This window comes from Kaistia sp. MMO-174, assembly GCF_037147815.1.
In the GTDB taxonomy this organism is placed as follows: Bacteria; Pseudomonadota; Alphaproteobacteria; order Rhizobiales; family Kaistiaceae; genus Kaistia; species Kaistia nematophila.
On the sequence record NZ_JBBCUO010000003.1, the window covers coordinates 107,838 to 163,343 of the forward strand.

General features: G+C 66.7%; 56 protein-coding genes and 1 pseudogene (2 of these 57 running past the window's edge). 33 read left to right on the forward strand and 24 right to left on the reverse strand.

Features of this window, described 5'->3' with window-relative positions:
- The 5 genes and pseudogenes from WFK98_RS12395 to WFK98_RS12415 all read left to right on the forward strand — a co-directional run.
- Positions 1-743 (forward strand): annotated as a pseudogene (locus tag WFK98_RS12395) (ABC transporter ATP-binding protein) (its annotated part extends 148 nt beyond the left edge of the window); the annotation flags it as partial.
- Between the two features lie 5 nt (positions 744-748).
- Positions 749-1,486 (forward strand): ABC transporter ATP-binding protein, encoded by a 738-nt coding sequence (locus WFK98_RS12400; protein WP_266338297.1) that lies wholly within the window; start codon positions 749-751, stop codon positions 1,484-1,486.
- A gap of 40 nt (positions 1,487-1,526) precedes the next feature.
- A complete protein-coding gene (locus tag WFK98_RS12405; RefSeq protein ID WP_266338298.1) occupies positions 1,527-1,871 on the forward strand; it encodes a DUF6867 family protein in 345 nt (114 codons plus the stop codon).
- Between the two features lie 160 nt (positions 1,872-2,031).
- Entirely contained in the window at positions 2,032-3,150 is a 1,119-nt protein-coding gene (locus WFK98_RS12410) for a branched-chain amino acid ABC transporter substrate-binding protein (protein WP_266338299.1), read from the forward strand.
- Positions 3,151-3,251: 101 nt separating this feature from the next.
- Positions 3,252-4,388, forward strand: a complete 1,137-nt coding sequence (locus WFK98_RS12415; RefSeq protein WP_336800422.1) for a branched-chain amino acid ABC transporter substrate-binding protein — start codon at positions 3,252-3,254, stop codon at positions 4,386-4,388.
- On the opposite strand, the gene WFK98_RS12420 is transcribed toward WFK98_RS12415, so the two are convergent.
- Positions 4,385-5,632 carry an NAD(P)/FAD-dependent oxidoreductase gene (locus tag WFK98_RS12420; RefSeq protein WP_336800423.1) on the reverse strand — a complete coding sequence of 416 codons (1,248 nt, stop codon included), beginning with the start codon at positions 5,630-5,632 and terminating at the stop codon, positions 4,385-4,387. The genes WFK98_RS12415 and WFK98_RS12420 overlap by 4 nt on opposite strands.
- A gap of 161 nt (positions 5,633-5,793) precedes the next feature.
- Between WFK98_RS12420 and rpe the strand changes: the two genes are divergently transcribed.
- The 5 genes from rpe (at position 5,794) to WFK98_RS12445 (ending at position 9,575) form a co-directional block, all read left to right on the forward strand.
- Positions 5,794-6,462: a ribulose-phosphate 3-epimerase gene (gene rpe, locus WFK98_RS12425; protein WP_336800424.1), complete on the forward strand. Its 669-nt coding sequence runs from the start codon at positions 5,794-5,796 to the stop codon at positions 6,460-6,462.
- Between the two features lie 37 nt (positions 6,463-6,499).
- Positions 6,500-7,219, forward strand: a complete 720-nt coding sequence (locus tag WFK98_RS12430; RefSeq protein WP_336800425.1) for a DUF2259 domain-containing protein — start codon at positions 6,500-6,502, stop codon at positions 7,217-7,219.
- 69 nt (positions 7,220-7,288) lie between these two features.
- Positions 7,289-7,627, forward strand: coding sequence for a hypothetical protein (locus WFK98_RS12435; RefSeq protein WP_336800426.1), 339 nt, complete (start codon positions 7,289-7,291; stop codon positions 7,625-7,627).
- Between the two features lie 69 nt (positions 7,628-7,696).
- Entirely contained in the window at positions 7,697-9,004 is a 1,308-nt protein-coding gene (purB, locus tag WFK98_RS12440) for an adenylosuccinate lyase (protein WP_336800427.1), read from the forward strand.
- Between the two features lie 94 nt (positions 9,005-9,098).
- Positions 9,099-9,575: a glutathione peroxidase gene (locus WFK98_RS12445; RefSeq protein WP_336800428.1), complete on the forward strand. Its 477-nt coding sequence runs from the start codon at positions 9,099-9,101 to the stop codon at positions 9,573-9,575.
- Positions 9,576-9,671: 96 nt separating this feature from the next.
- Here the strand turns inward: WFK98_RS12445 and aqpZ are convergent, their stop codons facing one another.
- The 3 genes from aqpZ to WFK98_RS12460 all read right to left on the reverse strand — a co-directional run bounded on the left by aqpZ (position 9,672) and on the right by WFK98_RS12460 (position 11,576).
- Entirely contained in the window at positions 9,672-10,370 is a 699-nt protein-coding gene (gene aqpZ / locus WFK98_RS12450; RefSeq protein WP_266338307.1) for an aquaporin Z, read from the reverse strand.
- 76 nt (positions 10,371-10,446) lie between these two features.
- The gene (locus WFK98_RS12455) at positions 10,447-11,220 is read right to left on the reverse strand and encodes an HpcH/HpaI aldolase family protein (RefSeq protein ID WP_336800429.1); all 774 of its coding nucleotides are present in this window, start codon (positions 11,218-11,220) and stop codon (positions 10,447-10,449) included.
- 32 nt (positions 11,221-11,252) lie between these two features.
- Positions 11,253-11,576 carry a DUF1476 domain-containing protein gene (locus WFK98_RS12460; protein WP_266338309.1) on the reverse strand — a complete coding sequence of 108 codons (324 nt, stop codon included), beginning with the start codon at positions 11,574-11,576 and terminating at the stop codon, positions 11,253-11,255.
- 282 nt (positions 11,577-11,858) lie between these two features.
- On the opposite strand from WFK98_RS12460, the gene purC reads away from it, so the two are divergent.
- The 9 genes from purC to WFK98_RS12505 all read left to right on the forward strand — a co-directional run bounded on the left by purC (position 11,859) and on the right by WFK98_RS12505 (position 18,855).
- Complete coding sequence (gene purC / locus WFK98_RS12465) at positions 11,859-12,626, forward strand: phosphoribosylaminoimidazolesuccinocarboxamide synthase (RefSeq protein ID WP_266338310.1); 768 nt, start codon at positions 11,859-11,861, stop codon at positions 12,624-12,626.
- Positions 12,627-12,699: 73 nt separating this feature from the next.
- Positions 12,700-12,942 carry a phosphoribosylformylglycinamidine synthase subunit PurS gene (gene purS / locus WFK98_RS12470; protein ID WP_018185112.1) on the forward strand — a complete coding sequence of 81 codons (243 nt, stop codon included), beginning with the start codon at positions 12,700-12,702 and terminating at the stop codon, positions 12,940-12,942.
- Positions 12,943-12,961: 19 nt separating this feature from the next.
- Positions 12,962-13,624: a phosphoribosylformylglycinamidine synthase subunit PurQ gene (gene purQ, locus WFK98_RS12475; protein WP_336800430.1), complete on the forward strand. Its 663-nt coding sequence runs from the start codon at positions 12,962-12,964 to the stop codon at positions 13,622-13,624.
- A 74-nt stretch (positions 13,625-13,698) separates the two neighbouring features.
- Positions 13,699-15,912, forward strand: a complete 2,214-nt coding sequence (purL, locus tag WFK98_RS12480; protein ID WP_336800431.1) for a phosphoribosylformylglycinamidine synthase subunit PurL — start codon at positions 13,699-13,701, stop codon at positions 15,910-15,912.
- A gap of 140 nt (positions 15,913-16,052) precedes the next feature.
- Positions 16,053-16,286: a BolA family protein gene (locus tag WFK98_RS12485; protein WP_266338313.1), complete on the forward strand. Its 234-nt coding sequence runs from the start codon at positions 16,053-16,055 to the stop codon at positions 16,284-16,286.
- A 36-nt stretch (positions 16,287-16,322) separates the two neighbouring features.
- Complete coding sequence (grxD, locus tag WFK98_RS12490) at positions 16,323-16,658, forward strand: Grx4 family monothiol glutaredoxin (RefSeq protein ID WP_266338314.1); 336 nt, start codon at positions 16,323-16,325, stop codon at positions 16,656-16,658.
- Positions 16,659-17,078: 420 nt separating this feature from the next.
- Positions 17,079-17,525: a BA14K family protein gene (locus WFK98_RS12495; RefSeq protein WP_336800432.1), complete on the forward strand. Its 447-nt coding sequence runs from the start codon at positions 17,079-17,081 to the stop codon at positions 17,523-17,525.
- 197 nt (positions 17,526-17,722) lie between these two features.
- Entirely contained in the window at positions 17,723-18,217 is a 495-nt protein-coding gene (locus WFK98_RS12500; RefSeq protein WP_336800433.1) for a hypothetical protein, read from the forward strand.
- A 263-nt stretch (positions 18,218-18,480) separates the two neighbouring features.
- Positions 18,481-18,855: a hypothetical protein gene (locus WFK98_RS12505; protein ID WP_336800434.1), complete on the forward strand. Its 375-nt coding sequence runs from the start codon at positions 18,481-18,483 to the stop codon at positions 18,853-18,855.
- Positions 18,856-18,936: 81 nt separating this feature from the next.
- Here WFK98_RS12505 and ttcA read toward each other — a convergent pair whose 3' ends face one another.
- The 5 genes from ttcA to WFK98_RS12530 form a co-directional block, all read right to left on the reverse strand.
- Complete coding sequence (gene ttcA / locus WFK98_RS12510; RefSeq protein WP_336800785.1) at positions 18,937-19,734, reverse strand: tRNA 2-thiocytidine(32) synthetase TtcA; 798 nt, start codon at positions 19,732-19,734, stop codon at positions 18,937-18,939.
- Between the two features lie 152 nt (positions 19,735-19,886).
- Complete coding sequence (locus tag WFK98_RS12515; RefSeq protein ID WP_266338318.1) at positions 19,887-20,780, reverse strand: DMT family transporter; 894 nt, start codon at positions 20,778-20,780, stop codon at positions 19,887-19,889.
- 138 nt (positions 20,781-20,918) lie between these two features.
- Complete coding sequence (gene rpsD / locus WFK98_RS12520; protein ID WP_336800435.1) at positions 20,919-21,536, reverse strand: 30S ribosomal protein S4; 618 nt, start codon at positions 21,534-21,536, stop codon at positions 20,919-20,921.
- A 189-nt stretch (positions 21,537-21,725) separates the two neighbouring features.
- A complete protein-coding gene (locus tag WFK98_RS12525; protein ID WP_336800436.1) occupies positions 21,726-22,502 on the reverse strand; it encodes an SDR family NAD(P)-dependent oxidoreductase in 777 nt (258 codons plus the stop codon).
- Between the two features lie 50 nt (positions 22,503-22,552).
- On the reverse strand, positions 22,553-23,575 hold the full coding sequence (locus WFK98_RS12530) for a Gfo/Idh/MocA family protein (RefSeq protein ID WP_336800437.1): 1,023 nt from the start codon (positions 23,573-23,575) through the stop codon (positions 22,553-22,555).
- A 159-nt stretch (positions 23,576-23,734) separates the two neighbouring features.
- Here WFK98_RS12530 and WFK98_RS12535 point away from each other — a divergent pair, with 159 nt between their 5' ends.
- A complete protein-coding gene (locus WFK98_RS12535; protein ID WP_336800438.1) occupies positions 23,735-24,736 on the forward strand; it encodes an LLM class flavin-dependent oxidoreductase in 1,002 nt (333 codons plus the stop codon).
- A gap of 33 nt (positions 24,737-24,769) precedes the next feature.
- Here WFK98_RS12535 and murI read toward each other — a convergent pair whose 3' ends face one another.
- Complete coding sequence (murI, locus tag WFK98_RS12540; RefSeq protein ID WP_336800439.1) at positions 24,770-25,567, reverse strand: glutamate racemase; 798 nt, start codon at positions 25,565-25,567, stop codon at positions 24,770-24,772.
- Positions 25,564-26,373, reverse strand: a complete 810-nt coding sequence (locus tag WFK98_RS12545; protein ID WP_336800440.1) for an RNA methyltransferase — start codon at positions 26,371-26,373, stop codon at positions 25,564-25,566. Before WFK98_RS12545 ends, murI begins: the two co-directional genes overlap by 4 nt.
- A 130-nt stretch (positions 26,374-26,503) precedes the next feature.
- Here WFK98_RS12545 and WFK98_RS12550 point away from each other — a divergent pair, with 130 nt between their 5' ends.
- The 5 genes from WFK98_RS12550 to WFK98_RS12570 all read left to right on the forward strand — a co-directional run bounded on the left by WFK98_RS12550 (position 26,504) and on the right by WFK98_RS12570 (position 32,246).
- A complete protein-coding gene (locus WFK98_RS12550) occupies positions 26,504-27,067 on the forward strand; it encodes an HdeD family acid-resistance protein (RefSeq protein ID WP_266338325.1) in 564 nt (187 codons plus the stop codon).
- Positions 27,064-27,954, forward strand: coding sequence for a glycosyltransferase family 2 protein (locus WFK98_RS12555; protein WP_336800441.1), 891 nt, complete (start codon positions 27,064-27,066; stop codon positions 27,952-27,954). The genes WFK98_RS12550 and WFK98_RS12555 overlap by 4 nt, the downstream gene beginning before the upstream one ends.
- A gap of 57 nt (positions 27,955-28,011) precedes the next feature.
- On the forward strand, positions 28,012-29,229 hold the full coding sequence (locus WFK98_RS12560) for a glycosyltransferase family A protein (protein ID WP_336800442.1): 1,218 nt from the start codon (positions 28,012-28,014) through the stop codon (positions 29,227-29,229).
- Positions 29,230-29,523: 294 nt separating this feature from the next.
- Positions 29,524-30,864, forward strand: coding sequence for a glycosyltransferase family 2 protein (locus WFK98_RS12565; RefSeq protein ID WP_266338328.1), 1,341 nt, complete (start codon positions 29,524-29,526; stop codon positions 30,862-30,864).
- A gap of 170 nt (positions 30,865-31,034) precedes the next feature.
- Positions 31,035-32,246 carry an NADP-dependent isocitrate dehydrogenase gene (locus WFK98_RS12570; protein ID WP_266338329.1) on the forward strand — a complete coding sequence of 404 codons (1,212 nt, stop codon included), beginning with the start codon at positions 31,035-31,037 and terminating at the stop codon, positions 32,244-32,246.
- Positions 32,247-32,322: 76 nt separating this feature from the next.
- Here the strand turns inward: WFK98_RS12570 and WFK98_RS12575 are convergent, their stop codons facing one another.
- Complete coding sequence (locus tag WFK98_RS12575; RefSeq protein WP_266338330.1) at positions 32,323-33,084, reverse strand: YbaY family lipoprotein; 762 nt, start codon at positions 33,082-33,084, stop codon at positions 32,323-32,325.
- Between the two features lie 83 nt (positions 33,085-33,167).
- The gene (locus WFK98_RS12580) at positions 33,168-34,082 is read right to left on the reverse strand and encodes an AraC family transcriptional regulator (RefSeq protein ID WP_336800443.1); all 915 of its coding nucleotides are present in this window, start codon (positions 34,080-34,082) and stop codon (positions 33,168-33,170) included.
- A gap of 155 nt (positions 34,083-34,237) precedes the next feature.
- Between WFK98_RS12580 and WFK98_RS12585 the strand changes: the two genes are divergently transcribed.
- The 4 genes from WFK98_RS12585 to WFK98_RS12600 all read left to right on the forward strand — a co-directional run bounded on the left by WFK98_RS12585 (position 34,238) and on the right by WFK98_RS12600 (position 37,763).
- Positions 34,238-35,074 (forward strand): oxidoreductase, encoded by an 837-nt coding sequence (locus WFK98_RS12585; protein WP_336800444.1) that lies wholly within the window; start codon positions 34,238-34,240, stop codon positions 35,072-35,074.
- Positions 35,075-35,189: 115 nt separating this feature from the next.
- Positions 35,190-36,212 (forward strand): aldo/keto reductase, encoded by a 1,023-nt coding sequence (locus WFK98_RS12590; RefSeq protein WP_266338333.1) that lies wholly within the window; start codon positions 35,190-35,192, stop codon positions 36,210-36,212.
- Positions 36,213-36,250: 38 nt separating this feature from the next.
- Positions 36,251-36,958 carry a hypothetical protein gene (locus WFK98_RS12595; RefSeq protein WP_336800445.1) on the forward strand — a complete coding sequence of 236 codons (708 nt, stop codon included), beginning with the start codon at positions 36,251-36,253 and terminating at the stop codon, positions 36,956-36,958.
- Positions 36,959-37,034: 76 nt separating this feature from the next.
- Positions 37,035-37,763, forward strand: a complete 729-nt coding sequence (locus WFK98_RS12600; protein ID WP_266338335.1) for an SDR family oxidoreductase — start codon at positions 37,035-37,037, stop codon at positions 37,761-37,763.
- Positions 37,764-37,955: 192 nt separating this feature from the next.
- On the opposite strand, the gene WFK98_RS12605 is transcribed toward WFK98_RS12600, so the two are convergent.
- The 4 genes from WFK98_RS12605 to recA all read right to left on the reverse strand — a co-directional run bounded on the left by WFK98_RS12605 (position 37,956) and on the right by recA (position 44,206).
- Positions 37,956-39,752, reverse strand: a complete 1,797-nt coding sequence (locus tag WFK98_RS12605; protein ID WP_336800446.1) for a cation:proton antiporter domain-containing protein — start codon at positions 39,750-39,752, stop codon at positions 37,956-37,958.
- 89 nt (positions 39,753-39,841) lie between these two features.
- Positions 39,842-42,493: an alanine--tRNA ligase gene (gene alaS / locus WFK98_RS12610; protein WP_336800447.1), complete on the reverse strand. Its 2,652-nt coding sequence runs from the start codon at positions 42,491-42,493 to the stop codon at positions 39,842-39,844.
- Positions 42,494-42,633: 140 nt separating this feature from the next.
- Positions 42,634-43,005, reverse strand: coding sequence for a GFA family protein (locus WFK98_RS12615; RefSeq protein ID WP_266338338.1), 372 nt, complete (start codon positions 43,003-43,005; stop codon positions 42,634-42,636).
- A gap of 112 nt (positions 43,006-43,117) precedes the next feature.
- Positions 43,118-44,206 carry a recombinase RecA gene (gene recA / locus WFK98_RS12620; RefSeq protein ID WP_336800448.1) on the reverse strand — a complete coding sequence of 363 codons (1,089 nt, stop codon included), beginning with the start codon at positions 44,204-44,206 and terminating at the stop codon, positions 43,118-43,120.
- Positions 44,207-44,502: 296 nt separating this feature from the next.
- Between recA and WFK98_RS12625 the strand changes: the two genes are divergently transcribed.
- Positions 44,503-45,777 (forward strand): serine hydrolase domain-containing protein, encoded by a 1,275-nt coding sequence (locus tag WFK98_RS12625; RefSeq protein ID WP_336800786.1) that lies wholly within the window; start codon positions 44,503-44,505, stop codon positions 45,775-45,777.
- Positions 45,778-45,796: 19 nt separating this feature from the next.
- Here WFK98_RS12625 and WFK98_RS12630 read toward each other — a convergent pair whose 3' ends face one another.
- Positions 45,797-46,486: an SDR family NAD(P)-dependent oxidoreductase gene (locus tag WFK98_RS12630; RefSeq protein WP_336800449.1), complete on the reverse strand. Its 690-nt coding sequence runs from the start codon at positions 46,484-46,486 to the stop codon at positions 45,797-45,799.
- 238 nt (positions 46,487-46,724) lie between these two features.
- Here WFK98_RS12630 and WFK98_RS12635 point away from each other — a divergent pair, with 238 nt between their 5' ends.
- Positions 46,725-47,636, forward strand: coding sequence for a pseudouridine-5'-phosphate glycosidase (locus WFK98_RS12635; RefSeq protein ID WP_336800450.1), 912 nt, complete (start codon positions 46,725-46,727; stop codon positions 47,634-47,636).
- Positions 47,637-47,671: 35 nt separating this feature from the next.
- Here the strand turns inward: WFK98_RS12635 and WFK98_RS12640 are convergent, their stop codons facing one another.
- Positions 47,672-48,040 (reverse strand): DUF6572 domain-containing protein, encoded by a 369-nt coding sequence (locus tag WFK98_RS12640; RefSeq protein ID WP_336800451.1) that lies wholly within the window; start codon positions 48,038-48,040, stop codon positions 47,672-47,674.
- Positions 48,041-48,213: 173 nt separating this feature from the next.
- Positions 48,214-48,621 (reverse strand): winged helix-turn-helix domain-containing protein, encoded by a 408-nt coding sequence (locus WFK98_RS12645; RefSeq protein ID WP_336800452.1) that lies wholly within the window; start codon positions 48,619-48,621, stop codon positions 48,214-48,216.
- A gap of 210 nt (positions 48,622-48,831) precedes the next feature.
- Between WFK98_RS12645 and WFK98_RS12650 the strand changes: the two genes are divergently transcribed.
- Complete coding sequence (locus tag WFK98_RS12650; RefSeq protein WP_336800453.1) at positions 48,832-49,569, forward strand: DUF1194 domain-containing protein; 738 nt, start codon at positions 48,832-48,834, stop codon at positions 49,567-49,569.
- A gap of 15 nt (positions 49,570-49,584) precedes the next feature.
- Here the strand turns inward: WFK98_RS12650 and WFK98_RS12655 are convergent, their stop codons facing one another.
- The 4 genes from WFK98_RS12655 to cckA form a co-directional block, all read right to left on the reverse strand.
- Positions 49,585-50,451, reverse strand: a complete 867-nt coding sequence (locus WFK98_RS12655; RefSeq protein WP_336800454.1) for a class I SAM-dependent methyltransferase — start codon at positions 50,449-50,451, stop codon at positions 49,585-49,587.
- Positions 50,452-50,460: 9 nt separating this feature from the next.
- A complete protein-coding gene (locus WFK98_RS12660; protein WP_336800455.1) occupies positions 50,461-50,844 on the reverse strand; it encodes a hypothetical protein in 384 nt (127 codons plus the stop codon).
- A complete protein-coding gene (locus tag WFK98_RS12665; protein ID WP_336800456.1) occupies positions 50,844-52,127 on the reverse strand; it encodes a cytochrome P450 in 1,284 nt (427 codons plus the stop codon). Before WFK98_RS12665 ends, WFK98_RS12660 begins: the two co-directional genes overlap by 1 nt.
- A 173-nt stretch (positions 52,128-52,300) precedes the next feature.
- On the reverse strand, positions 52,301-54,844 hold the full coding sequence (gene cckA / locus WFK98_RS12670) for a cell cycle histidine kinase CckA (RefSeq protein WP_336800457.1): 2,544 nt from the start codon (positions 54,842-54,844) through the stop codon (positions 52,301-52,303).
- 546 nt (positions 54,845-55,390) lie between these two features.
- On the opposite strand from cckA, the gene WFK98_RS12675 reads away from it, so the two are divergent.
- Positions 55,391-55,506, forward strand: partial view of a flagellar biosynthetic protein FliO gene (locus WFK98_RS12675; RefSeq protein WP_336800458.1) — the 5' portion only. It continues 1,183 nt past the right edge of the window; the window shows 116 of its 1,299 coding nt (coding positions 1-116); its start codon is at positions 55,391-55,393; its stop codon lies off the right edge, out of view.

Below are 55,506 nucleotides of genomic sequence, written 5' to 3' on the forward strand. Positions count from 1 at the left end.
CGCTGATCGGCCCGAACGGCGCCGGCAAGACCACGGTGTTCAACTGCATCACCGGCTTCTACAAGCCGACGCAGGGAATGCTGCGGCTCGAGCACGCCGCCGGCACGACCTTCCTGCTGGAGCGGATGCCCGACTTCAAGATCTCGGCCAAGGCCAGGGTCGCGCGCACGTTCCAGAACATCCGCCTGTTCTCCGGCATGACCGTTTTGGAGAACCTGCTGGTGGCGCAGCACAACACGCTGATGACCGCTTCCGGCATGACCATTCTCGGCGTGCTCGGCCTGCCGGGCTACCGCAATGCCGAGAAAAAGGCGGTCGAGAAAGCCAAGTACTGGCTGGAAAAGACCGGCCTGACGCTCCGCGCCGATGACCCGGCCGGCGACCTCCCCTATGGCGCCCAGCGCCGGCTCGAGATCGCCCGCGCCATGTGCACCGAGCCGGAACTGCTCTGCCTCGACGAACCCGCCGCCGGCCTCAACCCTCGTGAATCGGCCGAACTGAACGCCCTGCTGCTCGGCATCCGCGAGACCGAGAAAACCTCGATCCTGCTGATCGAGCACGACATGTCCGTGGTCATGGAAATCTCCGACCACGTCATCGTGCTCGAATACGGCACCAAGATCGCCGACGGCACGCCCACCGAGGTGCGCAACGATCCGCGCGTCATCGCCGCCTATCTCGGCGTGGACGACGAGGAGATCGAGGTAGTCGAGGAGAAGCTGGACGAAATCATCGAAGGGGCGGCGACATGACCGGTCAGAACGGGGCGCCGCTGCTGTCCGTGCAGGGCGCCAAGACCTATTACGGCAAGATCATCGCGCTGAAGGGCGTCGACGTCGACGTCCACCAGGGCGAGATCGTCACGCTGATCGGCGCCAATGGCGCCGGCAAGTCGACGCTGATGATGACGATCTGCGGCAACCCGCGCGCCCGGGAAGGCAGGATCTTCTTCGAGGGCCGCGACATCACCGAACTGCCGACGCACGAGATCGCGCGGCTCCGGATCGCCCAGTCGCCGGAAGGACGCCGCATCTTCCCGCGCATGACCGTGCTCGAAAACCTGCAGATGGGCGCAGCCCTCGACAAGCTCGCCCATTTCGACGAGGACGTGGAGCGGATGTTCACGCTGTTCCCGCGCCTGAAGGAGCGCATCGGCCAGCGCGGCGGTACGCTTTCGGGCGGCGAGCAGCAGATGCTGGCGATCGCCCGCGCGCTGATGGCGCGGCCGAAGCTCCTGATGCTCGACGAGCCGTCGCTCGGCCTCGCGCCGCTGATCGTCAAGCAGATCTTCGACGTCATCGGCGAACTGAACCGGACGGAGGGCCTCACCGTCTTCCTGGTCGAACAGAACGCCTATCACGCGCTGAAACTCGCCCATCGCGGCTATGTGCTCGTGAACGGCGTCGTCACCATGTCGGGAACCGGCAAGGAGCTGTTGCAGAAGCCGGAGATCCGCGCCGCCTATCTGGAAGGCGGTGCGCATTGACCCGCTTCCAGTCCCGTTCCGCTGAGAGTGAGCATTCCTGATGTCGGGCATCCTCTATGAAGAAGCCTCGATGGTGACCTTCATCTTCGTCACCATCATCCTCGGCGGCGCCGGCGCCTGGATGACGGGGCGCGCCTGCGCCCTGACCTGGCGGCCCTATCCGATGCTGCTGTTCTACCTGCTGGTGCTGTCGTTCGGCGTCCGCTTCATCCATTTCTCGCTGTTCCAGGCGACGCTGCTGTCACTGCATTACTGGATCGTCGACGCCATCTTCGTGCTGGCCGTCGGCTCGATCGCCTATCGCTATACCCGCACCAATCAGATGGTGTCGCAATACTACTGGCTTTACGCAAAGTCCGGCCCGCTTTCGTGGCGGAGTTTGTGAGCCTGTTCCCAAGGTCCAACAACGTCGAAAGGTTGATGCAAGACTGAATCCAGAATCCGGATGACAGCCTCAATGAAATCGGCAAGATAACCGATCAAGGCGACCCGTCATCCGCCGAAAGGGCGAAAGCCCACCTTCCAGATCCAACGGGAGACTTTGAATGAAGAAGAGCATCCTCTCGAGCCTGGCGTTCGCCGCGGGCTTGACGCTGGCCGGACTGGCCCATGCCGACGACATCAAGATTGCCGCCGCAGGCCCGCTGACCGGTCCGAACGCCGCCTTCGGCGCCCAGATCCAGAAGGGTACCGAGCAGGCCGTCGCCGACATCAACGCCGCCGGCGGCATCAACGGCAACAAGCTGGTCCTGTCGCTCGGCGACGACGTGTCCGATCCGAAGCAGGGCGTCTCCGTCGCCAACAAGTTCGTCGGCGACGGCGTGACCTACGTCGTCGGCCACTTCAACTCCGGCGTCTCGATCCCGGCCTCGGAAGTCTATGCCGAAAACGGCGTCTTCCAGATCTCGCCGGCCTCGACCAACCCGAAATTCACCGAGCGCGATCTCTGGAACACCTTCCGCACCTGCGGTCGTGACGACCAGCAGGGCGCAGTGGCCGGCAAGTACATCGTCGACCACCTGAAGGACAAGAAGATCGCCATCATCCACGACAAGACCCCGTATGGTCAGGGCCTTGCCGACGAGACCAAGAAGGCCGCCAATGCCGGCGGTGTCACCGAGGTCCTGTATGAAGGCATCAATGTCGGCGACAAGGACTTCTCGGCCCTCATCTCCAAGATGAAGTCGGCCGGCGTCGAGGTCATCTATTACGGCGGCCTGCACCAGGAAGCCGGCCTCATCGTGCGCCAGGCTGCCGAGCAGGGCCTGAAGGCCGTGCTCTTCTCCGGCGACGGCATCACCGACCGCGAATTCGCTGCGATCGCCGGCCCGGCCGCCGACGGCACGCTGATGACCTTCGGTCCCGATCCGCGCCTGAACCCCGACGCCAAGGAAGTAGTCGACCGCTTCCGCGCTTCGGGCTTCGAGCCGGAAGCCTACACGCTCTACTCCTACGCAGCCGTCCAGATCATCGCCCAGGCGATCGAGAAGGCCGGCACGACCGACCCGCAGAAGGTCGCGGAAGTGGTGAAGACGGGCGGCCCGTGGAAGACGGTTCTCGGCCCGCTCTCCTTCGACAAGAAGGGCGACCGCACCACCGCCGACTACGTCGTCTACTCCTGGGTCAAGGATGCCGACGGCAAGCTGGACTACAAGCAGCTCTGATCGCGCCGCCTGAATGCGAAGCGCCCGCGTCTCCCGACGCGGGCGTTTTCTTTTGGTCCGCCGCCGGGCATGATCGCCCCATGCCCCGAAAAGGACGACCGATGTTCCGCGCCAACTGCCTGTCCGACCGCCTGCCCGCCCGTCTTGCCTGCTCTCTCGTCCTTTTCGCCGTCGTGGCGGCCGGCCCGGCCATCGCCGACATCCGCATCCTGGCGGTCGGGCCGATGACCGGCCCCTACCAGGCGCTCGGCAAGCAGATCCGATCCGGCGTCGAGACGGCGGTCGACGCGCTCAATGCGCGCGGCGGCATCCATGGTGAACGGATCAGCGTCGACATCGAGGATGACGCCTGCAAGGCCGACGCCGCCGTCGCCGCCGCCAACCGCGCCGTCGGCCGTGGCGATGCGCTGGTGGTCGGCCATGTCTGCGCCGAGACGGCAATCGCCGCCGGCGCCGTCTATGCCGCCAACAAGCTCCTCGCGATCACGCCGGCGGTCACCGCCAACCGCTATACCGACGAGCGCGGCGGGCCGACGCTCTTCCGCCTCGCCGCCCGCGACGACGCGCAGGCGCCAGCCGCCGGAACCTTCCTGGCCGAGCGCTTTGGCGGCAAGCGCATCGCCGTGCTCAACGACGGCTCGCCCTATGGCAAGCCGCTGGCCGAGGCGACGCGGCTCGCCATGAACGCTGCCGGCAAGCGCGAAGCCCGCCTCGACACGTTCGACCCCGGCGCCAAGGAATACAACGCTCTCGCCGACCGCCTTGTCGCCGACGCGATCGACGTGGTCTTCATCGGCGGCGATCCCGGCGACATCGCGCTGATCCTGAAGGCGCTGCGCGCCAGAGGCTCGCAGGCGGCCGTCATGGGCGGCGACTCGCTCGCCACCAGCGAATTCACCGGCGCGGCCGGCGACGCCGCCAACGGCACGCTCCTGACCTTCTTCACCGACTGGCGTCAGGCGCCCTCCGCGCAGGACGTCAGCGCCGCGCTTCGCACCGCAGGCGTCGAACCGCAGGGCTACGTCCTGCCCGCCTATGCCGCCGTGCAGCTCTGGGCCGAGGCGAGGCGGACGGGCGGATCGGCCGATGGCGAGGGTCTCGCCGCGACGATCGCCGGCGCCACCACGCCGACGGTGCTCGGCGCGATCGCCTTCGACGGCAAGGGCGACGCCCAGATCCCCGGCTTCGCCGTCTATCGCTGGCAGGACGGTCTGCTCGTCTCCGAGACGACGCCCTAGCGGAAACGCGTCGGGCTGAACGGGGCCGGGTCGACGAAGGGCATCTCGCGGGTGATCAGTTCGGCGAGCAGCCGGCCGGTGGCCGGGCCGAGCGTGAAGCCGAGATGACCATGGCCGAAATCGAGCCAGAGGCCGGGATGGCGCGGCGCCGGGCCGACGATCGGCATCGAATCCGGCAGGCAGGGCCGCGCCCCCATCCACGGCTCCGCCTCGATCGGTTCGCCGAGCGGGAACAGCGCCCGGACCTGCGGCAGGATCTTCTCGATCTGCACCGGCGTCGGCGGCGCGTCGCGGTCGTCGAACTCGATGCCCGAGGTGATCCGGTAGCCCTGCCGCATCGGCGTCAGCGCGTAGCCATGCGCGACATCGACGACCGGGCGCTCCAGCACGGCGTCGCCGCGCGGCTTGAAATGCAGGTGATAGCCGCGCTTGACGGCAAGCGGATAGCGGTAGCCGAGCGGCTTCAGCACATCCATCGCCCACGGGCCGAGCGCGACGACGACATCCGGCGCCGCCGCCTTGCGCTCGCCCATGTCGACGACCCAGAGATCGTTCTCGCGCCGCAGCGACAGCGCGTCGCCATGCGCGAAGGTGCCGCCCATCGCCTCGAACAGCCGCGCATAGGCCTTGGTAACGCCGCCGGGGCTCGCCACCGAGACCGTATCCGGCCAGAACACGGCGCGGGCGAACACCGGCGCGAGGTCAGGCTCGAGATCGGTAATCTCGTGATTGTCCAGGATCTCGTAACGCACGCCGAAGCGCTTCGCGAGGGCGAGATGCGCCTTGGTGTCGGCCTCGAAGCCGGCGATGCTGCGATAGCCCTTGATCCAGCCGGTGCCGCGGAAGAACTCGACCGCCCTGCCCTTGCCGGCCAGAACGCCATGCTCGCTCGCGGCATGGGCGAGGATCGGGTTCATCGCCTCGGCATAGGCATCGATGGCGCGCGGCGCCGATTCGGCGCGAAGCTTCAGCAGCCAGGGCGCAATCTTCGGCAGGAAGCGCTTGTTGTAGTGGAGCGCGGTTTCCTCGTTGCGGCCATACTTCCACAGCGCGCCGAACTGGCGCGGAAAGACGATCGGATAGAAGCCCTCGCGCTCGATGACGCCGGCATTGCCATAGGAGGTCGCCTCGCCAGGATCGCGCCGGTCGATCAGCGCGACGGTGCGGTTGCGCTTCTGCAGGTTGAGCGCGGCCGAGACGCCGACAATGCCTGCGCCGAGCACGATCGCATCGAACCGTTCCATCGCCTTGTCGCCGGGAATCGCTTTCGTCCTTTCCTTCGCTGGCGTGAGTTTGCCTGTCCGGAGCCGGGCGGGCAATTGCCGGGGCGCGATTGCCGTGTTACGGCCGAAACGGACCGTCCGGACCCGCCCTCAACGCCCCTCGAAGCTGAAAGCTTGCTATCATGGCCTCGCCTCTGCTGATCTCGCCGTCCATCCTCGCTTCGGACTTTTCCCGTCTCGGAGAGGAAGTACGCGCCATCGAGACGGGCGGCGCGGACTGGGTCCATCTCGACATCATGGATGGCCACTTCGTCCCCAACATCACCTTCGGCCCGCCGGTCGTGCGGGCGCTTCGGCCGCTGACCAAGGCCGTGTTCGACGTCCACCTGATGATCACGCCGGCCGACCCGTTCCTCGCGGAATTCGCGGAAGCGGGCGCCGATCTCATCACCGTGCATGCCGAAGCCGGCCCGCACCTGCACCGGTCGCTGCAGACCATCCGCCATCTTGGCAAGAAGGCCGGAGTCGCGCTCAATCCCTCGACGCCCGAGAGCGCCATCGCCTATGTGCTCGACATGATCGACCTCGTGCTGGTGATGAGCGTCAATCCGGGCTTCGGTGGCCAGACCTTCATCCCGGAGTCGATCGACAAGGTCGCCCGCGTCAAGGCGATGATCGGCGACCGCCCCATCCATATCGAGGTCGATGGCGGCGTCGCGCCGGATACCGCTCCGGCCCTGGTCAAGGCGGGCGCCGACGTGCTCGTCGCGGGCTCCTCCGTCTTCAAGGGCGGCAGCGCCGCTGTCGCCGGCAACATCCAGGCAATCCGCGACGCCGTCGCGCGCGGCTGATCGCGCGCCTCCGAGCCTCCAGCAGAAAGACCGGACCATGCGCAACCTCGCCCTCGCCGCCTGCCTGATCTCCGGAGCCCTCGCCGCCGCCGCGCCGACCGCGGCGATGGCGGGCGATTTCGCCGAGCGCTCGATCCTCGGCTTCTCGCCGGATGGCGGCCGATTCGCCTTCGAGGAATTCGGCATCCAGGACGGCTCCGGCTTCCCCTATTCCAACATCTTCGTGCTCGACACGGCTCGGGACAGCTGGGTCGCCGGCACGCCGGTCCGCGTCCGCCTGGACGATGAGACGGCCGGCATCGCCGCAGCGCGCGCCGACGCGCGCAAGAGGGCCGGCGACCATCTCGCGGGCCTCGATCAGCCGGGCACGCTGCTCGCCTCCAATCCGATCACCGAGAGTGGCCGCGATCCCTATTCGATCGCGTTTCGCCGCCACCCGAAGCAGCAGCTCGACGGACCGGAGCTCAAACTGAAGCTCGAGACGATCCCGCTCGACGCGCCGAACAATGACGACCCGGACTACAAGACCCAGGGCTTCCGCCTGATCCTGCAGGACGAGCGCGGCGACACCGTGCTGCATGAGGACAAGTCGCTGCCGGCCAGCCGCGGCACGGCGCTCGACTATCGCATCAACGACGTCGTCATCTACCAGCGCTTCGGCCAGCCGGCGACACTGGTCGCGCTGGTCATGGTGCTGACGCGCGGCTTCGAGGGCCCGGATGGCCGCTACATGGCGGTGACGGCGCAGCTTCCCTGATACGCCTTTCGTCGGAACGCCTCCTCTACCCGACCGTTGAACCCGCGGGGCCGGTAAGGAGTATCTTCCATGACGACAAGACCGACAAAGCCGACGGGTGCGCGAAGTCAGCCGTTTCGGCTGGCGATGTTCGGCCTCGCGGCCTGCGCCTTCGGCATTCTGGCCGTTCCTTCGGCGACATTGGCGGGCAACATCGTCGTCGCCGAGGATATCGAGGTTCCACCGCCGCCTGGCGCCGTGGATGAGCCACCACCCCCGCCGCCTCCCGGCTGCACCGAGACGACAATCCAGACGCAGGACGAAACCGGCACGACCACGGAACGACGCACGGACTGCGCGCCACCGCCGCCGCCGGACGGCTATGCCGACCCGGACGAGCCGCCGCCGCCTCCCCCACCGCTCGATTAGGCAGGCAATCGGGTTGTTCGGGCCCTCGTGCTCTGTTAGACCCCCGGTCGAAACCATGAGGGCCCGCCTATGATCCCGCGCTACTCGCGCCCCGAAATGACGGCGATCTGGTCGCCGGAGACCAAGTTCCGCATCTGGTTCGAGATCGAGGCGCACGCGCTCGACGCGCTGGCCGAGATCGGCACCATCCCGAAATCGGCGGCCAAGACCGTCTGGGAAAAGGGCGGCGCGGCGACGTTCGACATCGACCGGATCGACGAGATCGAGCGCGTCACCAAGCATGACGTCATCGCCTTCCTGACGCATCTGGCCGAGATCGTCGGCGAGGACGCCCGCTTCGTGCACCAGGGCATGACATCGTCCGACGTGCTCGACACCTGCTTCAACATCCAGCTGGTGCGCGCCGCCGACCTCTTGATCGCCGATGTCGACAAGCTGCTCGCCGCCCTGAAGCGTCGTGCCTTCGAGCACAAGAACACGGTCACCATCGGCCGCAGCCATGGCATCCATGCCGAGCCGATCACCTTCGGCATGAAGCTCGCCCAGGCCTATGCCGAGTTCGATCGCTGCCGCGCCCGCCTGGTCGCCGCCCGCGCCGAGGTCGCCACCTGCGCCATTTCCGGCGCCGTCGGCTCCTTCGCCAACATCGATCCGCGCGTCGAGGAGCATGTCGCCGAGAAGCTCGGCCTCGTGCCGGAGCCGGTCTCGACCCAGGTCATCCCGCGCGACCGTCACGCGATGTATTTCGCGACGCTCGGCGTCGTCGCCTCGTCTATCGAGCGCCTCGCCACCGAGATCCGCCATCTGCAGCGCACCGAAGTGCTCGAGGCCGAGGAGTATTTCTCCCCCGGCCAGAAGGGCTCGTCGGCGATGCCGCACAAGCGCAACCCGGTCCTGACCGAGAACCTGACCGGCCTCGCCCGGCTGGTGCGCGGCATGGCGGTGCCGGCGATGGAGAACGTCGCCCTCTGGCACGAACGCGACATCTCGCACTCCTCGGTCGAGCGCATGATCGGCCCGGACGCGACGGTGACGCTCGACTTCGCGCTCAACCGCCTCACCGGCGTGATCGACAAGCTGCTCGTCTATCCCGAGAACATGCAGAAGAACCTCGACCGCCTCGGCGGCCTGGTCCATTCGCAGCGCGTTCTCCTCGCGCTGACCCAGAAGGGCGCCTCGCGCGAGGATGCCTACAGCCTCGTCCAGCGCAACGCGATGAAGGTCTGGGAACAGGGCGCGGACTTCCTGACCGAGCTCAAGGCCGACCCGGACGTGACGGCGCTGCTGTCGGATGCGGAAATCGAGGAGAAGTTCGACCTCGGCTACCACACCAAGCACATCGACACGATCTTCCGCCGCGTCTTCGGCGAGGCGTAAGGATCGGCAAGACGAAGCTTTGAGCTTTTGACAGGCGCCCTTATCTCTAGGGCGCCTGTTTTCGTTTCACCGCCATGAAGCTTGAGGTTCCAGCATGCCCTCCCCGCTCTACGACATTCCCGTCAACCGCATCGATGGCAGCCAGGCGTCGCTCGGCGACTATGCCGGCCGCGTGCTGCTCGTCGTCAACGTCGCATCGAAATGCGGGCTGACGCCGCAATATGACGGGCTGGAGGCCCTCTACCGGACCTACAAGGACAAGGGTCTGACGGTCGTCGGCTTCCCCGCCAACAACTTCATGGGCCAGGAGCCGGGCAGCAACGAGGAGATCCAGGAATTCTGCCGCCTGACCTATGGCGTCGATTTCCCGATGTTCGCCAAGATCTCGGTCAAGGGCGAGGATCGCCACCCGCTCTATGACGCGCTGGCCGGCGACGAGGATGTCAGCTGGAACATCGAGAAGTTCCTGATCGGCCGCGACGGACATGTCGCCGCGCGCTTCGCGCCTAAGACCGAACCGACCGATCCGGCGGTCGTCTCCGCCATCGAGACGGAGCTCTCGAAGGCCTGACGCAGAGAAACCGAAGCAAAAAGCCGCCCCGGGGGGCGGCTTTCTTGGGCGTCATGAAGGGGACAGGCCCGACGAGCGCGCTGCGCCGTGCAAGGATCAGTGCTCGCCGTTGTAGAGGATGCCGGCGCGATAGACGAAGCCGGCAATGGCAGCGCCGATGAACGGCGCCACGATGAACAGCCAGAGCTGCGACAGTGCCGCGCCGCCGACGAACAACGCCGGGCCGAGGCTGCGCGCCGGATTGACCGAAGTACCGGTGATGTTGATGCCGACGATATGGATCATCGTCAGCGTCAGGCCAATCGCGAGGCCGGCAAAGGCGTGCGTGACCAGCTTGTGCGTGACGCCGAGGATGACGACCAGGAAGATGAAGGTCGCGACCACTTCGAAGAGGAAGGCCGAGGTGACGTTGTAGCCGCCGCCATATCCGGGCCCCCAGCCATTGGTGCCCATGCCGCCATCCCAGCCTTCCGCCTTGCCCTTCATGATCAGGTAGAGCACCAGCGCGCCGACGATGGCGCCGAGCACCTGGGCAATCACATAGGTGATGAAGTCGCCGACGGACATGCGGCCGGCGACAAGAGCGCCGAGACTGACGGCGGGATTGACGTGGCAACCGGAAATCGGGCCGATCGCATAGGCCATGGCGACGATGGCGAGGCCGAAGGAAAAGGCGATGCCGAGCACACCGACCGTATTGGCGGCGGCAATGGCAGGCCCTGCGACAACGGCGGCGCCGCAGCCGAACAGGACGAGCGTAAAGGTTCCGATGAACTCCGCGATGGCTTTTTGCATGAGAAATTTCCCCGAAACAGTCGAATCACTGCCGGGAAAAGGTACGCCCGATCTTCAACTTAAAATAGTGCCGGCTTTACTCGGCTTTCGCTTCGGCAAGCATCGTCGTCGCGCCGAGGCGGAAATACATGCCATCGGTGCCGAGCGCGATCAGGTCGTAGCCGAGGTTGCGGTAGTGCCGCGCCTGCTCGCCGGTGATGGCGAAGATGCCGGCGAGCTTGCCGGCCGCATGGGCGCGGGCGAGGATGTCGGCCGCCGCGGCCTGGTTGTCGGCGCGCATCGGATCGACGCTGGCGCCATCCGATAGCGCGATCGAAAGATCCGACGGGCCGATGAACACGGCATCGATGCCTGGAACGGCGAGGATCTCGTCCAGCGCCTGCAGCGCGGCCCGCGTCTCGATCATCGCGAAGGTGAGCGTGGCGGCGTTGGTATCGCGCAGAAAGGCGGCGCCGTCGGAAACGCCGGAAAGCTGCATCGCCCGTACGGGCCCCCAGCTGCGCTCGCCGAGCGGCGGATACTTGGCGGCGGTGGCGAAGGCGCGGGCATCCTCGGCCGAATTGATCATCGGCGCGATGATGGCGCTGGCGCCCATGTCGAGCGCGCGGCTCGCCATGGCGAAGTCGCCGACGGGAATGCGGACGATGGCGGGAACGCCGGCCAGCGCGACGGCGCCAATGCCGCGCATCACGCTGACGGGATCATGCAGGCCGTGCTGCATGTCGAGCGTCGCGCAGTCGAACCCGGCGCGCGCCGCGCTTTCGGCGATCAGCGGCTCGGGTGTCGCGATCCAGGCGGTCAGGCAGGCGCCGCGCGACCGGAGCACCGAAACGAGGGAAGGCATCGCCATGTTCAGGTGCTCCGGAGGCTTTGGAAAAAGGCTCAGCCTTCGGTCTTCAGCTGCTCGACCGCCTGGGCCAGCAGTTCGTTCATGGTGCGGCGGATCTGGTGGTCCGACTCGGCGACGCCGGCGGCGTCGAAATCGGCGCGCAGCTTGCGGAAGACGTCTTCATCGCCGGCTTCCTCGAAATCCGCCGCGACCACGTCGGAGGCATAGGCCTCCGCCTCGACGCCCGACTTGCCCAGGAGGGCAGCCGCCCAGATGCCGAGCTGGCGGTTGCGCCGCGCCACGGCCTTGAACCGAGTCGCCTCGTCCAGGGCGAACTGGCTCTCGAAAGCGTTCTTGCGCTGGTCAAACGTCGTCATAGGCGGTCTCTCCACTTGGTCAACTTGTTGGCCAGGGCCATGATATGGGCCTTGCATATCGCCGTCGCCACCCCAAATCAATGACAGCACCGAATGGGAAGAGGCGGCTGAAAGCGCTCAAAGCGCCGCATCTATCCGTCATTGTGAAATGACGAGTGATCGAGTAGGTTCACGCCGCGCAAGCGACCTCCTCGAGAGTCGGTTGGCTGAGCTTCGCCGCGGCGAATCCCTGTACATTGGAACCCCGGCTATATGGATTTCCTCAAACCACGGTATGTGCCCATGAACCGTCGTCGGCGCATCTATGAAGGCAAGGGCAAGATCCTTTTCGAAGGACCGGAGCCCGGGACTCTGATCCAGTTCTTCAAGGACGATGCGACTGCCTTCAATAACAAGAAGCATGAGGTCGTTGACGGAAAAGGCGTGTTGAACAACCGCATTTCCGAGCACATCTTCACGCATCTGAACCGGATGGGCATCCCGACGCATTTCATCCGTCGGTTGAACATGCGCGAACAGCTGATCCGCGAAGTCGAGATCATCCCGCTCGAGGTCGTCGTCCGCAACGTCGCGGCCGGCTCGCTGGCCAAGCGCCTCGGCCTCGAGGAAGGCACGGTCCTGCCGCGCTCGATCATCGAGTTCTACTACAAGGCCGACGCGCTCGACGACCCAATGGTGTCGGAAGAGCACATCACCGCCTTCGGCTGGGCGACCCCGCAGGAAATCGATGACATCATGGCGCTCGCCATCCGCGTCAACGACTTCCTCTCCGGCCTGTTCCTGGGCGCCGGCATCCAGCTCGTCGATTTCAAGATCGAGTGCGGACGCCTCTGGGAAGCCGACATGATGCGGATCGTCGTCGCCGACGAGATCTCGCCCGATTCGTGCCGGCTCTGGGACGTTGCGACCCAGAACAAGCTCGACAAGGACCGCTTCCGCCGCGACATGGGCGGCCTCGTCGAGGCCTACCAGGAAGTGGCGCGCCGTCTCGGCATCCTGACAGAAGAGCAGGAGCGGCCGCAGGGCGGCGGGCCTGTGCTCGTTCAGTAAGTACCCGTTCATGGCAACGGCCGCCGCGAGGCGGCCGTTTGCATTTCTGGATCCATCCCCACTGGAGTAACCGATGAAGGCCCGCGTCACCGTCACCTTGAAGAACGGCGTTCTGGATCCCCAGGGCAAGGCCATCGAAGGCGCGCTCGGCGCGCTGGGCTTTGCCGGCATCGGCAGCGTCCGCCAGGGCAAGGTGTTCGACATCGAGGTCGAATCGACCGACGCCGCCAAGGCGAAGACCGAGCTCGAGGCCATGGCCGCCAAGCTTCTGGCCAACACCGTCATCGAGAATTACCGGGTCGAGATCGTCGACTGAGCCGCGAGGGACACCACCGATGAAATCCGCCGTCGTCGTATTCCCAGGCTCCAATCGCGAACGCGACATGGTCGCCGCCATCGACAAGATCACCGGCCACCGCCCCGTCACCGTCTGGCACGGCGATCATGACCTGCCTAAGGTCGACCTGATCGTCATTCCCGGCGGCTTCTCCTATGGCGACTACCTGCGCTCCGGCGCCATCGCCGCGCGCGAGCCGATCATGGCCGCCATCGCCCGCGAGGCCGCACGCGGCGTCGCCGTGCTCGGCGTCTGCAACGGCTTCCAGATCCTGTGCGAGGCCGGCCTGCTGCCGGGCGTGCTGATGCGCAATGCCGGGCTCAAGTTCATCTGCAAGGAAGTCGAGCTCCGCGTCGAGACCACGGCGAGCCAGTTCACCCGCGGCTACGCCAAGGGCCAGATCATCCGGTCGCCGGTCGCCCATGGCGACGGTAACTACCGCACCGACGACGAAACGCTGGCCCGCCTCAAGGGCGAAGACCGCGTCGCCTTCCGCTATGTCGACAATCCGAACGGCTCGGTCGACGACATCGCCGGCATCCTGTCGGAGAAGCGCAACATCCTCGGCATGATGCCGCATCCCGAGAACCTGATCGAACCGCTGAACGGCGGCACCGACGGACGGCCGCTGTTCGAAGCGGCGCTCGCCGCCGTCGCCTGACCTTCGCCAGACTGATCCCGACAGCCACGTCCAGACCGTTTCCCGGTCCGCGCCCTGATTGACCTGAGGTTTCCGTGCTCCAGAACGACACGCCGATCACGCCCGAGCTCATCGCCAGCCATGGCCTCAAGCCCGACGAATATCAGCGCATCCTTGATCTGATCGGCCGGGAGCCCACCCTGACGGAGCTGGGCATCTTCTCGGCGATGTGGAACGAACACTGTTCCTACAAGTCGTCGAAGAAGTGGCTGCGCACCCTGCCGACGACCGGCCCGCGCGTCATCTGCGGCCCCGGCGAGAACGCCGGCGTCGTCGACATCGACGACGGCCAGGCGATCATCTTCAAGATGGAAAGCCACAACCACCCGTCCTTCATCGAGCCCTACCAGGGCGCGGCGACGGGCGTCGGCGGCATTCTGCGCGACGTCTTCACCATGGGCGCCCGCCCGGTCGCGGCCATGAACGCGCTGCGCTTCGGCTCGCCGGACCATCCGAAGACCCGCCATCTCGTCTCCGGCGTCGTCTCCGGTGTCGGCGGCTATGGCAATTCCTTCGGCGTGCCGACGGTCGGCGGCGAGGTGAACTTCCATTCCCGCTACAACGGCAACATCCTCGTCAACGCCTTTGCCGCCGGCCTCGCCGACGCCGACAAGATCTTCTATTCGAAGGCGGAAGGCGTCGGCCTGCCCGTCGTTTATCTCGGCTCCAAGACCGGCCGCGACGGCGTCGGCGGCGCCACCATGGCCTCTGCCGAATTTGACGAATCGATCGAGGAGAAGCGCCCGACCGTGCAGGTCGGCGACCCCTTCGGCGAGAAGCTGCTGCTGGAAGCCTGCCTGGAACTGATGAAGACCGGCGCCGTCATCGCCATCCAGGACATGGGCGCCGCCGGCCTCACCTGCTCGGCCGTCGAGATGGGCGCCAAGGGCGACCTCGGCATCGAGCTGGACCTCGACAAGGTGCCCTGCCGCGAAGCCAACATGACGGCCTACGAGATGATGCTCTCGGAAAGCCAGGAGCGCATGCTGATGGTGCTGCGCCCCGAGCAGGAGAAGGAAGCCGAGGCGATCTTCCACAAATGGGGCCTCGACTTCGCCATCGTCGGCTGGACCACGGACGACCTGCGCTTCCGCATCCTGCACAAGGGCGCCGTCGTCGCCGACCTGCCGATCAAAGAACTGGGCGACCAGGCGCCGGAATATGATCGTCCCTTCGTGCGCCGTCCGGTTCCGGCCGCGATCGAGGCCGCCGACGTCGCCGCGCCGAATGACTATGCCGAGGCGCTGCTGAAGCTCGTCTCCTCGCCCGACATGGCCTCGCGCCGCTGGGTCTGGGAGCAATACGACCACCTGATTCAGGGCAACACCGCGCAGAAGCCGGGCGGCGACGCCGCCGTCATCCGCGTCTTGGGCCATGACAGCAAGGGCCTCGCCTTCTCGCTCGACGTTTCCCCGCGTTATTGCGAGGCCGATCCGTTCGAGGGCGGCAAGCAGGCGATCGCCGAATGCTGGCGCAACCTCACCGCCGTCGGCGCCGAGCCGCTGGCCGCCACCGACAACCTGAACTTCGGCAATCCGGAAAAGCCGGAGATCATGGGCCAGTTCGTCGGCGCCATCGAGGGCATCGGCGCCGCCTGCCGCGCGCTCGACTTCCCGATCGTCTCCGGCAACGTCTCGCTCTACAACGAAACCAACGGCGTCGGCATCCTGCCGACCCCCGCCATCGGCGGCGTCGGCCTGCTGCCGGACATCGACGTCATGGCGACCGTCGCCTTCAAGTCGGCCGGCGACGTCATCGTCCAGATCGGTCGCGACGGCGGCCATCTCGGCCAGTCGATCTATCTGCGCGAGATCCTCGGCCGCGAGGAAGGCGCTCCCCCGCCGGTCGACCTCGCCGAGGAACGCCGCGTCGGCGACTTTGTTCGCGGCGTCATCCGCAATCGACTCGTCACCGCCTGCCACGACATTTCCGATGGCGGCCTGCTCGCCGCCCTCGCCGAGATGGCGATGGCGCGCGGCATCGGCGCTTCGGTCACGCTTCCCGAAAGCGCGGCGACGCCGCACGGCTTCCTGTTCGGCGAGGACCAGGCCCGCTACGTCTTGACCGTGGCGCCTTCGGTGCTCGATGCCGTCACGGCGGCGGCGGCGGAGGCCGGCGTCGAGGCCCGCGTGCTCGGCACGGTCGGCGGCGAGGTGTTGGATGTCGAGGGCCTCGCCACCATATCTGTTGCAAAGCTGAAGCAGGGCCACGAGAATTGGTTCCCTGAGTTCATGGCCGTCGCCGACTGACCGGCGGCGGACCCGGCCCATCTTCGCGCATGACAGCATCGTTTTGCGCGAAGCAGGCGCTGCGGAGCAAATCGAAGGAGCCTTTCGCCGTTTCGAGGAACGTGACAGGCTCCAAGGAAGACGGCTGAGGGGATAGACTGATGGCAATGGACGCGCGCGACATTGAGGCTCTGATCAAGGAGGCTCTTCCGGACGCGACGGTCACGATCCGCGATCTCGCGGGCGACGGTGACCATTATGCTGCCGAAGTTGTGTCCGAGGCTTTTCGCGGAAAGAACCGCGTGCAGCAGCACCAGATGATTTATGCTGCGCTCAAGGGAAACATGGGCGGCGTCCTGCATGCGCTGGCCCTGCAGACCAGCGCACCGGAATAGGATCGGCCGGCGGCCGGCAAAAAGGAAATAGTTGAGATGAGCGATATCCACGCCCTTATCCAGAACGAAGTCAGCTCCAACGACGTCGTGCTCTTCATGAAGGGCACCCCCGCCTTTCCGCAGTGCGGCTTCTCCGGCCAGGTCGTTCAGATCCTCGATTTCCTCGGCGTCGACTACAAGGGCATCAACGTGCTCGCCGACGCGGAAATCCGCCAGGGCATCAAGGACTTCTCCAACTGGCCGACAATCCCGCAGCTCTACGTGAAGGGCGAATTCGTCGGCGGCTGCGACATCGTCCGCGAGATGTTCCAGGCCGGCGAACTGCAGACCTTCCTGACCGAGAAGGGCATCACGGTCGCCAAGTCGGCCTGATTTGGGCTTCTGCTTTCCTGTCGAAGGCGAGCGCGCTCCGCGCTCGCCTTTTTTCATGTCCGAAGGCCGCCCGAAAGCACGGGCCCTCCGCGCGATACCAAGCTTGCTCTTGCTTCACCTCCCCTCAAGCCGGCACGAACGGCACGCCGCCGCCCAAAAGCGGGCAAAGGCGCGCGCCGGTCCGCAAATGCTTCCTGCTCCGAAGTCGAACGCAGAAGACCACTTCGATATTTTGAATTCATCGCGGCGCGGTGACGGCGCTCGAAGCGAACGCCGATAGGCCCGATCAGGTCTCCTCTCCCTGGGGAACCTAATCCTCGCGACATCGTTGGTATCCATCAGAGCAAATCGTCGATTGACCTCTCCCCCGGCGCGTCCAGGGGAACCGATCGACTCGCTCTTGGCAGAAGGATTGGAACGATGTTGAAGCGTACGAAAGCTATGCTGAGATCCGGCCTCGCCATTGCTGTCTTCGCGGCCTCGATCGTCGCGCTCGGAACGCCCGCCCAGGCCGCGGGCGCCGCCGGCGACGGTTCTTTTCAGGTCGCCGACAACTGGAACGGCAATCGCTGGCACGGCGGCGGCAATGACTGGCGCTGGCGCCACGGCAACCGCTGGCACGGCGGCGGCTGGAACGGCGGTTACTACTATGGCGACAACTGGGGCGGCGCTGCCGCCGCAGCCGGCATCATGGGCCTCGCCACCGGCGCCATCATCGCCAACTCCGCGAACCAGCCGCGCTACTACGAAGGCGACTACGGCGGCGACTACGTTGCCTACTGCGCCAGCCGATATCGTACCTTCGATCCCCGGACCGGCACCTATGTCGGCTTCGACGGCTATCGACACCGCTGCATGATGCCGTAGCCACGACGTCTTCAGAAAGGGCGGCGCGCAGGCGCCGCCTTTTCTGTCGCGCGCTGGCTGGCGCTTGGGGCCAGCGGATGGTTAACGGAAATTAACCAATTGGAAAGTTGGTTTCGGCCCGGAAGTGATTAGGTCATCCCCGACGGAGGGCGGCGCGTGCGACCGAAGGATCGCCTCGCCAATCCAGGAGTTCCGTCATGATCACCGAGATGAAGTCCATCCTGCATATCGGCGCAATCGCTGCCATCCTGGGCATCGGCACGATCGGCGTCTCGGCGCCCGCGCTCGCGCGCGGCCATCACAACATCGAAGACAGCGGCAGCCACGGTGGCGGCGGCTGGTCCAGCGGCTGGTCCGGGGGCCACGGTGGCAGCACAGGTCCGACCATGGCCAGCGCCTGGTCGACGGGCGGCATGTCGGGCGGCTGGTCCGGCGGCGGCCATCCCGGCAACGGCTGGTGGGGCGGCGGCTCCGGCGGCAGCTGGTCCGACGGTCACGACCACGACCATAACCACCACCATCATCACCCCGGCAATCCCGGCGTGCCTATCCTGCCGCTCGGCCTGCTCGCCGGCTACAACCAGCAGGGCTCCAGCTATTCCAATGAGGAGTACAGCTACGACTACGCGCCCTGCGCCTATCCGCATCACTACAGCTATCTCGGCTATCGGAACGTCTGCGCCATCCCGTAGACATCCGCTGTCCGAACCGTCGCAAGCAGCGCGCTCCGGCGCGCTGCTTTTTCGCACCCGGAGATGCGGCATCGCCTGCAACGTATACTAACAGATATATTGATGGCGGATGACAAATGGTCGTTCATGAACCAGTTTTAACCGAGACGTCATGACCTCTTTTTCAGGTATTGGAAATCCGTTTTTCAGGGTCGCAACCTAGATTCATCGGTGGCGGAGGGCGATGATCTGGAACAGATCCAGATCGTCAACCGAGGAGAACCATGATGATCAGGACCATGAAGACCATGCTGCATGTCGGCGCCATCGGAATCATGCTGAGCGTCGGCGCCATGGGCGGCGCAAACCTCGCCTTCGCGAACAATGATCACGGCAGCCATGGCGGCGGCTCGAGCCTTTCAGGCGGCAGCGGCTGGCATGGCGGCAGCGGCGGCATGAGTGGCGGTTTGCACAGCGGCGGTAGCGGCGATCACCACCATCCGATCGGCGTGGTCCGGGGCGGACTGCTCTTCGGTCCGGCCGTCTCCGGATCGGGCGGCACGGAGTTCGATGATTCCGGCCTGCCGGTGACATGCGGCCACACCTATACAGCCCACGGCGCCATCGGCCCGCGCACCTGCGTGGCGACCGGCTACTGATGGCGAACAAAACCTCTCAGGGCGCGGCTCCGGCCGCGCCCTGCGCATGAGCGGCCATCGGCGCGCGGATCGCCCGTTGGCCTAGCGCTGCCCCGCGAGGCTCCCAAAATCGAATAGGTTCCGGTCCAGGAGATGCGAGGGATTGGCCTTGCCGAGCGCCCGCAGCATGATCTCCTTGCGGCCGGGCGCCTGCTTCTCCCAATCGGCCAGCATCTGCTTGACGACATTGCGCTGCAGGCCTTCCTGCGAGCCGCAGAGGTCGCAGGGGATAATCGGGAACTGCATCGCCGTCGCGAAGCGGGCGATGTCGTCCTCCGCCGCATAGGCGAGCGGCCGCAGCACCAGCCGGTCGCCCTCCTCGTTCAGCAGCTTCGGCGGCATCGAGGCGAGCTTGCCGCCATGGAACAGGTTCAGGAAGAACGTCTCGAGAATGTCCTCGCGGTGATGGCCGAGCACCACGGCCTGGCATCCCTCCTCCCGCGCGATCCGGTAGAGATGGCCGCGCCGCAGCCGCGAGCACAGCGCGCAATAGGTCTTGCCGGGTTCGATCTTCGAGGTGACGATCGAATAGGTGTCCTGGCGCTCGATCCGGTGCGGCACGCCGAGTTCGGTCAGGTAGTTGGGCAGGATCTCGGCCGGGAAGCCCGGCTGCGCCTGGTCGAGATTGCAGGCGAGCAGGTCGACCGGCAGCATGCCGCGCCATTTCAGGTCGAGCAGCAGCGCCAGCAGCGTGTAGCTGTCCTTGCCGCCCGACAGGCAGACCAGCCAGCGGTCACCGGGCCGCACCATGGCGAAATCGTCGAGCGCCTGCCGCACCTGCCGGATCAGCCGCTTGCGCAGCTTGCCGAACTCGACCGTGTCCGGTCCCTTGCGGAACATCGGATGGCAGGCGTCGCCGCCCTCCGCCTCCAGCGGGTCCGAGGCCGCGATGCGGCGGGCGATGTCGAGCAGTTCGGTCATGGTCTTGGTTCCGGCGTTCGCGCCTTGATGCCGCGTCCCGCGCCGCCCGGCAAGCCCAAACGCCCGCGACCCTATCGCCGGCGGGTCAGATTGACGATCAGCACGCCGCCGATCGCCATGGCTCCGCCGAGCAGGCCGAGCGGCGACGGCACCTCGCCGAGCCAGAGATAGCCGATCAGCGTCGCCGTCGGCGCGATGCAATAGAGGAAGTTGGAGGCCCGCGACGCCGGGAAGCGCTTCAGCGCGATCGCCCAGGTCAGGTAGCCGATCACCGTCGGCAGCACGACGAGATAGGCGATGGACCAGATGACGGCGGGCGGCGACTGTTTCAGCGCGGCGAGCGTATCGGGGATCGCCAGGGTTAACGGAAGGCTACCAAGAAGCAGCACCCAGGCGGTGACGGCGAGCGCCGGCATGCGCCCGAGCAGCGGCTTCTGCAGGATGGTAGAGATCGAGGTGCAGAACGCGGCGCCGAGGATCAGCAGCGCGCCGATATTGAGCCCGAAGCCGTCGCCGCTGCCATAGGCGATCAGCCCGACGCCGAGAAACGACACCAGCGTGCCGAGCCAGCCGCCGAGCCCGAACCGCTCGCCGAGCAGCGGCACCGCAATCAGCGCGACGATGATCGGGTTGATCTGGATGATGAACGAAGCGGGGCCCGCGGGAATCGTCTGCTCGCCGGTGTTGAGCAGCACGGCATAGGCAGAGATGAAGAGCACACCGATCACCAGCAGCCGCACGAAGTCCTTGCGCGAGGGCAGCGGCGGCCGGGCGACCAGCAGATAGAGGCCGGCAGGGACGGCGGCGGAAAGATAGCGGGCAGCGGCGAGTTCGACCGGCGTCAGCGCCGTCAGGCCAACCCGGATGGCAGCGAAGGCCGAGGCCCAGCCGATGATCGTCGTGGCGATGGCGGCGAGGCCGACGAGATCGGTGGTGCGCCGCTTGTCGATGGCGATTTCGGTCATGCCGCCTCCCCTTCGCCGGAAACGTCCTTGATACGCCGCCGCATCGGCAATCCGAAGCTCCGAAATGCCCGCAAGCGAAGCAAAAAAGAAAAGGCCGCCCGGAGGCGGCCTTTTCCAGAACTCGATCGTGCCGACGGATCAGCGCGAGTAGAATTCGACGACGAGGTTCGGTTCCATCTGGACCGGGTACGGCACGTCGGCGAGAGCCGGAACGCGCGCGAACTTGGCGGTCATCTTGTGATGGTCGACTTCGATGTAGTCGGGAACGTCACGCTCGGCGAGCTGGGTCGCCTCGAGGACGATCGTCAGCTGACGCGAAGCTTCCTTGACCTCAATCACATCGCCAACCTTCGCCTGGTAGGACGGAATGTTGACGCGGCGGCCGTTGACCTTGATGTGGCCGTGCGAGATGAACTGGCGCGCGGCGAACACGGTCGGGACGAACTTGGCGCGATAGACGATCGCGTCCAGACGGGTCTCGAGGAGACCGATCAGGTTCTCCGACGAATCGCCCTTGCGGCGGGTCGCATCGGCGTAGATCTTCCGGAACTGCTTCTCGGAGATGTTGCCGTAGTAGCCCTTGAGCTTCTGCTTGGCGCGGAGCTGGGTACCGTAGTCGGAAACCTTGCCCTTGCGGCGCTGGCCATGCTGGCCGGGGCCGTATTCGCGCTTGTTGACCGGAGACTTGGGGCGACCCCAGAGGTTTTCGCCAAGACGGCGGTCAATCTTGTGTTTGGACGAAGCACGCTTCGACATCGCATATCCCTTGGATACGAGTTACAGGGACACGTGCCCTCCTCTGCCGGTTCTAAGGCCGGCCGACAGGAAACCCAGAGGCTTCCGCGGGTGCGTGAAATACCGCGCCGGCCCGGAAGGACCAGCACGATGCGCAGGGTGTAGAGGAGAAGCCGGGGCGAGTCAAATGCCGTAGCCCCGTTAGCCGCCTCAGGTGGCCGACATCAGCAGCCCGCCCTCGACCCTGAGCGCCGCACCATTGGTGGCGGCGCCGAGCGGGCTCGCGACATAGGCGACCAGCGCCGCGATCTCCTTCGGATCGATCATTCGCTGCAACAGCGACGACGAGCGATAGAGCCGGAAGAATTCCTTCTCCAGATCCGCCTCGCTGCCCGGATTGCCGGGGAACACCGAGCGCAGGAAATCGCCGATGCCGGCCGACCGCGTCGGTCCCGGCAGGACCGAGTTGACGGTCACGGCGGTTCCCTTGGTCAGTTCGGCCAGCCCGCGCGCGACCGACAGTTGCGCCGTCTTGGTCATGCCGTAGTGGATCATGTCCGAGGGAATCTGCAGCGCCGACTCGCTGGAGACAAAGATGATCCGCCCCCAGTTGCGCTCCAGCATGGCCGGGAAATAGTGCCGCGCGAGGCGAATGCCGCTCACCACGTTGACATCGAAGAAGTGCAGCCAGTCCGCATCCGTGATCTCGGCGAAGGGCTTCACTTCATAGATGCCGAGATTGTTGACCAGAATATCGACCGAGGGCACGGCGCTGGTCAGCGCAGCCGCGCCTTCGGCGGTCGCCACATCCGCGACGATACCGCGCGCGGCGCCGATCTCCTGCACGGTCTTCTCGACCGTCTCGGCCGAACGCCCCGTGACGATGACGGCAGCGCCCTCCTCGGCGAGCGTCCGGGCGATCGCCAGGCCGATGCCGCCGGTCGATCCCGTCACCAGCGCCGTCTTGTTCGACAGTTTGAGGTCCATTCCGATCTCCTGATCCTGCGGCCATGCCGCGCCAAACCGTTGAGGAATATCTATGGATTCTCGACGGAACGGGCAGGCGCCGCCGGGGCGCGGCGGATATCCGCCTCCCAGTCCGTCAGCATTTCCATGATCTCGATGGAATCGTCAGGCCTCGGCGAAGGTCGCTCGGCCGCCTTCAGGCCGGCGGCGAGGCTGCGCTCGACCATGCGAACCTGATGCAGGAAGGCATCCGCGTCGCTTTCGACGACGATCTCCTCGATCGCCCCATCGAAGCCGGTGACGAGCAAACGGCTGGCGCCGGCCTGCGGCAGCCAGGGATTGTCGAGGAAACGAAGGCTGCCCCTGTCGCCGACGACGGTGAACTCCGGATGCATGCCGTATGTCTCGGCCGTCTGGACGGTGGCGAGGATACCGTTGTCGAAGCGAACCGCCAGCGCCGCCTCGCTGACATTGCCGTCATGCGCCGAGATCGTGCCGGTGCCCGTCTGGCGACGGGCGCGGAACACGCCTTCGCCTGCCACGGTCTGCACCACGAGTTGCAGCAGAGACACCGGATAGCAGCCGAGATTGTAGAGCGTGCCGCGACCCTGCGGATTGACGACCTGCCAGATATCGGCGGCATAGCTCGCATGGATCGATCGGATTGCGCCAAGCCGCCCGTCGTGCAGGATCTCGACGAAACGGGCGATCAGCGGATGGGCGAGATACATCAGCCCTTCGACGAAGAAGACGTCGTTCGCTGCCACCGCATCGACCAGCGCCCGGCTCCTCGCCATGTCGACGGAAAGCGACTTCTCGCTGAGGATGGCCTTGCCGGCCGCGGCTGCCCTGGCCACGAAGCTGTGGTGCAGGTGGTTGGGCAGCCCGACATAAACGACATCGACGGCGGGATCGGCGAACAGTTCGGCAGGATCGGCATAGGCGCGCTCCCCGTCGAAGCGGGCGCGGAAGGCTTCCGTGCGCTCGATATCCCGGCCGGCGACGGCGGCGAGACGCGAACCGGGGCTGCTTGCGATCGCCGCCGCGACGGTATCGCAGATGAACCCCGTTCCGAGAATGCCCCACCCGATCATCGCCTGCTCCCTGCCATGCCTCGCCACCAACCTCGCACAGCGGCCGCGAACTGGGGAGCGAAATAATGTATCAATCCATACAAAAAAGAAGGAGGATGGTCTTCCCCTCCAGACCTGGCTTCCCACATAGCCGATATCCTTGCCCTACCGGACCTCTTCATGCCCCAGCCATCCGCCATTCCGCTTTCCGTCCTCGACCTCGCCCCGGTGCGTCAGGACGGAAATGTCGCCGCCGCGCTCCACAATTCGCTGGACCTCGCCCGTCATGTCGAGGGGCTGGGCTACAATCGCTTCTGGGTCGCCGAGCATCACAACATGCCCGGCATCGCCAGTTCGGCCACGTCCGTCCTGATCGGCTATCTTGCGGGCGGCACGTCGACGATCCGCGTCGGCTCCGGCGGCGTGATGCTGCCCAACCATGCGCCGCTCGTCATCGCCGAGCAGTTCGGCACGCTGGAAGCGCTCTATCCGGGCCGGATCGACCTTGGTCTCGGCCGTGCTCCGGGCAGCGATCCGATGACCATGCGCGCGCTCCGCCGCGACATGACCGACGACGACAACGCCTTCCCGCAGAACGTGCAGGAACTGCTCGCCCTGCTTGCGCCGGCGGCCGAGGGACAGAAGCTGCGCGCCGTTCCCGGCGCCGGCTCCAACGTGCCCGTGTGGCTGCTCGGTTCATCCACCTTCAGCGCCCAGTTGGCCGGCCTGCTCGGCCTGCCCTTCTCCTTCGCCAGCCATTTCGCGCCGCAGCGCCTGATGGACGCGCTGGAGACCTACCGGCACTTCTTCCGGCCGTCCGAATATCTGGAGAAGCCCTATGTGATGGTCGGACTGCCGGTGATCGCCGCCGACACCGACGAGACGGCGCATTATCAGGCGACGACGCAGTACCAGCGCCTGGTCAATCTGGTACGCGGCCAGCCGACCGTGCTGATGCCGCCGGTCGACAGCATGGATGGCCTCTGGGAGCCGCGCGAGGAAGCCTATGTGCGTTCGCATCTCGGCGTCGCCATCATCGGCGGGCCGAAGACGGTGAAGGAAAAGCTCGCCATGTTCATCGAGCAGACCGGTGCCGACGAACTGATCGTCACGACCGATTTCTACGACCCGGCCGACCGCAAGCGTTCGTTCGAGATCCTGATGGACGCGCATCGCGGCTGAAATGCCGGAGCGGGGCGCGGCCGCGCCCCGCCATCAGGCCAGGACGGAGCCGGAAAGTCCGAACTGCGCCAGCAGGCGCAGCTGCGCCGGCGCCCACGGCTTGCCGGAAGTCAGGAAGGCCTGCCCCTCGACCATCGGACTGCCGGCCGGCTCTGCCGTCAGCGACAACACCGACAGCACCCGCCGGGCGATCGCTTCGGCAGGATCGATCCAGCCGACCGGCCAGGGCGCGACGGCCTCGAGGCGGTCGATCAGGAAGGGATAATGCGTGCAGGCGAGCACGATCGTGTCGGTTCGCCGCCCCTCGACCTCGATGAAAGCCGGTTCGATCTCGGCGCGGATGGCGCCGTCATCGACGGCATCGCCACGCATAACCGCCTCGGCGAGCGGAGCCAGTTCGGACGATCCGACGAGCCGGACGTGGCAATCCGTGGCGAAGCTGCGGATCAATTCGCGGGTATAATCGCGCTTCATCGTGCCCGGCGTCGCCAGCACGCCGACGACATGGCTTTTCGAGCGCTCGGCCGCCGGCTTGATCGCCGGCACGGTGCCGATGAACGGGATCGGATGCAGAGCGCGCAGCGGCGACAGCACCAGCGTCGACGCCGTGTTGCAGGCGATCACAACCGCATCCGGCCTGAAGCGCTCGATCAGCCGCCCCATCAGGGCGACGATGTGCTCCGAAAGTGGCGCGGCATCCCAGTCGCCATAGGGAAAGGCGGCATCGTCAGCGACATAGGCGATCTCCGCCGAAGGCAGTTTTCGCCGGATCTCGCGCAGAACGGAGAGGCCGCCGATACCCGAATCGAAGACCAGCAGCCTGGCGGTCAATCCTCGGCCTCGCGGCTGGTGGTTTCTGTGCCGTCGGCGCGCTTGCGCGGCCGGGTCGGCCGGTTTTCCAGCGCCGCGACGACGCCGCGCAGCGTGCGGATATCGGCCTCGGTGAACTGCGCCTTCTGCAGCATGGCGCGCAGCGTCTGCACCACGACCGGACGCTTCTCGGCCGGCCGGAAGAAGGTGACCGCGTCGAGCGCGCCTTCGAGATGCTCGAACAGTCCGATCAGCTCCTGCTTGGTCGCCGGCCGGCTGTCGTTCGGCGTCGTGAAGCGAAGCCCGGATTCCTCCGACTCCAGACCGCTACGCCGCCATTCATAGGCGAGGATCAGCACCGCCTGGGCGATGTTGAGCGAAGCGAACTGCGGATCGATCGGCAGCGTCACGATCTCGTCGGCAAGCGATATCTCCTCGTTGGTCAGGCCGATACGCTCGCGCCCGAACAGGATGCCGGCGCGGACGCCGCCCTCCATCTGGCCGCGCATGATGCCGGCCGCCGAGGCGGGGCCGCGCACGGTCTTGGCGAGCTCGCGCGAACGGGCCGTGGTCGCGACCAGGTAGCCGAGATCGGCGACCGCTTCCTCGACCGTCTGGAACAGGCGGATGCGATCGAAAACATGGTCGGCGCGGCTGGCGGCGCGGCGCGCGTGCTCGTTCGGCCAGCCATCGCGCGGATTGACGATGCGGAGATCGCGCAGGCCGAAATTCGCCATGGCGCGGGCAGCCGTGCCGATGTTCTCGCCAAGCTGGGGTTCGACGAGAATGACGGCGGGCCCGTCGACTAGAAGTTCAGAATCGACCATTTCGTCCGTGCATAATGTTGGTTTCGCCATCTCCTAGCCCATAGAAAGCGGTCACGCTATATTTGCGCGGCGCGAAGCAGGTTGTACGACTCGGGTGAGTCGCAACCTTGCTCCTAGGGGAGAACCTGAGATGCCCGCAGATCTGGCAGCCAATAGAAGCTTTTCTTCGACCGTGCGAGAGAAATGGGGCTGGTTCCTGTTTCTCGGTATCGTGTTCGCGATCGGCGGCATCTTCGCCATCGCCATGCCGCTGATCTCCAGCGTAACCGTGACCATCTTCCTCGCCATTGTCCTGGTCATCGCCGGCCTAGTCCAGATCTTCCAGGCCTTCAGCGTCCAGGGCTGGGGCGGCTTCCTCTGGCAGCTCGTGGTCGGCCTCGTCGTCCTGATCGGCGGCGTTGCGATCTACATGTCGCCGGTCGTCGGCAGCGTCGCGCTCACCCTGATCATCGCCTCGATCTTCATGGCCAAGGGCATCTTCCAGATCGCCCTCTCCATGCGCGTCCGTCCGATGGATGGCTGGGGCTGGATCCTGGCGGCCGGCATCATTGCCTTCCTCGCCGGCCTGTTCATCCTGCTGCAATATCCATTCTCCGGCCTCTGGGTGCCCGGCACGCTGGCCGGCATCTCGCTGATCTTCACGGGCTGGAGCTACATCGCCCTGGCGCTGGCGGCGCGCCGCATCACTGCATGAAGGATGCCGAATGGCGCCATGCCTATGGCGTGAGCGGCAGCGCGAAGCTGCCGCTCGTCACGATCATCGCGATCAACTGGAACTATGGCGCCTACCTCTCCGTCGCGCTGCAATCAGCCGTGGCGCAGGACTATCCATCGCTGGAGATCATCGTCCTCGACAATGGTTCGGAGGATGACAGCGCGGCGCGGATCCGCGGCTTCGCCGAGCAGAACCCGCAGGTCCGCGTCATTCAGCTCGACCGGAACATCGGCCAGCTCGGCGCCGCGCACCACATCGTCACGCAGCATCGCATTTCCGGCGATTTCGTCGCCTTTCTCGATACCGACGATTTCCTGTTTCCGCATTTCGTCAGCCACCATGTCCGCGCCCATCTGCTGGTGGACAATGGCGCAGGACTGTCGAGCGGCGACACGCTGCAGGTCGACAAGCATGGCACCGTCATCGCCGGCAACATGCCGCAATGGTGGAAGATGGACGCAGCGGAGCGGCCGGGCTGGGTGGATATCGAGGTTCCGACCCAGCACGAGACGCCCCTGCCGCTTGCGATGACGCTGGTGCCGGCGGGTCCGTCGCGCTGGTTCTGGCATCCGGGCACATCGATCGTCTATCGAAGAAGGGGCATCGAGCGGCTGATGTCGGCGATCCGGGTTCCGATCGAGGTAAAGTTCGCGCTCGACGCCTCGGCCGCCCCGTTCTGCCACGCCGAAGCCGGCACGATCCTGCTCAGCGAACCTCTGTCCGGCTATCGCGTGCATGGCCGGAATTCGAGCGTGACGGCGCCGCAACTGCAGCATTTCGATTCTGGAAGGGCGTCGTTCGGAAAGGACAACAAGAAGCAGGAACGCTGGTTCCGCAAGAACATCCGAAGGAAGCAGATCGCCTGATCGGCAGCGACTACGTGGAACGGACCGTACGGACGGGATCGTTCCAGACGAGGACCCATGGATAAATCTGACTTCTCGATCCAGAACGTCGGGGCCGGCCAACTGGCCATGCCCGGCGCCATCCGCCTGCCCTTGCTGTCCTTCGTCATCACAGGCCGCCCAGGCTCGGATTTTGGCCCGGCCATCGAAGCCTTGCGGATCCAGGATTATCCCCGCTTCGAGGTCATCGTGGTGGAGGCGGGTCCTGCGGGCGATGGCCCCGCGGCGCTTGCCCCGCAGGTCGCCGCCGATCCTCGCTTCAAGCGGGTCGGCGCTTCTTCCGATCTCGGCTCCTTTCGGCTGGCGACGATCGGCCTTGCGGCCGCGGAGGGCGAGTTCGTCGTCTTTCTCGACGCGAGCGAACTTCCCTCGCCGGGCTTCGCCTCCGCGCATATCCAGACGCACCTGGCGAGCCGCCACAACGTGGCCCTGACAGCCTCCCCCCGGCACGACGACGAGGCGATCCAGGCCGGCGGACGCATGCCGGCGGAGATGCCTGCGCCCCGGCCCTGGCTGCAACCGGCGGTGCCCGTCCTCCGCCTCGCATCCCTCGACGACGACGCCTTCGCCCGTCTGGCGTCCAGCACGGCCTTGGTCGAACCCGCGATACGGGACTGGACGGCTTCGCCCGCGACCATCCAGGTATACCGGCGCTTCGTCATCGACATGCTGCTCCCGCCGGACGGGGCGGACGCTTCCCCGTCGTCGGCGGACGCGCATTTCGCGCCGCTCTGCCAATGGCTCGGCGGCTCGGCGGCGATCCGTCTGCCCCTGCTAGCGTCCCGGCACGCTCATGCCGGCCCTGGCGCCAGCGCCGGCGGCCTCGACTGGCCGGTCGCGGGGGACCGCGGCAAGCTCGGCGTCTGGGCGGCGAACGGGGCGGAGTTTGCCCGCCGCATCGGGGCGAAGCGCTACTGGGACGCGTTTGCCGCCATGCTGGGCCTCGAGCCCGGCGCCGCGATGCCCGATCCTGCCGAGATCGCCAGCCTGATGGACGGGCCGTTCGCGCAGCTCGCGGGCGCGCTGGGTGAGCGGGAGGCCATCCATCAGTTGCAGGCGCTGTTGTCGCGATCCGCCGTATTGGCCATCCTGCATCGGCGCTACGGCCAACGCCTGCCGCTACGCATACACTGGGCCATCCGATCGAGGGCCCTGCGCCAGATGCATGGGAATCTCCGTCTTTATCTCCGCTCCCGCCGCGGCCGACGCCGGCAGGGCCAGCCCGGACGCGCCTGAAGAACCCGGGCGGCACTCGACGCGGCCTCCCCGGCAACTCACGCGGCGGGAGCGCCGTCAGGCAGCGCTCCGGTAGCCAAACACCCTGTGGCCGCGACCTACCCGCCGTTGCAGCGGTTTTCCACCCACTATTCTGGATAAATTCCAACCAAGTCATTGCGTGCCCAAACAGGCGCGCATACCAATGAAAGTCGGTCGGAAAGCCGGCTACGGGACAACCGCTCAGCATATCCACCCAGCAGCTTGTCGAGACGCCGACGGCGATCGACAGCTTCAAGGCGCCTGACTCGATCGATGCTCACCCGTTTGGAGACCTCAAGATCCGGCATCCTCGCCTCGCCTGGCATCGCCCGGCGGGAAACGGCCCTCACGATCGGCGGCCTAGCGACCTCGAGGCTGGCGACGGCGGGCGAGGTAAAGCTGCCGAAGGTCTCCTTCATCGTTCGCAACTGGAACTATGGCCGCTATGTCGGCCGCACGATCGACTCGATCCAGGCCCAGGACTATCCGAACTTCGAGGTCGTGATCGTCGACAACGCCTCGACGGATGACAGCCGCGAGGTGATCGAACGGCATGTTGGCGACGACCCGCGCTTTCGGGTCATCCATTCCGACATCAATCTCGGGCCGCTCGGCGGCGCGCTTCTCGGGCTGGAACACGCAACGGGCGATTTCGTCGCCTTCGTCGATTCCGACGACACGCTGCTGTCGAATTTCGCCTCGACACATATCCAGGTTCACCTCGCAAGCCGTCTCAATGTGGCGTTCACCTCCAGCACGGCGATCGAGACTGGGCCGGATGGCGCCATGCTCAACGGCCACCGGGCGCGGACCCAAATGCGGCGCGAGGAAATCGCGACGGGTCTGCGGGCCGCAGAGATCGTGCCGCGCCTGCCATCCATCGATGACAACGCCTTTGCGGTGCTCTCGCGCCACACCCGCCTGATCCAGCCTCTCTCGGCCGAATGGCCCTGGTCGCCCGGCACAGCGAACATGTATCGGCGGTTCATCCTCGACATGCTCGCCCCCGCGTGCCGCGCGGCCGACCTTCCCAAGCTTTCCGCCGATGGACACTACAACCGGCTCGGCCATCTCCTCGGCGGATCGGCCGTGATCGACCTGCCGCTTTCGACCTATCGCATCCACGGCAGCAACTTCGCCGCTTCGGTGCCGAGCCTCGCCTTTCTCGGCAGCGACGCCGGGCCGGCGACCAGGTTTCGCGTCCTGCGCATGCGCGAAATCATGCGGGTCTTTGTCGCCAACGCCGCCGATTTCTCGGCTCGCATCGGCGAGAAGCGCTATTGGGCCGCGTTGGGCGTCCTGTTCGAACAGGGCGGGCTCAGGTCGGGGCAGGATCTGGCGGAGTGGAAGCGCGACCAGTTCCTCGACGAACAGGTCCGCCATCTCGCCGCGACCTTCGGTGCGAGCAGGACCGCCCGCAAGCTGGCCGAGTTCCTGCCGAAGCCGCTGCTGCGTTCGAGCCTCGACGCGCTTCATGGCTCCAACTGGCCGGCTCACGCCCGGCTGGAACTGCATATCGGCGCAGCGCGCCAGTGGCACGCCCAGCTCAAGCGCTTCGTGCGCAAGCGGCGCGCGAGGCTTTCCGCCCTGCTGTCTCCGACCGGCCAGCCCTGACGCGTCCGCAACCGGGCGGCGATGTCGCACCCCCTTCTCGCCGCCGCCCGCCTTTGCGCGTTTTGAGCACGATGCTATAGGGGAGCCCGCACCATCCTCGGCGCCGCTCCGCCCGCGACCTCCTTCCGCCGGCAGGCTTCGCCGTCAACCCAGAAGCGAGGTTCCCCTCCATGGCGAAGATCAAGGTAGCCAATCCCGTCGTTGAGCTCGACGGCGACGAGATGACCCGGATCATCTGGCAGAACATCAAGGACAAGCTGATCCACCCCTACCTCGATCTCGACCTCCAGTATTACGACCTGGGCATCGAGCATCGCGACGCCACCAACGACCAGGTGACGATCGAAGCGGCCGAGGCGATCAAGAAGGTCGGCGTCGGCGTCAAGTGCGCCACCATCACGCCGGACGAAGCCCGCGTGAAGGAATTCAACCTCAAGGAAATGTGGAAGTCGCCGAATGGCACCATCCGCAACATCCTCGGCGGCGTGATCTTCCGCGAGCCGATCATCTGCCAGAACGTGCCCCGCCTGGTTCCCGGCTGGACCCAGCCGATCATCGTCGGCCGTCATGCCTTCGGCGACCAGTACAAGGCGACCGATTTCAAGGTTCCCGGCAAGGGCCGGATGACGATCAAGTTCGAGGGCGAGGACGGCACCGTCATCGAGAAGGAAGTCTTCAAGTTCCCGGGCGCCGGCGTCGCGCTCGCGATGTACAACCTCGACGAATCGATTCGCGAGTTCGCCCGCGCCTCGCTGAACTACGGCCTGATGCGCAAGTACCCGGTCTATCTGTCGACCAAGAACACCATCCTCAAGGCCTATGACGGCCGCTTCAAGGACCTGTTCCAGGAAGTGTTCGACGCCGAGTTCGCCGCCGCCTTCAAGGCCGCCGGCATCACCTATGAGCACCGCCTGATCGACGACATGGTCGCCTCGGCCCTGAAGTGGTCCGGCGGCTACGTCTGGGCCTGCAAGAACTATGACGGCGACGTCCAGTCCGACACCGTCGCGCAGGGCTTCGGCTCGCTCGGCCTGATGACCTCCGTGCTGCTGACGCCCGACGGCAAGACCGTCGAGGCCGAAGCCGCCCACGGCACCGTGACGCGCCACTACCGCCAGCACCAGCAGGGCAAGGAGACGTCGACCAACTCGATCGCTTCGATCTTCGCCTGGACGCGTGGCCTCGCCCATCGCGCCAAGCTCGACGACAACGCCGAACTCGCCAAGTTCGCGACGACGCTCGAGAAGGTCTGCGTCGACACGGTCGAAGCCGGCGACATGACCAAGGATCTCGCGCTGCTCGTCGGCCCGGATCAGAAGTGGCTCTCCACCACCGGCTTCCTCGACAAGGTCAGCGAGAACCTGACCAAGGCAATGGCTTAAGCCCTAGCCTATCGCGAAATGAACGAGGCCCCCTCCCGCCCGGGTGGGGGCCTTTTCTTTGTCGCCTGCGCGCGGCCTACATCTTCGACAGCACGAGGATCGGCCGGCCGCCGTCATCGCTCAGAATCAGCTTTTGACGGGGGGCGTCGACGCGCCACCGGCGAACCTGCCTGAGCGCGTCGAGGAATTTCCGCTCCTGGTTCATCGCCGCAGGCGTGCAGGCCTTCATGGTGGTGACGATCCGGCCGAAGCGGATGCCGTCGCCGCGGATCGTAGCGCTGCCGCCCATGGAGTTGCAGCCGCCCGAACCGCTGACCCTGCCGTTCGGGGCGATGACGAGGACAGTCTGTAGATAGTCCATGACGCCGCCGCCGCGAATATCCTCGGCGAGCCAGCGTCCGGCGGGCCCGGCAGCGAGGCGCGGCTGGGCCTGCCCAGCCACGCGCTGCAACGGGATGTCGATCCGGTCCGGACCGCCGATCTCGACCGCATGGCGGCTGGTCGAGGTAAACCAGAGCCGGTCGCCGACCGAGATCGTCGCCCGCAGCGCATAGCTATGGCGCGGCTGCAGCTTCGCGGCGTCGAAGTGGAGGCTGTAGGGAATCGGCGCCTGGCCGCGCGCCCGGAAGCGAGTCTCGGCGATCGTCCTCGACGGCGCGTCGGCCAGCGAGACGTCCTGAAGCTGGACCGTGACGCGGGCGTCCGGCGGCAGCGCCATCCGCTCGCGATAGACGACCTCCCCGTGCAGCGTCCGCGTGGCGGCGAGCGCCGCCATGGCATTGAGGCCGACAAGGGCCGCGAGCGCTGCCGCCCATATTTTCCGACCGAAGAGCCGCATGGCGTTTCCTCCCAGGCGAGATCCAGGGCGTTTCACCCGCCTCCGATCTCACTGGAAGTGAGCAGCAAGGGCAAGCCTGACCGCTAGACCGGCTGCGAGAGGCGCTGGGGATCGAGAACCGAGAGTTCGCGCAGCCGCGCTGCGTCGCGGCCGGGCGGTTCGCCGAACAGGCGGCTATATTCGCGGCTGAACTGCGACTGGCTTTCATAGCCGACGGCGAAGCCGATGCTGCCGGCATCCGCGCGCTGGCCCAGCAGCAGCCGGCGCGCCTCCTGCAGGCGGATCTGCTTCTGGAACTGCAGCGGGCTCATCGACGTCACTGCCTTGAAATGCCGGTGGAACGATGAGACGCTCATGCCGGCGATCGCGGCGAGGCCCTCGATGCGGATCGCCTCGCTGAAATTGTGCTTGATCCAGTCGATCGCGCGATTGACGCAGGAAAGCCGGCTGTCGGAAAGCGCGATCTGGCGCAGCATGCGGCCCTGCGCGCCGGTCAGCAGCCTATAGAGGATCTCGCGCTCGATCAGCGGGGATAGAATCCCGGAATCGCGGGGACGGTCGAGCAGGCGGACCATGCGGATGACAGGATCGAGCAATTCCGCATCGATCGGGCTGACGGCCATGCCGGCCGAAGGCGCGTCGTCATCGTCGAGATGCTCCGCCAGTTCGAGGATCATCGAGGCGAGCGCGGTGCGGTCGATCCGCATGCTGAAGGCGAGATAGGGCTCGGTGTCGCTGGCGTCGAGGATCGCGCCGCTGGCCGGCAGGTCGACCGAGACGACCAGATATTTCGCCGTGTCATAGATCAGCACCTTGTCGCCAACCATCACCTGCTTGCGCCCCTGCGCCACGACGCAGAACAGCGGCTCATAGAGCACGCGGGTCGGCGCCGTCTGGCTCGCGGAACGCATCAGCGTCACACGCGGGACCGCCGTTTCGAACCGGGTTTCGGTGCAATGGCGCTCGATCAGCGCGCGGAGTTCATGCATGGCTTCCATGGTGGCTCCGATAGAATATCCGCCGGCTGCGCGGCGCAAGCGGGCTAACAGCCTAGATCGGCACTCTGAGAGGATCGTGCAAGAAGCTGGCAGCATCCTGGTAACGCTTTGTCAGCCCGCGCCCCATCTTTCCGGATGAAGCGAAGGAGCTCGACATGAACAAGACCTGGTTCGTCACCGGTTCGACGCGCGGCATCGGCGCGGAGATCGTCAAGGCAGCCCTGAGGCAGGGCGACCGCGTCGTCGCCACCGGGCGCGACCCCGCCGCCATCCGCGACGCCTTCGCCGACGCGGGCGATCGCGTGCTGGCGCTAGCCCTCGACGTCACCGACGCGGCGCAGATCACCGCCGCCGTCGAAGCAGCCATCCAGAGGTTCGGCCGCATCGACGTGCTGGTCAACAATGCCGGCTACGGTCATCTCGGCCTGTTCGAGGAGACGGCGGCAGGCGACGCCGAACGCCAGTTCGCCACCAATGTGTTCGGCCTGTTCAACGTCACCCGCGCCGTGCTGCCGGTGATGCGCGGCCAGCGCGCCGGCCACATCTTCAACCTGTCCTCGGTCGCCGGCCTGCGCGGCGGCCTCGGCGGCTCGCTCTATTGCGCCAGCAAGTTCGCCGTCGAGGGCTTCTCGGAGTCGCTCGCCCAGGAAGTGGCGCCGTTCGGCATTCATGTCACCATCGTCGAGCCCGGATTCTTCCGCACCGACTTCCTCGACGAGACCTCGGTCCGCTTCGGCAGCAACGCCATCGCCGACTATGCCGAGGTCTCGGCGCAGATCCGCAACGGCTATTGCGAGCGCAACCACCAGCAGGCCGGCGATCCGGCCAAGCTCGCCGACGTCATCGTCGACCTCGCCGGGCGCGAAAAGCCGCCGTTCCGCTATGCGGCCGGCACCGACGCCGCCGCCATCTTCGCAGCGAAGATCGAGCGGCTGCAGGGCGAGTACGAAGCGACCCGCCCGCTCTCCCCCACGACCGACGGCAGCTTCTAGCCGTCGCGCGAACGATACGCTCCGGACGAACCATGGCTCGTCCGCACAGATACCCTATCTCCCTCCCCGATCGGCGTCCGGCGCGGCGCCATCCTCCATCAGAACGGATCTCCCCATGCGAACCAAGACACTCGGCGGCACCGGCCTTCTCGTTTCCGAGATCTGCCTCGGCACCATGACCTTCGGCGGTCGCGGCTTCTGGACCGCGATCGGCCAGCTCGACCAGTCGGTCGCCGACAACATCGTCGCCCGCGCGCTCGACGCCGGCGTCAATTTCATCGACACGGCCGATGTCTATTCGGAAGGCGTCTCGGAAGAAGTGACCGGCCGCGCCATGGTCAATTCCGGCCGCAAGCGCACCGACATCGTGCTGGCCACCAAGGCGCTCGGCCAGACCGGCCCCGGCCCCAACGATCGCGGCGCCTCGCGCGGCCACATCATGGACGCCGTCAAGGCGAGCCTGAAGCGCCTCGGCACCGACTATATCGACCTCTACCAGATCCACGGCTTCGATCCGCTGACCCCGGTCGAGGAGACGGTGCGCGCCCTCGACGACCTCGTCCGCCAGGGCCATGTCCGCTATGTCGGCGTCTCCAACTGGGCGTCGTGGCAAATCATGAAGGCGCTCGGCATCGCCGACAGCAAGGACTGGGCGCGCTTTGCCTCGCTGCAGGCCTACTACACCATCGCCGGCCGCGACCTCGAGCGTGACATCGTTCCGATGCTGCGCGACCAGAAGGTCGGCCTGATGGTGTGGAGCCCGCTCGCCGGCGGCTTCCTCTCCGGCAAGTATGATCGCGACGGCAAGGGACCGGACGGTGCCCGCCGCGCCAGCTTCGACTTCCCGCCGATCAACAAGGATCGCGCCTTCGACGTGATCGACGTGATGCGCGAGATCGGCGACGCCAAGGGCGTTTCGGTCGCCCGCATCGCGCTCGCCTGGCTGCTGCACCAGCCAGTCGTCACCTCGGTGATCGTCGGCGCGAAGAGCGTCGAGCAGCTCGACGACAACCTGGCCGCCACCACCGTCCAGCTCTCTGCCGAGGAGCTGAAGCGCCTCGACGAGGTCAGCGCGCTGCCGGCGGAATATCCGGGCTGGATGATCGAGCGCCAGAGCACCTATCGCCGCCAGGACTGACGCTTGACGGCGGCACGCCGCCACGAGATGCAGGGCGGATGAGCGATCTCGTCCGCCTTGCAGCCCTGAACAACGCCGGATGGTGCGACGCCGTCTTTCGCGCACACGGCCTCGCGGGCCACTTTAATGGAAGCGTCTGGCTGAACCGGAACCCGGCGCCGCGCTTCTACCCCAACGCCGTCACACTACGCCCCGACGATAAACAAACACAGCTCGACGCCCTAGTGACGCTCGTCGCCGACCTCCCCGGCGGGTTCGCGGTGAAGGACAGCTTCGCCGCGCTCGATCTCGCGCCGCTCGGCTTCGCGCCCCTCTTTTCCGCCACCTGGATCGGCCGCCCGGCCGGGATACCGGCTCCCCAAGGCGATGCCGGCCTCGACTGGGGGACCGTTTCGACGCCCGCCGACTTCGACGCCTGGCGGGCGGGCTGGTCCGGAACGGATCCCGCCCCCTCTCCCTTCGCCGCGCCTCTATTGGCCGACCCCGCCATCACGCTGATCGCCGGCTGGCGCGGCGATGCCGTGGTCGCCGGAGCGGCGCTGAACCGCTCGCCCGGGGCGCTCGGCTGGTCGAACGTCTTCGGCCCGGACGACGCCTACGAAGCATGCAGGGCAGCGGCGCTGCGCTTCGCGCTCGGGCTTGCCGGCGATCTCCCCCTCATCGGCTATGAGCGCGGCGACGATCTCGCCCGATCGCTCGATCTCGGCTTCGCACCATTGGGGCCGTTGACGATCTGGGAATGCTGAAACGAACCGCTCAAGGCCATGGCATTTGCCGCCGGGTTCGCGCTAGGCTCCCGTCAAATACATCGGGAGGAAATAGATGACTGAATTCAAGGGCAAGCGCATCCTGGTCACGGGCGCGGGCAAGGGCATCGGCCGCGCCACCGTGCTGCTGCTGGCCGAATATGGCGCCACCGTCGTGGCGCTCTCGCGCGATCCGAAGGATCTGGAGACGCTCGCCGCCGAAACCGGCTGCGAGACCTACGCCGTCGACCTCGCCGATCCTGTCGCGACGCGCGAGGCGGCCCGCGCCGCCCAGCCGATCGATCTCCTGGTCAATTGCGCCGGCACCACGACGCTGGAGCCGTTCCTCGATGCCAAGGTCGAGAGCTTCCAGCACCTCTACAACGTCAACGTCATCGCGGCGGCGATCGTCGCCCAGGAGACGGCGCGCAACATGATCGAGCGCGGCATCAAGGGCTCGATCGTCAACGTTTCGTCGCTCTCCTCCTGGATCGGCTTCGAGGACCACGCCGCCTATTGCGCCTCCAAGGGCGCGCTCGACGGGCTCACCACGGTGATGGCCAACGAACTCGGCCGCAAGGGCATCCGCGTCAACGCGGTCAATCCCTGCGTGACGCTGACGCCGATGGCGGTCAAGGCCTGGAGCGACCCGGCCAAGGCCGATCCGATGCTGGCGCGCATCCCGCTCGGCCGCTTCATCGAGCCGCGCGAGGTCGCCGAGACGATCGCCTACCTGCTTTCCGACAAGGCTTCGATGATCAACGGCGTGGCGCTGCCGGTCGATGGCGGCTTCCTGGTCAACTAGAACGCTTTCGAGCGAGGTGGCGGCCGGTTCGCGCCAAGAAAACGCGACCAAACAGGGCCTTGGAACATTCCGCCGTTTCAATGAAACGGTGAAATGCTCTGGGGCCTATTCGAGCGGGAGCCCCGCCGCCGCGGCGCGGCTCCCTTTCCCGGTCGGCGCGAAGGCGCCCGCTCGTCCGTCGCCCCTGCGCCTTCAGTCGTCGCCGAGCTGCGTCTGCGGCCCGGCAGGCGCTTTCGGTTCGGAGGGATAGGGCCCCTCCTCGCTCAGCCGCGCCTCGACGATCGCCCGTACCCCCGAGAGGCGGCTCTCGACCACTTCCGAAGGCAAGCCGATCGCGGCCAGCAATTCGCCGCTAAGCTGCAGGCTGCCCTCGAAGGCCTCCGGTACGACATGGGTGGCGCCGAGATCCAGCAATTCGCGCGCATGCGCGACGCTGCGGGCGCGCGCATGGATCGTTGCGTTGGGCCAGCGCGCTCGGATCGCCTCGACCATGCGCTTCGCCATGTCGCCGCCATCCGCCGTCACCACGAAGGCGACCGCCTTGTCCGCGCCGAGCCGTGTCAGGATTTCCACGCGCGTCGCGTCACCATAGAAGACCGGCAGGCCGTCCTTCTTGGCGCGCTCGACATGCACGATGTCGAGATCGAGCGCCACGAAGGGAATGCCCTCGGCCTTGAGCAGGCCCCCAACCATGCCGCCGACGCGGCCATAGCCGCCGATGATGACATGGTCGGAGAACGCCTCGTCGGCATGGACGCCATGATTCGCCGTATCTCGCCGGCTTTCGAGATATCGAGCAATACGCCCGCCGACGATCCCCAGCGCCGGGGTGAACAGCATGGAAAGCGCCGCGACCGTGGTCGCGAAATGGGCGACGTCGGCATCGATGACCTTCTCGCGGAAGGCAAGCGCGAACATCACGAAGGCGAATTCGCCGGCGCCGGCGAGCAGGAAGGCCGTCTCGATCGCCACGGGCCGCTCGACGCGGACCAGGCGCGCCGCGGCATAGGCCGTAACCAGCTTGACCGCCAGCATCATCAGCAGCGCGAGCAGCACCATCGACCATTGCAGGACGACGATGTCGAGATCGATCGTCATGCCGACCGTCATGAAGAACAGGCCGAGCAGCAAGTCCTTAAACGGCTCGACATCGACATCGAGCTGATGGCGATACTCGCTCTCGCTGAGCAGGAGGCCGGCCAGGAAGGCGCCGAGCGCCGAGGACAGCCCGGCCGCCGATGTCAGCGCCCCCGCGCCGATGATGATCAGCAGCGTGATGGCGATCAGCAGCGTGCGGTTCCCCGTCGCGCCCGCGAGCTGCATCAGCGGCTTGATCAGGAATCGACCGAGCGCGAGCACGGCGACGACCACGGCGACGGCAATGCCGATGCCCTGGACGAGCGCCAGCCCGACGCTAGCGCCCGCCGTCGCTCCGGCCGTGCCCAGGATGCCCACCACGATGACGATCGGCACGACTGTCAGGTCCTGCAGGATCAGCACGCCGAGGGTGATGCGGCCCGAGGGCGCCACCAGCCGCTTCCGTTCGATCAGCGACTGCGTGACGATGGCGGTCGAGGACAGGGCGAAGGCCATGCCGAGCACCAGCGAATCGTCGAACTGGAAGCCGGCCCATGCGGCGAGGGCGTAGATGACGGCCGTGGCGAGAACCACCTGCAGGCCGCCAACCTGCACCATCATCTTGCCGATGGACGCGAGCCGGCCCAGCGACAGCTCGAGACCGATGGTGAAGAGCAGGAACAGGACGCCGAGATCGCCGAGCGTCTGCAGCCGCGTCACGTCGGTGATCGCGGCGTAGCCGAAGATCGGCCAGGTCTGGGCCAGATGGCCGAAGCCGCCCGGCCCCACGGCGATGCCGGCGATAAGGAAGCCGAGCACGACGCCGAGGCGCATGAACTGGAACAGAGGCACGACGATGCCCGCGGCGACCAGGAAGATCAGGAGTTCCCTGCCCGCCGCGAGATTTTCCACAGCGCCATCCTCACCTGGGTGCCGAACACCGTGCTCTTCGGTTCGCGCGGTGCCCGCGCGAACCCGTATACCCTTCGCTCTCCGGCCGCTTAGCCGGCGAGAACCGCCTCGATCGCGGCGAGCGCGGCATCCGCCTTGCCGCCATCCGGGCCGCCAGCCTGGGCCATGTCCGGACGGCCGCCGCCGCCCTTGCCTCCGAGCGCGTCCGAACCGGCGCGAACCAGATCGATGGCGCTGTACTGGCCGACGAGATCCTCGCTGACGCCGACGACCAGGCCGGCCTTGCCATCATCCGAGACGCCGACGATCGCGACGATGCCCGAGCCCACGGACTTCTTGGCGTCGTCGACGAGCCCCTTCAAGTCCTTCGGCGAAATCCCCGACACGACCCGGCCGAGATAGCGCACCGAACCGACCTCGCGCACGCCGTCGCCGGCCGCCTGGCCGCCGCCACCGCCGAGCGCCAGCTTCTTCTTCGCTTCCGCCAGTTCGCGCTCGAGGCGGCGCTTGTCGTCGACCAGCGACTGCACCCGCTCCGCCGCCTCGTCCGGACGGACCTTGAGCGCGGCCGCCACGGCCTTCAGGCGCTTGTCCTGCAGTTCGAGATGCTCGCGCGCCGCCTTGCCGGTCAGCGCCTCGACACGGCGAACGCCGGCCGCGACCGCGCTTTCGCCGACGAAGGTCACAAGGCCGATCTCGCCGGTGCGGCCGACATGGGTGCCGCCGCAAAGCTCGACCGAATAGGCCTTGCCGTTCTCTTCGCCCATCGAGACGACGCGAACCTCGTCGCCATACTTCTCGCCGAACAGCGCCATCGCGCCCGAATGCATCGCCTCTTCGCGATCCATCAGGCGGGTCACCACCGGGGCGTCCTGCAGCACGATCGCGTTGGCGATCTCCTCGACGGCGGCGAGTTCCGCCTCGTCGATCGGCTTCGGATGGCTGAAGTCGAAGCGGAGACGCTCCGGCGCCACCATCGAGCCCTTCTGCGCGACATGGTCGCCGAGCACGCGGCGCAGCGCCGCATGCAGCAGGTGGGTGGCCGAATGGTTGGAGCGGATCGTGCCGCGGCGCGCGTGATCGACCGTCAGGCGCACGGCGTCGCCGGTCGCGATCGTACCGCTCTCGACCTTGCCGATATGGACGAACAGGCCGTCGGCACGCTTCTGCGTGTCCTCGATCTCGACGACGGCGCCGGCCTCGGTGACGATGCGGCCGGCATCGCCGACCTGGCCGCCCGATTCGGCATAGAACGGCGTCTGGTTGACGACGATCGACACCGGCTCGCCGGCCTTCGCCTCGGCGATCTCGGCGCCGTCACGCACCAGCGCCAGCACCTTGCCCTCGGCCGCCTCGGCCGAATAGCCAAGGAATTCCGTCGCGCCGAGCTTGTCACGCAGCGAGAACCAGACCGTCTCGGTCGCGGTGTCGCCCGAACCGGCCCAATTGGCGCGGGCCTCGGCCTTCTGCCGCTCCATCGCGGTCTGGAACGCGTCGGTATCGACCGCGATGCCGCGGGCGCGCAGCGCGTCCTGCGTCAGGTCGAGCGGGAAGCCATAGGTGTCGTAGAGCTTGAAGGCGGTCTCGCCGTCGAGCGTCGCGCCACGGGTCAGCGAGCCGGTCGCGTCGTCGAGCAGCGTCAGGCCGCGCGCCAGCGTGCGACGGAAGCGGATTTCCTCGAGCTTCAGCGTCTCGGTGATCAGCGCCTCGGCGCGGACCAGCTCCGGATAGGCCTGGCCCATCTCGCGGACCAGCGCCGGCACCAGGCGCCAGATCAGCGGCTCGGCCGCTCCGAGCAGGTGCGCATGGCGCATGGCGCGGCGCATGATGCGGCGGAGCACATAGCCGCGGCCCTCGTTCGACGGCAGCACGCCGTCGGCGATCAGGAAGCTCGAGGCCCGCAGGTGGTCGGCGATGATGCGGTGGCTGGCGCGGTTGGCGCCCTCGGCCGGCACGCCGGTCGCCTCGACCGAGGCGCGGATCAGCGCCTTGAACAGGTCGATGTCGTAATTGTCATGCACGCCCTGCAGAACGGCGGCGATGCGCTCGAGGCCCATGCCGGTGTCGATCGAGGGACGCGGCAGCGGCACGCGGTTGCCCGGCGCGATCTGCTCGAACTGCATGAAGACGAGATTCCAGATCTCGATGAAGCGGTCGCCATCCTCGTCCGGGCTGCCGGGCGGGCCGCCGGGGATATGGTCGCCGTGGTCGTAGAAGATCTCCGAACAGGGACCGCAGGGGCCGGTGTCGCCCATCTGCCAGAAGTTGTCGGAGGTGGCGATGCGGATGATCTTGTCGTCGGAGAGGCCGGCGATCTTCTTCCAGAGGCCGAAGGCTTCCTCGTCGTCGTGGTAGACGGTGACGCAGAGCTTGTCCTTGGCGAGGCCGAACTCCTTGGTGACCAGCGTCCAGGCGAGCTCGATCGCCCGCTCCTTGAAATAGTCGCCGAAGGAGAAGTTGCCGAGCATCTCGAAGAAGGTGTGATGCCGGGCGGTGTAGCCGACATTGTCGAGATCGTTGTGCTTGCCGCCGGCGCGGACGCATTTCTGCGACGTCGTGGCGCGCGGATAGGGCGCGGCGGAACGGCCGGTGAAGTAGTCCTTGAACTGGACCATGCCGGCATTGGTGAACATCAGGGTCGGATCGTTGCGCGGCACGAGCGGGCTCGACGCGACGATCTCGTGACCGTTCTTCTGATAGAAGCCGAGATACGCCGACCGGATGTCGTTGACGCTGCTCATGAACTGACCCGCCTGCTACAGTGGGGGCGCGCATGGAAGGCGCCCCGCCGAAGGAATTGTGCGGGCGTTTGTAGCGACCGTCCGTCGGACTGTCCAGAAAACGCGTACGCCGTCCTTAACGTCGCGCGCGACGGCGCCGTTCAGGCGCTGCGGCCGTCATAGGGCGTAACAGTCACGGCGGCGAGATCGACGTCGTCGAGGCAGCGCACATTGACCGCCACCATCGCCGAACCGTCCGGCGCGGTGCCGCGCCCGAAGGAGCCGACGCCGCAGGTCGAGCAGAAGAGATGGTGGATGCGGCGATGGTTGAACTGGTAGTCGGAAAGGGAATCAGCCCCCTGCTCCAGCTCGAAATCGCGGGCCGGCACGAAGGCGAGCCAATGGCCGCGCTTGCCGCAGATCGAGCAATTGCAGGAGATCGCCGCGCCGAAGGCGCCGCGCGCCGTGAAGCGGACGCGCCCGCAATGACACCCGCCGCTGCGCGTCTCCGGATCCATCGCCGGCTCGGACATTCCCACCCCTCCCCGTCTTGTTCTTTTTCACCGGCACAGCCGGAATTGTCACCAGCATAGCCGAGCGCGGATGACGGCGACAGCCGCCATCCGAAGCGACGGATCGGAACGATCACGCCTCCATGGCGTCGTCGCCGTCATCTCCCTCGCCCTCGGGCGAACCCTTGGTGAGCTGGTCGGCGATCAGGCCGGCGTTCTGGCGGATCGCCAGTTCGATCGCGGCAGCCGCCTTGGGATTGTCGCGCAGGAACTGCTTGGCGTTCTCGCGGCCCTGGCCCAGGCGCTGGCTGTCATAGGAGAACCACGCGCCCGACTTCTCGACGATGCCGGCCTTGACGCCGAGGTCAATCAACTCGCCCATCTTGGAGATGCCTTCGCCATACATGATGTCGAATTCGACCTGCTTGAAGGGCGGAGCCAGCTTGTTCTTGACGACCTTGACGCGGGTCTGGTTGCCGACCACGTCGTCGCGCTCCTTGATCGCGCCGATGCGGCGGATGTCGAGGCGGACGGAGGCATAGAACTTCAGCGCATTGCCGCCCGTCGTCGTCTCCGGATTGCCGAACATGACGCCGATCTTCATGCGGATCTGGTTGATGAAGATCACCATGGTGTTCGACTTGGAGATCGAAGCGGTGAGCTTGCGCAGCGCCTGGCTCATCAGGCGCGCCTGCATGCCGGGCAGGCTGTCGCCCATCTCGCCCTCGATTTCAGCGCGCGGCGTCAGCGCGGCGACCGAATCGACGACAAGCACGTCGACCGCGCCGGAGCGCACCAGCGTGTCGGTGATCTCGAGCGCCTGCTCGCCCGTGTCAGGCTGCGAGATCAGGAGATCATCGAGATTGACGCCGAGCTTGCGGGCATAGACCGGGTCGAGCGCGTGCTCGGCGTCGACGAAGGCGCAGATGCCGCCACTCTTCTGGGCTTCGGCGATGGTCTGCAGCGCCATCGTCGTCTTGCCCGACGATTCCGGCCCGTAGACCTCGACGATGCGACCGCGCGGCAGGCCGCCAATTCCGAGCGCGATATCGAGCCCGATCGAGCCGGTGGATACGGTGCCGATCTCGACGGCCTTGTTCTGCCCGAGGCGCATGATCGAGCCCTTGCCAAAGGCTCGCTCGATCTGGGAGAGCGCTGCGTCCAGCGCCTTCGACTTGTCCATGGTGGCCCCTTCGACGAGACGGAGAGAAGATTGAGACATTCCGGGCTCCTTATTCCACACCGCTCGGAAGTGAGCAAACAGGGACAATGTACATGTTTTGTTCTCATCTTCAAGCGGAATGACGCAAAGTTTCCGGCCCCTCCCCGCCTTCCGGTGGCGCCGGGGCGGGCGGAGGCGATAGACTTGCCGGGAGGGCGAGCGCCGCGCCCCGGCCGATCTCCGGCGCCGAACGGGAGATTGCGCCGATGTTTCCCCAGTTCTTGCCGCTCCGGCGTGTCGCAGGGCGGGCTCGCCGCGCCGGCGCGACGGCCCTCGCCGGCCTCGGCGCCGCCGGCATGTTGTTCCTGCTGCCGCCCGCAGCGGCCGAGGAGGCAGGCCCGATGACCGCGCGAGAATCGGATCCGGTGGCGCTCGGCTGGATGGTCGGCGCGCCGCCACCGGCCGACAGGATCATCCGCTTCAGCGACGGCGACTATTTCGCCTTCCCCAAGCTGCGCTGGACGGTCTGCCATTTCCGCCAGCTGATGCCGACCGTCGGCGTCGGTCGCGGCCTCGGGCCGCTGCGCTTCTTCGAGCGGAGGATCGATGACGCGATCGACGCCCTGACCTTCGTCCCGATCGGCGGCGTCAAGCCGATGACGTTCGGCGACGCGTTCGACGTCAACTATACGGACGGGCTCGTCATCCTGCACAGGGGCGTGCTGGTCTATGAGCGCTATGCCGGTTGCCTGGACGAGACCGGTCAGCACGCGGCGATGTCGGTGACCAAGTCGCTGACCGGCCTGCTCGGCGAAATGCTCGTCGCCGACGGAACGATCGACGACAAGGCCAAGGTGGCAACGCTGGTGCCGGAGCTGGCCAGGAGCGCCTTCGGCGACGCGACCGTCCGCCACGTCCTCGACATGACCACCGGGCTTCACTACAGCGAGGATTATTCCGATCCCGACGCCGATGTCTGGGCCTATTCGGCCGCCGGCAGTCCGCTGCCGAAACCGGCCGACTACCGGGGGCCGCGCAGCTATTTCGACTATCTGAAGACGGTGCGGAAGGAAGGCGAGCACGGCGAGGCCTTCGGCTACAAGACGATCAATTCCGATGCGCTCGGCTGGATCCTCGCCCGCGTCACCGGCAAGTCCGTCGCGACGCTGCTGTCGGAGCGGATCTGGAGCCGGATGGGCGCCGAGCTCGACGCCTATTACACCGTCGATTCGATCGGCACGCCCTTTGCCGGCGGCGGCTTCAACGCCGGCCTGCGCGACCTGGCGCGGCTCGGCCAGCTGATGCTCGACGGCGGCCGGCAGGATGGCGTGCAGATCATCCCGGAAGCGGCGATCGCCCATATCCGCGCCGGCGGCGATCCGGCGAAGTTCGCCAAGGCCGACTATCCGCTGCTGCCGGGCTGGAGCTACACCGGCATGTGGTGGATCACGAACAATGCGGACGGCGCCTTCATGGCGCGCGGCGTGCACGGCCAGGCGATCTATGTCGATCCGGCCGCGCAGATGGTGATTGCCCGCTTCGCCTCGAACCCGGTCACCAGCAACGCCGCCAACGATCCGACGAGCCTGCCGGCCTATGCCGCCGTGGCGGACTACCTGAAGGCAAGGTAGGGCCGCCCCGGCCCGTCGATCACGCGGTCAGGCCGCCATCGACAGTGATGGTCTGGCCGGTGACATAGCGCGCCAGCGGCGACACCAGATAGGCGACCGTGCTGGCGAGCTCCGCCACCTCGCCATAGCGGCCGGCCGGGATGCGGGCGATGCGCTCGGGCGTGCTCGGCAGCGAATCGATGAAGCCCGGCGCGACGGCGTTGATGGTGACGCCCGTCTTGGCGAGCGTGCGCGCCGCGACCGCGACATAGGCGGAAAGGCCGGCCCGGAGCACGGAGGAGGAAGCAAAATCGCCGTCCGGGCGGGTGGCCGCAAAGCTCGACATGGCGACGAAGGAACCCTTCGAGGCTTCGAGATCGGCGCGCGCCGCCCGCAGCAGCCGCACGGTCGGCAGCAGGAACATGTCCTGCGCGGCGCGCCAGTCCTCGTCGTCGAGATCGAGCAGCTTCTTCTTGGCACTATGGCCGCTATTGGCGACGACGACGTCGATACGGCCGGTCTCAGTGCGGCCCCGCTCGACCAGCGCCTCGAGATCCGCCGCGACGGTCACGTCGCCCCGCACCGCGAAGCCGCCCAGTTCCGCCGCCAGCGCCTCGACGCCTTCGGAGCGGCCGAGCAGGCCAACGCGAAAACCGTCGGCGGCAAGGCGGCGGGCGATGCCAGCGCCGATTCCCTTGCTGGCGGCGGTGATGAGAGCGGTCTTCGACATGCCTGAGGCCTCTTGCTGCCGGCGCGGAACCGCCGCGCGGGTACGTACGATCGGACGATGATATGACCCGCAAATGCGGCGTCCCGCAATCGAACGCCCGCGACACGTGCGCCGATCATGGCTGGTGCGCGATCCAGGGCTTGCCGAGAGCCGGGGCGATCGGCCATGTTCCGCCTTTTCGCGGATGCGCTTCGCCGAATTCGGCGCCGCCCGCCCCCTCAGAACGGTGATTCTCAGAATGTCGAAGTCCGATCTCATCATCCTGTCCGACGAAGTCGCGGCGGCGAAGGCCGACGGCAAGCCGCTGGTCGCTCTGGAAACGACGATCGTCACGCATGGCATGCCCTATCCCGACAACGTCGCGACGGCGCGCGCCGTCGAGGACATCGTGCGGGCCAATGGCGCGGTGCCGGCGACCATCGCCATCATGGACGGCAAGATCCGGGTCGGCCTGACGGCGGACGAGCTGGAGCGCCTCGCCGGCCTCAAGGACGTGATGAAGGTGTCGCGCGCCGACCTCGCCTTCGCGCTCTCGACCGGCCGCCCCGGCGCCACCACGGTCGCCGCCACCATGATCACCGCCCATCTCGCCGGCGTCCGCGTCTTCGCGACGGGCGGCATCGGCGGCGTGCATCGCGGCGCCGAGACCACCTATGACGTCTCCGCCGATCTCTACGAATTCCCGAAGACCCCGGTGACCGTCGTCTGCGCCGGCGCCAAGGCTCTCCTCGACATTCCGAAGACGCTGGAAGTGCTGGAAACGCTGGGCGTTCCGGTCGTCACCGTCGGCCAGGACGAAGTGCCGGCCTTCTGGTCGCGCCAGAGCGGGCTGCCGACGCCGCTGCGCCTCGACGCGCCGCGCGAAATCGCCGCCTTCATCGCCAAGCGCGCCGAGATCGGCCTCGAGGGCGGCCTGCTGGTCGCCAACCCGGTGCCGCTCGCCGACGAGATCCCGGCCGAGGAAATGCGCGGCTACATCGATCAGGCGATCGCCGATGCCGAGCGCGACGGCATCCGCGCCAAGCAGGTGACGCCCTATGTGCTCGGCCGCATGCTGGAACTGACCGCCGGCCGCAGCCTCGTCACCAACATCGCGCTGGTGAAGAACAACGCCCGCCTGGCGGCCGAGATCGCCGCCGCGCTCGTCTGAGACGAAGAGCCCTGGCGCGGCAAGCGCCGGGGCTTTCATTCCCTGCGAAGGGCCGAACTCCGCGACACCGGATGTCCGTTCGGGAAAGTACGAAGCCTGAGTTCGTGGCCAGCGCCCCGGATTTTCTCTCGCGCCAACCGGAAGAACTGTTCTGCCTCGGCGCTCAGAGGGAAGGCATTGGCTAACTTTATCACGATGGAGCGTTCGGCCGAGGTCGGGTAGTCCTGCGCCATCTGGCCACCTTCGATGTACGAAGGATAGCTATTGAGCTTTTCCTGCAGCAGAAGCAGGTGCTCCATATCCTGATCCCGCCAGGGCATATGATCCGTGACGATCAGCCAGAACTCCGCGTCGGCGGGATTGAAAGCGACAAGGTCGATGACGCTAGTCTGATCAATAGTCAAAAAGTGCGAACCTGTCGGAAGCGAGCTGGCGGTAGGGGAATCACGCGATGACGAACACCGGCGACTACGCTAGACACCAGCGAAACTGTCTGAGCGGCTGAAGCCGCCAATACGGCCCGCACGCGCCCTGCCAGCACCTCGGCCTCGCGCGGAGTTGCCAACACCCGGTCCAGTCATGAACCGCCGCGCAGGCCGCGATGAGGCCAGCCTCTCGAGGCCCGAGACGGGACCGATGACGAGGAGCCCCCGGGCCTCGGCTCGGCATGGACCGGATCGGCGATCCAGACATAGCCCTCGCCATACTGGGTCGCGATCAGAACGGGCGCGCGGGCCGAATCGCCGAGCTTGGCCCGCAGGCGGTTGATCAGGAAGTCGATGCTGCGGTCGGTGGCGTCGGAGCCGCTGCCGGCGATGGCGTCGAGAAGCTGGTTGCGGGTCAGCACCGTTCTCGGATGGCGGGTGAAGGCAAGCAGCAGGGCCCTCTCCGATCGGGTGAAGCGCAGTTCGGCACCGGCGCCGTGGCGGGCGAACAGGAAGGAGGGATCGAAGCTCAGCTCGCCGTACCGGACCTCGCCCTCCATCTCGCCCTCCCCAGCCAATCAAACAATCATGCAACAATTCCTGGCTATGGTCGAGAATGAACAACGCCCCATGCCGAGACAGATAATCCAATCAATATCTATTCTTGCTGGATTCGAATTATGTTTTGCGGGTCTCCATCGATTGCGAATTCAGTCAAACGGATAATCAAACTATCGATTATATCGACATCCTTTCTATGTCTCGTGCTTATGCACTCGGGAGAAGGGTTTGCGCAGGCGGCAAACCCGGTCGATCTCCAACTCGTGATCGCTCTCGACGTATCGACATCGATGGACCTCGATGAGCGCAAGCTGCAGCGGGACGGATTCGCCGCCGCCTTCCGGGAGCCGGAGATCATCCAGGCGATCCAGCGCGGCCCCAACCGCCGCATCGCCGTTATCGTGATGGAATGGGCCGGCGAAAGCCGGCAGAACGTCATCCTGGAATGGACGGAGATCGCAGATGCGGCTAGCGCCACCGCTTTTGCCGACCGGCTGGAGCGCCGCATTCCGGGGCGCATGGCGCTCGGCACCGCGATCGGCGCGGCCATGCTTCGGGCGGCGCAACTCTTCGGCGAGAGCCCGTTCGACGGCGGCCGCCGCGTCATCAACATCGCCGGCGACGGCGTCAACAATCGTGGCCCCGCCCCCGCGATCGTCCGCGATCGCCTCGTCGCGCGCGGCATGACCATCAACGGGCTGCCGATCGTCTACAAATCCATGCTGGAAGGTGTCGTCGACGGCGGGGATGGCCGCGAACCGCGCCCGGGCCAGCTCGCGGCCTATTTCGACCGCGAGGTGGTCGGTGGATATGGCGCCTTCGTCGAGCCGGTGTTCCACAAGCAGGATTTCGCCCGCAGCATCCGACACAAGCTTCTGCGCGAGATCCGCGGGCCGGACCGACTGGCGGCGGATTCGCATCGGCAAGGCGGCTGGCCGGCCCGCTGAGCCGGCCTTTGTCGCTCAGGCCTCTGCCGGTGCCTTGATCGCCGCCACGACGTGGCCAACTGCGGCTCGGTCGAGCGCGGCGGAGCCGCCGACATAGAGCTGGCCGAGCTGCGGTCCCGTGCGGTCCTCGATCGCGGAGAAGCCGAGCGCCGTCAGACGGGCGGCCAGATCGTCGGGCTTGAAGAAGGTGACGAAGGGCTCGCCGAGGCTGGCGGTGCGGCCGGCGAGCGTCGTGAAGGCGAGCCGCTGCAGCAGGCTGAGCTTGTCCGGGATCTCGGCATAGTCGAAGACGACCTCCGAGCCGCCGACGCGGGCGGCGATGATCCCGAGCGTCGAGAAGATCGCCGCCTCGGTCAGGTAGGGCGCGACGCCGAGCCAGGAGAAGAACACCGGCACGGCCGGATCGAGCCCGGCGGCGGCAAGCTTCTCGTCGAGGCGATCGACCGAGAAGTCGACCGGCACATAGATGACGCCCTCCGGCACGCGGATGCCGGTCGCGGCGAGGCGGCTGCGCTTCCAGGCCTGGGTCGCCGGGTGGTCTACCTCGTAGACGACGACGCCCTGGTCGGCGTAGGGGTTGCGGTAGGCGAAGGTGTCGAGCCCGGCGCCGAGCACGACGACATGGCGGATGCCGCGCGCGACCGCGGCGGCGAGCCGGTCCTCCGAGAAGCGGCTGCGCGCCGCGAGGAAGGCGCGGATCGTCTCCCCGCCCGGCGAATCGGCGCGGGAGAGTTCGTCGCGCGCCAGGACCGATCCGCGATCGCCTCCAACGATGGTGAGAGCGAGCGGATCCTCGAAAATCAACGGCTTGTCGAGGAGTTGATGGGCCGCGCGCCGCATGGCGACGCGAAAGGCGGTTGCGCTTGGCTGACCTTCAATCATGGTCGCGTTCTACTCCACGCAGCCGAAATTGGTAAGCAGCCTTGTCGCGACGTCACGATCCTCTACCGAGCCACCGTGATCGGAAAGCAACAATAGGGACGATGTTCCGCCCGGCTCGAGGATGGCGTGGAACGGCACGTAGGAAGCCGTCGGACCGATCGCGACCTCGCCGCAATAGCCATGGCCGTTGCGCGACTTGGAAAGATGCAGGCCACGGAACTGCGCCTCGGCCGGGGCCTTGAAATCGCGCGTCACCAGGGTCTGGATCGACCGGACCAGCGCCGGATTGAGGTCGGCGGCCGAACCGTCGACCACCGTCTGCGCCCCGGCGGGAATGGCGGCCGAAAACGCCAGACCGGCCGCGAAAAATGCCGTCGCGACAGCGTTCCGCATCAAACGTCCCACTTGAGCTGCAGCCCGTCGAGGCCATGGAAGTGATAGGCGTCGCGATAGCTGGGCGCGGCGGCAAAGCGCAGCCCCTTCAGCCGCTCGAACAGGATCGGCATCGCGACCTGCATCTCCAGCCGGGCGAGCGGCGCGCCGATGCAGAAATGGATGCCGAGGCCGAAGGAGACATGCGGCAGCGCTTCGCGCGCCGGATCGAACCGGTCGGCCGCGGGATAGCGGTTCGGATCGCGATTGGCGGCGCCGAGCAGCAGGCCGACCTGCTGGCCCTTCCTGAGCGGAATGCCGCCGAATTCGAGATCCTCCAGCGCATAGCGCATGAACATGTGCAGCGGCGGGTCGTAGCGCAGGCATTCCTCCACCGTCGCTGCCGTGCTCTCATCCGTCGCGAACAGAGCCTTCGGATCGGCGCCCGACCGCAGGATGGCCCGCACGCCGTTGCCGAGGGCGTGCACGGTCGCCTCATGGCCGGCATTGAGCAGCAGGATGCAGGTGGTGATCAGCTCGTCCTCGGAGAGCTTCTCGCCCTTCTCCTCGGCGGCGATCAGCTGGCTGATCAGGTCGTCGCCCGGCTTGCCGCGCCGCTCCTCGACATAGGCGCGCAGGAAGGCGGAGAAGGCGATCGTCGCGGCGACGGCGGCCTCTTCCATCTCGCGTGTGCGGCCGAGCTGGTACATGCCCACCATGGCGTGCGACCAGGCGAGCAGGTCGGGCGCGCGCTCGACCGGAACACCGAGGATCTCGGCGATCACGGTGATCGGGATCGGCGTGGCATAGGCCTCGATCAGGTCGACCTCGCCCTTCGCCTCGAAGCCGTCGATCAGCTCGTGGCAGAGCGCCGCGATGCGCGGCCGCAGCCGCTCGATCTGGCGCGAGACGAAGGCGCGGTTGACCAGGGTGCGCAGGCGCGTGTGGACCGGCGGCTCGCGCTCCAGCATCGACAGGCCGTCGACGTCGTAGAACGGCTTCAGATACGCCGGGATTTCCGGAATGCCGAGTTCCTCGCGCGTCGCGACATGCAGGATCTCGCGTCCGAAACGGCGGTCACGATAGAGCGCGTTGACGTCGTCGGCACCGAGGAAGCACCAGACGCCCTGCTCTTCCCAGAAGAACACCGGCGCGACGGCGCGGATCGCCTCGAACACCGGATAGGGATCCTGGAAGAAGGCCGGGTCCTTGGCGTCGACCGAAACCCGCCGGCTGACCGGATCGATCCGGAAAGGCAGGACCCTGCTCGGAGCCTCGACGGCGGACGCGGCGCGATCGTTCATGAATCTTATTCCAATTTGAAACTGACCCGCCATTCTCTGCGGCCGGCCCTGCCTTGGCAAGCGCGGCATTGGGCAGCGCGCCGGCGACAGCCCGCCCCACGCGCGGTCCAAGCCGCGCGGCAACAACCTATTGAAAAAAAGCAGTTTTGCCGAGGCGGCGCCCGCCGGGGCAGCTAGTGGCCGAGGGTTTCCTTGACGGCCGTTGCCAGCTGCTTCAGCGAGAAGGGCTTCGGCAGGAAGTTGAAGGTCTCGCCATCCGGCAGGTTCTTGGCGAAGGCGTCCTCGGCATAGCCGGAGACGAAGATGATCTTCAGCCCCGGGCGCTCCTTGCGCAATTCGCGCAGCAGCGACGGCCCGTCCAGCTCCGGCATGACAACATCGGAAACGACGAGGTCGATCGTGCCGCCAGTCTCGCGCATCACCTCCAGCGCCTCGACGCCGGATGCGGCCTCATGCACGGTATAGCCTCGCGAGGCGAGCGCGCGAGCGGCGAAGGCGCGCACCGCTTCCTCGTCCTCGACCAGCAGGATGCTGGCGTTGCCGGTCAGGTCGGCGATCTCCGGCGCCTTCTCGGCCACCACTTCCGGCTTCGCCGCCAAGACGGGAACATGCCGCGGGACGAAGATCCGGAAGGTCGTGCCGACGTCCGTCTCGCTGTCGAAGAAGATATGCGCGCCGGTCTGCTTGACGATGCCGTAGACGGTCGAGAGGCCGAGTCCGGTGCCCTTGCCGACATCCTTGGTCGAGAAGAACGGCTCGAAGATCTTCGACTGCACCTCGGGCGGGATGCCGGTGCCGGTATCGGCGACCTCGATCAGCACATATTCGGCCGGCGGCAACGGCTTGTAGCTGAACTCGGCCACCTCTTCCGGCGTGACGTTGCGGGTGCGGATCGTCAGCGTGCCGCCCTTCGGCATGGCGTCGCGCGCATTGACGGCGAGGTTGATGACGACCTGCTCGAACTGGTTGAGGTCCGCCTTGATCGGCCAGACGTCGCGGCCATGCACGAGTTGCAGCTTGACCTTCTCGCCGAGCAGCCGCTCCAGCAGGATCGAGAGATCCGAAAGCACATCGCCCATCGCCAGTACCTGCGGCCGCAGGGTCTGGCGACGCGAGAAAGCCAGAAGCTGGCGGACGAGGCCGGCCGCGCGATTGGCGTTCTGCTTGATGTTCATGATGTCCTGGAAGGACGGGTCGCTCGGCCGGTGATTGGCCAGCAGCAGATCGGAAAAGCCGATGATCGCCGTCAGGACATTGTTGAAATCATGCGCAACGCCGCCGGCGAGCTGGCCGATCGCCTGCATCTTCTGGCTCTGCGCGAACTGCAGCTCCAACGCGCGCTGCTCCGTCGTCTCCAGCGCATAGACGGTGGCGATCTCGCGGTCGTTGGCGTCCTCGTCGACAGCGGTCACATAGAAGCGCACGCTGCGCTCGCCATGGCCGAGGATCGAGGTGTCGACGGGCGGGATTTCGCTGCGGCCGCCGGCCGCGCCTTCCAGCGCCGCCTCCAGCGCCGGGCGCTCGTTCTCGCTGACGAGGTCAATCAGCCGCGCGCGGCTGCCGCCATCCGACTTGATCGGCCCGAACAGGCGGGCGAAGGGCGCATTGGTGCGGCCGATGCGGCCCGACTTGTCGATCGAAGCGATGGCGAAGGGCGTGTGGTTGAAGAAGCGGGTGAAGCGGACTTCGGCGGCCCGCAGCGCCTCGGAGGTTTCCTCGCCCGGACCGCGATTGAGGACGATGGTGCGCGTCGCGCCCGGCGCGCCGTCGCCGGCGAAGGGAACGCGGTGCAACAGGCGGACCGGCAGGCTCTGGCCGTTCTGCTTGACGAGGTCGAGATCGATCGTCTCGGTCCGCGCCTCGCCGGCGCTCTCGCGGCCGACAGAGAGCAGCGCCGCGCCGTCGCCGCGCACGATGTCGCCGAGCGTCAGGGCGCCGGCCTTGAAATAGGTCAGGTCGATGCCGAGCCAGTCGGCCAGTGTCGCGTTCAGATAGACGATGCGGCCATCCGGCTCGGCCGAGAAAAAGCCGGCCGGGGCATGGTCGAGATAGTCGATCGCGTGCTGCAGGTCCTGGAAGACCGTCTCCTGCTGGACGCGGTCATGAGTGACGTCGGCGACCTGCCAGGCGGTCAGGAGGCGGCCGTCCCCCTCGCCCGCCTTCACCGGCCGGACGCGGATGCGATACCAGCGCGGCGCGCCGGAAGCGGGACCGGCGAGCGGGCTCGACATGCGAACCTCCTCGACCGCCGCCTTGCCCTCGCGGATCGACTGCGACAGGCGGTAAATCGCCTCGCTCGCTGCCTGATCGCCCGAAAAGACGCGCTCGACGACGCGGACATCCTTGCCCTCGTCGGCGCCGATCAGGTCGGCATACGCGGCGTTGGCGTAGAGGATGCGGCCCTCGCGGTCTGTGATGACGAGGCCTTCGGACATGGTATCGACGAAGCCGCGGCCGAGATCGTCGCGCGGGGCCTTGCCGCTGAAGCGCATCAGGCCGATCGCGGCGGCGAAGAGCGTGAAAACGCCGACGACCGCGAGCAGGCCGAGCAGCGCAAAGATGAACGGTTCGGCCGCCTCGGGCGGCAGCAGGGCAAAGGCGAGCGCCGCACCGACCAGGCAGCCGGCGAGCACCAGCAGCCGGCCGATCCCCGTCGGGCGATCGGATCGATCGACCAGCGCGCGGCGATGCGTTCTCTGGTTGCTGTCGTCGGTCATGCCGTCACGCGGCTCGACTTGTGCGGCATGAACCCCTGCACCCTGACCTCTGCACCCTGGCCTGCCATCTTGTCCGTAAGTCCCCGCGAATGCCTGCAGATCGCGAAGAATCGCTGCTCGCTTCTAACAGGCAGAATGCGGAGGATCGCAGGTTAATTCAACGCAGACGGGCGGAAATCGGCGCGCGAAGAGCCGCTCTCCCCGAAAGAGCGGAGAACGATTGCCGTTGCCGATCGCGAGAATCAGCGCCGGCGGGGCGCCGGAGACCGCCCGGCCGGCCCGCTTTCGCGCCAACAATGGCGCCCGATCAGCCTAGGCACATGCGAATCCACTGGATTCTGCCACGGTCATGGTCAATGAATTCTTAATGTCCCCCACGGATTGCTGGGGGCGGCCAATGCCGCCGGGCTTGCCAAAGTCCGGCGCGCGCTGGAAAAACGTCGGATAAGCAGGGGATCCGAGCTTGTGGGCCTGCATGGCGCCGGGCTCGGTCCGTTTCGATGCCTGGATGCGGGCAGAACCGGGATCGGAAGTCGGGAGAAGAGTATGCACGATTATCTGGCGCCAATGTTCGGCGACACAGGCGCGACCGTGGCCCAGTTCGTGATCACGCTGGTCGTGATTCTCCTGGCCATCCTGCTGGTGTTCTGGCTGATCCGCCT

Coding starts and splice junctions, on each gene's coding strand:
- WFK98_RS12625 (WP_336800786.1), top strand. CDS start 44,503: ATGTTGTTCCTGCTGCCGCCCGCAGCGGCCGAGGAGGCAGGCCCGATG.
- WFK98_RS12570 (WP_266338329.1), top strand. CDS start 31,035: ATGGCGAAGATCAAGGTAGCCAATCCCGTCGTTGAGCTCGACGGCGAC.
- purS (WP_018185112.1), top strand. CDS start 12,700: ATGAAGGCCCGCGTCACCGTCACCTTGAAGAACGGCGTTCTGGATCCC.
- purC (WP_266338310.1), top strand. CDS start 11,859: ATGAACCGTCGTCGGCGCATCTATGAAGGCAAGGGCAAGATCCTTTTC.
- WFK98_RS12645 (WP_336800452.1), bottom strand. CDS start 48,621: ATGGAGGGCGAGGTCCGGTACGGCGAGCTGAGCTTCGATCCCTCCTTC.
- WFK98_RS12460 (WP_266338309.1), bottom strand. CDS start 11,576: ATGACGACGTTTGACCAGCGCAAGAACGCTTTCGAGAGCCAGTTCGCC.
- WFK98_RS12500 (WP_336800433.1), top strand. CDS start 17,723: ATGATCACCGAGATGAAGTCCATCCTGCATATCGGCGCAATCGCTGCC.
- WFK98_RS12580 (WP_336800443.1), bottom strand. CDS start 34,082: ATGGAAGCCATGCATGAACTCCGCGCGCTGATCGAGCGCCATTGCACC.
- WFK98_RS12655 (WP_336800454.1), bottom strand. CDS start 50,451: ATGATTGAAGGTCAGCCAAGCGCAACCGCCTTTCGCGTCGCCATGCGG.
- grxD (WP_266338314.1), top strand. CDS start 16,323: ATGAGCGATATCCACGCCCTTATCCAGAACGAAGTCAGCTCCAACGAC.
- WFK98_RS12615 (WP_266338338.1), bottom strand. CDS start 43,005: ATGTCCGAGCCGGCGATGGATCCGGAGACGCGCAGCGGCGGGTGTCAT.
- WFK98_RS12590 (WP_266338333.1), top strand. CDS start 35,190: ATGCGAACCAAGACACTCGGCGGCACCGGCCTTCTCGTTTCCGAGATC.
- WFK98_RS12600 (WP_266338335.1), top strand. CDS start 37,035: ATGACTGAATTCAAGGGCAAGCGCATCCTGGTCACGGGCGCGGGCAAG.
- aqpZ (WP_266338307.1), bottom strand. CDS start 10,370: ATGCAAAAAGCCATCGCGGAGTTCATCGGAACCTTTACGCTCGTCCTG.
- WFK98_RS12515 (WP_266338318.1), bottom strand. CDS start 20,780: ATGACCGAAATCGCCATCGACAAGCGGCGCACCACCGATCTCGTCGGC.
- WFK98_RS12530 (WP_336800437.1), bottom strand. CDS start 23,575: ATGATCGGGTGGGGCATTCTCGGAACGGGGTTCATCTGCGATACCGTC.
- WFK98_RS12495 (WP_336800432.1), top strand. CDS start 17,079: ATGTTGAAGCGTACGAAAGCTATGCTGAGATCCGGCCTCGCCATTGCT.
- cckA (WP_336800457.1), bottom strand. CDS start 54,844: ATGACCGACGACAGCAACCAGAGAACGCATCGCCGCGCGCTGGTCGAT.
- WFK98_RS12430 (WP_336800425.1), top strand. CDS start 6,500: ATGCGCAACCTCGCCCTCGCCGCCTGCCTGATCTCCGGAGCCCTCGCC.
- WFK98_RS12455 (WP_336800429.1), bottom strand. CDS start 11,220: ATGGCGATGCCTTCCCTCGTTTCGGTGCTCCGGTCGCGCGGCGCCTGC.
- WFK98_RS12650 (WP_336800453.1), top strand. CDS start 48,832: ATGCACTCGGGAGAAGGGTTTGCGCAGGCGGCAAACCCGGTCGATCTC.
- WFK98_RS12550 (WP_266338325.1), top strand. CDS start 26,504: ATGCCCGCAGATCTGGCAGCCAATAGAAGCTTTTCTTCGACCGTGCGA.
- WFK98_RS12415 (WP_336800422.1), top strand. CDS start 3,252: ATGTTCCGCGCCAACTGCCTGTCCGACCGCCTGCCCGCCCGTCTTGCC.
- purB (WP_336800427.1), top strand. CDS start 7,697: ATGATCCCGCGCTACTCGCGCCCCGAAATGACGGCGATCTGGTCGCCG.
- WFK98_RS12565 (WP_266338328.1), top strand. CDS start 29,524: ATGCTCACCCGTTTGGAGACCTCAAGATCCGGCATCCTCGCCTCGCCT.
- WFK98_RS12435 (WP_336800426.1), top strand. CDS start 7,289: ATGACGACAAGACCGACAAAGCCGACGGGTGCGCGAAGTCAGCCGTTT.
- WFK98_RS12560 (WP_336800442.1), top strand. CDS start 28,012: ATGGATAAATCTGACTTCTCGATCCAGAACGTCGGGGCCGGCCAACTG.
- WFK98_RS12505 (WP_336800434.1), top strand. CDS start 18,481: ATGATGATCAGGACCATGAAGACCATGCTGCATGTCGGCGCCATCGGA.
- WFK98_RS12420 (WP_336800423.1), bottom strand. CDS start 5,632: ATGGAACGGTTCGATGCGATCGTGCTCGGCGCAGGCATTGTCGGCGTC.
- WFK98_RS12660 (WP_336800455.1), bottom strand. CDS start 50,844: ATGCGGAACGCTGTCGCGACGGCATTTTTCGCGGCCGGTCTGGCGTTT.
- WFK98_RS12405 (WP_266338298.1), top strand. CDS start 1,527: ATGTCGGGCATCCTCTATGAAGAAGCCTCGATGGTGACCTTCATCTTC.
- WFK98_RS12630 (WP_336800449.1), bottom strand. CDS start 46,486: ATGTCGAAGACCGCTCTCATCACCGCCGCCAGCAAGGGAATCGGCGCT.
- WFK98_RS12410 (WP_266338299.1), top strand. CDS start 2,032: ATGAAGAAGAGCATCCTCTCGAGCCTGGCGTTCGCCGCGGGCTTGACG.
- WFK98_RS12545 (WP_336800440.1), bottom strand. CDS start 26,373: ATGGTCGATTCTGAACTTCTAGTCGACGGGCCCGCCGTCATTCTCGTC.
- WFK98_RS12585 (WP_336800444.1), top strand. CDS start 34,238: ATGAACAAGACCTGGTTCGTCACCGGTTCGACGCGCGGCATCGGCGCG.
- WFK98_RS12595 (WP_336800445.1), top strand. CDS start 36,251: ATGAGCGATCTCGTCCGCCTTGCAGCCCTGAACAACGCCGGATGGTGC.
- purQ (WP_336800430.1), top strand. CDS start 12,962: ATGAAATCCGCCGTCGTCGTATTCCCAGGCTCCAATCGCGAACGCGAC.
- alaS (WP_336800447.1), bottom strand. CDS start 42,493: ATGAGCAGCGTCAACGACATCCGGTCGGCGTATCTCGGCTTCTATCAG.
- rpsD (WP_336800435.1), bottom strand. CDS start 21,536: ATGTCGAAGCGTGCTTCGTCCAAACACAAGATTGACCGCCGTCTTGGC.
- WFK98_RS12525 (WP_336800436.1), bottom strand. CDS start 22,502: ATGGACCTCAAACTGTCGAACAAGACGGCGCTGGTGACGGGATCGACC.
- rpe (WP_336800424.1), top strand. CDS start 5,794: ATGGCCTCGCCTCTGCTGATCTCGCCGTCCATCCTCGCTTCGGACTTT.
- WFK98_RS12445 (WP_336800428.1), top strand. CDS start 9,099: ATGCCCTCCCCGCTCTACGACATTCCCGTCAACCGCATCGATGGCAGC.
- WFK98_RS12575 (WP_266338330.1), bottom strand. CDS start 33,084: ATGCGGCTCTTCGGTCGGAAAATATGGGCGGCAGCGCTCGCGGCCCTT.
- ttcA (WP_336800785.1), bottom strand. CDS start 19,734: ATGTTCCGCAAGGGACCGGACACGGTCGAGTTCGGCAAGCTGCGCAAG.
- WFK98_RS12535 (WP_336800438.1), top strand. CDS start 23,735: ATGCCCCAGCCATCCGCCATTCCGCTTTCCGTCCTCGACCTCGCCCCG.
- WFK98_RS12555 (WP_336800441.1), top strand. CDS start 27,064: ATGAAGGATGCCGAATGGCGCCATGCCTATGGCGTGAGCGGCAGCGCG.
- recA (WP_336800448.1), bottom strand. CDS start 44,206: ATGTCTCAATCTTCTCTCCGTCTCGTCGAAGGGGCCACCATGGACAAG.
- WFK98_RS12665 (WP_336800456.1), bottom strand. CDS start 52,127: ATGAACGATCGCGCCGCGTCCGCCGTCGAGGCTCCGAGCAGGGTCCTG.
- WFK98_RS12485 (WP_266338313.1), top strand. CDS start 16,053: ATGGCAATGGACGCGCGCGACATTGAGGCTCTGATCAAGGAGGCTCTT.
- WFK98_RS12400 (WP_266338297.1), top strand. CDS start 749: ATGACCGGTCAGAACGGGGCGCCGCTGCTGTCCGTGCAGGGCGCCAAG.
- WFK98_RS12635 (WP_336800450.1), top strand. CDS start 46,725: ATGTCGAAGTCCGATCTCATCATCCTGTCCGACGAAGTCGCGGCGGCG.